The 55,459-nt window shown below is 71.8% G+C and carries 56 protein-coding genes (2 of these 56 only partly in view); 16 read left to right on the top strand and 40 right to left on the bottom strand.

Annotated features, from left to right (window positions below):
- The 12 genes from alaS to ACIPN7_RS22835 all read right to left on the bottom strand — a co-directional run.
- Positions 1–1,326, bottom strand: partial view of an alanine--tRNA ligase gene (gene alaS / locus ACIPN7_RS22780; RefSeq protein WP_400547662.1) — the 5' portion only. The gene continues 1,368 nt to the left of window position 1, outside the view; 1,326 of the gene's 2,694 nt are visible here — the first part of the coding sequence; it begins with the start codon at positions 1,324–1,326; the stop codon falls past the left edge of the window.
- A 145-nt stretch (positions 1,327–1,471) separates the two neighbouring features.
- Positions 1,472–1,726 (bottom strand): hypothetical protein, encoded by a 255-nt coding sequence (locus tag ACIPN7_RS22785; RefSeq protein WP_400547665.1) that lies wholly within the window; start codon positions 1,724–1,726, stop codon positions 1,472–1,474.
- Positions 1,723–2,151, bottom strand: coding sequence for a DUF948 domain-containing protein (locus tag ACIPN7_RS22790; RefSeq protein WP_400547668.1), 429 nt, complete (start codon positions 2,149–2,151; stop codon positions 1,723–1,725). Before ACIPN7_RS22790 ends, ACIPN7_RS22785 begins: the two co-directional genes overlap by 4 nt.
- A gap of 313 nt (positions 2,152–2,464) precedes the next feature.
- Positions 2,465–3,091, bottom strand: a complete 627-nt coding sequence (gene rpsD / locus ACIPN7_RS22795) for a 30S ribosomal protein S4 (RefSeq protein WP_182615637.1) — start codon at positions 3,089–3,091, stop codon at positions 2,465–2,467.
- 212 nt (positions 3,092–3,303) lie between these two features.
- On the bottom strand, positions 3,304–4,698 hold the full coding sequence (locus tag ACIPN7_RS22800) for a replication-associated recombination protein A (RefSeq protein ID WP_400547672.1): 1,395 nt from the start codon (positions 4,696–4,698) through the stop codon (positions 3,304–3,306).
- A 9-nt stretch (positions 4,699–4,707) separates the two neighbouring features.
- The gene (locus tag ACIPN7_RS22805) at positions 4,708–5,331 is read right to left on the bottom strand and encodes a GNAT family N-acetyltransferase (RefSeq protein WP_400547675.1); all 624 of its coding nucleotides are present in this window, start codon (positions 5,329–5,331) and stop codon (positions 4,708–4,710) included.
- 87 nt (positions 5,332–5,418) lie between these two features.
- Positions 5,419–6,624 carry an AI-2E family transporter gene (locus ACIPN7_RS22810; RefSeq protein WP_400547678.1) on the bottom strand — a complete coding sequence of 402 codons (1,206 nt, stop codon included), beginning with the start codon at positions 6,622–6,624 and terminating at the stop codon, positions 5,419–5,421.
- Positions 6,625–6,628: 4 nt separating this feature from the next.
- On the bottom strand, positions 6,629–7,912 hold the full coding sequence (locus ACIPN7_RS22815) for an AI-2E family transporter (RefSeq protein ID WP_400547681.1): 1,284 nt from the start codon (positions 7,910–7,912) through the stop codon (positions 6,629–6,631).
- A gap of 84 nt (positions 7,913–7,996) precedes the next feature.
- Positions 7,997–8,794, bottom strand: coding sequence for a hypothetical protein (locus ACIPN7_RS22820; protein WP_400547684.1), 798 nt, complete (start codon positions 8,792–8,794; stop codon positions 7,997–7,999).
- A gap of 69 nt (positions 8,795–8,863) precedes the next feature.
- The gene (locus ACIPN7_RS22825) at positions 8,864–11,224 is read right to left on the bottom strand and encodes a hypothetical protein (RefSeq protein ID WP_400547687.1); all 2,361 of its coding nucleotides are present in this window, start codon (positions 11,222–11,224) and stop codon (positions 8,864–8,866) included.
- A 118-nt stretch (positions 11,225–11,342) separates the two neighbouring features.
- Entirely contained in the window at positions 11,343–11,756 is a 414-nt protein-coding gene (locus ACIPN7_RS22830; protein WP_400547690.1) for an SDR family oxidoreductase, read from the bottom strand.
- A 98-nt stretch (positions 11,757–11,854) separates the two neighbouring features.
- Positions 11,855–13,039, bottom strand: a complete 1,185-nt coding sequence (locus tag ACIPN7_RS22835; RefSeq protein WP_400547693.1) for an amidohydrolase family protein — start codon at positions 13,037–13,039, stop codon at positions 11,855–11,857.
- Positions 13,040–13,263: 224 nt separating this feature from the next.
- On the opposite strand from ACIPN7_RS22835, the gene ACIPN7_RS22840 reads away from it, so the two are divergent.
- The 5 genes from ACIPN7_RS22840 (at position 13,264) to ACIPN7_RS22860 (ending at position 17,744) form a co-directional block, all read left to right on the top strand.
- Complete coding sequence (locus tag ACIPN7_RS22840; RefSeq protein WP_400547696.1) at positions 13,264–13,836, top strand: TetR/AcrR family transcriptional regulator; 573 nt, start codon at positions 13,264–13,266, stop codon at positions 13,834–13,836.
- Between the two features lie 161 nt (positions 13,837–13,997).
- A complete protein-coding gene (locus ACIPN7_RS22845; protein WP_400547699.1) occupies positions 13,998–15,038 on the top strand; it encodes an SGNH/GDSL hydrolase family protein in 1,041 nt (346 codons plus the stop codon).
- Between the two features lie 88 nt (positions 15,039–15,126).
- Positions 15,127–16,305, top strand: a complete 1,179-nt coding sequence (locus ACIPN7_RS22850) for an SLC13 family permease (protein WP_400547702.1) — start codon at positions 15,127–15,129, stop codon at positions 16,303–16,305.
- 57 nt (positions 16,306–16,362) lie between these two features.
- Positions 16,363–17,202, top strand: coding sequence for a YqjF family protein (locus tag ACIPN7_RS22855; RefSeq protein ID WP_400547704.1), 840 nt, complete (start codon positions 16,363–16,365; stop codon positions 17,200–17,202).
- Positions 17,190–17,744, top strand: coding sequence for a DinB family protein (locus ACIPN7_RS22860; RefSeq protein WP_400547707.1), 555 nt, complete (start codon positions 17,190–17,192; stop codon positions 17,742–17,744). Before ACIPN7_RS22855 ends, ACIPN7_RS22860 begins: the two co-directional genes overlap by 13 nt.
- Here ACIPN7_RS22860 and ACIPN7_RS22865 read toward each other — a convergent pair whose 3' ends face one another.
- Positions 17,745–18,143, bottom strand: a complete 399-nt coding sequence (locus tag ACIPN7_RS22865) for a DUF2255 family protein (RefSeq protein ID WP_400547710.1) — start codon at positions 18,141–18,143, stop codon at positions 17,745–17,747.
- Positions 18,140–18,568, bottom strand: a complete 429-nt coding sequence (locus ACIPN7_RS22870) for a MarR family winged helix-turn-helix transcriptional regulator (RefSeq protein WP_400547713.1) — start codon at positions 18,566–18,568, stop codon at positions 18,140–18,142. Before ACIPN7_RS22870 ends, ACIPN7_RS22865 begins: the two co-directional genes overlap by 4 nt.
- A 109-nt stretch (positions 18,569–18,677) precedes the next feature.
- Here ACIPN7_RS22870 and ACIPN7_RS22875 point away from each other — a divergent pair, with 109 nt between their 5' ends.
- Entirely contained in the window at positions 18,678–19,595 is a 918-nt protein-coding gene (locus tag ACIPN7_RS22875; RefSeq protein WP_400547716.1) for an alpha/beta hydrolase, read from the top strand.
- Positions 19,596–19,599: 4 nt separating this feature from the next.
- Here the strand turns inward: ACIPN7_RS22875 and ACIPN7_RS22880 are convergent, their stop codons facing one another.
- Positions 19,600–20,352 (bottom strand): SDR family NAD(P)-dependent oxidoreductase, encoded by a 753-nt coding sequence (locus tag ACIPN7_RS22880; RefSeq protein ID WP_400547719.1) that lies wholly within the window; start codon positions 20,350–20,352, stop codon positions 19,600–19,602.
- 142 nt (positions 20,353–20,494) lie between these two features.
- Here ACIPN7_RS22880 and ACIPN7_RS22885 point away from each other — a divergent pair, with 142 nt between their 5' ends.
- Positions 20,495–21,400 carry an AraC family transcriptional regulator gene (locus ACIPN7_RS22885; RefSeq protein ID WP_400547722.1) on the top strand — a complete coding sequence of 302 codons (906 nt, stop codon included), beginning with the start codon at positions 20,495–20,497 and terminating at the stop codon, positions 21,398–21,400.
- 16 nt (positions 21,401–21,416) lie between these two features.
- On the opposite strand, the gene ACIPN7_RS22890 is transcribed toward ACIPN7_RS22885, so the two are convergent.
- Entirely contained in the window at positions 21,417–22,088 is a 672-nt protein-coding gene (locus tag ACIPN7_RS22890) for a GAP family protein (protein ID WP_400547725.1), read from the bottom strand.
- Positions 22,089–22,125: 37 nt separating this feature from the next.
- On the bottom strand, positions 22,126–23,445 hold the full coding sequence (locus tag ACIPN7_RS22895) for an MFS transporter (protein ID WP_400547728.1): 1,320 nt from the start codon (positions 23,443–23,445) through the stop codon (positions 22,126–22,128).
- A gap of 99 nt (positions 23,446–23,544) precedes the next feature.
- Between ACIPN7_RS22895 and ACIPN7_RS22900 the strand changes: the two genes are divergently transcribed.
- Positions 23,545–24,630 (top strand): DUF5937 family protein, encoded by a 1,086-nt coding sequence (locus ACIPN7_RS22900; protein ID WP_400547731.1) that lies wholly within the window; start codon positions 23,545–23,547, stop codon positions 24,628–24,630.
- 36 nt (positions 24,631–24,666) lie between these two features.
- Here the strand turns inward: ACIPN7_RS22900 and ACIPN7_RS22905 are convergent, their stop codons facing one another.
- The 9 genes from ACIPN7_RS22905 to ACIPN7_RS22945 form a co-directional block, all read right to left on the bottom strand.
- Positions 24,667–25,626, bottom strand: coding sequence for a 3-hydroxyacyl-CoA dehydrogenase family protein (locus ACIPN7_RS22905; protein ID WP_400547734.1), 960 nt, complete (start codon positions 25,624–25,626; stop codon positions 24,667–24,669).
- Positions 25,627–25,682: 56 nt separating this feature from the next.
- The gene (locus ACIPN7_RS22910) at positions 25,683–26,186 is read right to left on the bottom strand and encodes a ribose-5-phosphate isomerase (protein WP_400547737.1); all 504 of its coding nucleotides are present in this window, start codon (positions 26,184–26,186) and stop codon (positions 25,683–25,685) included.
- Positions 26,186–27,928: a dihydroxyacetone kinase family protein gene (locus ACIPN7_RS22915; RefSeq protein ID WP_400547740.1), complete on the bottom strand. Its 1,743-nt coding sequence runs from the start codon at positions 27,926–27,928 to the stop codon at positions 26,186–26,188. Before ACIPN7_RS22915 ends, ACIPN7_RS22910 begins: the two co-directional genes overlap by 1 nt.
- A gap of 46 nt (positions 27,929–27,974) precedes the next feature.
- Positions 27,975–28,904: a sugar phosphate isomerase/epimerase family protein gene (locus ACIPN7_RS22920; protein ID WP_400547743.1), complete on the bottom strand. Its 930-nt coding sequence runs from the start codon at positions 28,902–28,904 to the stop codon at positions 27,975–27,977.
- Between the two features lie 122 nt (positions 28,905–29,026).
- Positions 29,027–30,097 carry a LacI family DNA-binding transcriptional regulator gene (locus ACIPN7_RS22925; protein ID WP_400547746.1) on the bottom strand — a complete coding sequence of 357 codons (1,071 nt, stop codon included), beginning with the start codon at positions 30,095–30,097 and terminating at the stop codon, positions 29,027–29,029.
- A 185-nt stretch (positions 30,098–30,282) separates the two neighbouring features.
- Positions 30,283–31,917, bottom strand: coding sequence for a beta-xylosidase (locus tag ACIPN7_RS22930; protein WP_400547749.1), 1,635 nt, complete (start codon positions 31,915–31,917; stop codon positions 30,283–30,285).
- A gap of 84 nt (positions 31,918–32,001) precedes the next feature.
- On the bottom strand, positions 32,002–32,901 hold the full coding sequence (locus ACIPN7_RS22935; protein WP_377250853.1) for a carbohydrate ABC transporter permease: 900 nt from the start codon (positions 32,899–32,901) through the stop codon (positions 32,002–32,004).
- A gap of 16 nt (positions 32,902–32,917) precedes the next feature.
- Positions 32,918–33,868, bottom strand: coding sequence for a carbohydrate ABC transporter permease (locus tag ACIPN7_RS22940; RefSeq protein WP_400547752.1), 951 nt, complete (start codon positions 33,866–33,868; stop codon positions 32,918–32,920).
- A gap of 83 nt (positions 33,869–33,951) precedes the next feature.
- Positions 33,952–35,271: an ABC transporter substrate-binding protein gene (locus tag ACIPN7_RS22945; RefSeq protein WP_400548083.1), complete on the bottom strand. Its 1,320-nt coding sequence runs from the start codon at positions 35,269–35,271 to the stop codon at positions 33,952–33,954.
- A 188-nt stretch (positions 35,272–35,459) separates the two neighbouring features.
- Here ACIPN7_RS22945 and ACIPN7_RS22950 point away from each other — a divergent pair, with 188 nt between their 5' ends.
- Positions 35,460–36,506, top strand: coding sequence for a LacI family DNA-binding transcriptional regulator (locus ACIPN7_RS22950; RefSeq protein ID WP_400547755.1), 1,047 nt, complete (start codon positions 35,460–35,462; stop codon positions 36,504–36,506).
- Between the two features lie 139 nt (positions 36,507–36,645).
- Here ACIPN7_RS22950 and ACIPN7_RS22955 read toward each other — a convergent pair whose 3' ends face one another.
- Positions 36,646–37,662, bottom strand: coding sequence for a LacI family DNA-binding transcriptional regulator (locus ACIPN7_RS22955; RefSeq protein ID WP_400547758.1), 1,017 nt, complete (start codon positions 37,660–37,662; stop codon positions 36,646–36,648).
- A 108-nt stretch (positions 37,663–37,770) separates the two neighbouring features.
- Here ACIPN7_RS22955 and ACIPN7_RS22960 point away from each other — a divergent pair, with 108 nt between their 5' ends.
- The 4 genes from ACIPN7_RS22960 to ACIPN7_RS22975 all read left to right on the top strand — a co-directional run bounded on the left by ACIPN7_RS22960 (position 37,771) and on the right by ACIPN7_RS22975 (position 42,556).
- Entirely contained in the window at positions 37,771–38,667 is an 897-nt protein-coding gene (locus ACIPN7_RS22960; protein ID WP_400547761.1) for a carbohydrate ABC transporter permease, read from the top strand.
- Positions 38,667–39,560: a carbohydrate ABC transporter permease gene (locus ACIPN7_RS22965; RefSeq protein ID WP_400547764.1), complete on the top strand. Its 894-nt coding sequence runs from the start codon at positions 38,667–38,669 to the stop codon at positions 39,558–39,560. Before ACIPN7_RS22960 ends, ACIPN7_RS22965 begins: the two co-directional genes overlap by 1 nt.
- Positions 39,561–39,602: 42 nt before the next feature.
- Positions 39,603–40,931 (top strand): ABC transporter substrate-binding protein, encoded by a 1,329-nt coding sequence (locus ACIPN7_RS22970; RefSeq protein ID WP_400547767.1) that lies wholly within the window; start codon positions 39,603–39,605, stop codon positions 40,929–40,931.
- Between the two features lie 113 nt (positions 40,932–41,044).
- Positions 41,045–42,556 carry an alpha-N-arabinofuranosidase gene (locus ACIPN7_RS22975; protein ID WP_400547770.1) on the top strand — a complete coding sequence of 504 codons (1,512 nt, stop codon included), beginning with the start codon at positions 41,045–41,047 and terminating at the stop codon, positions 42,554–42,556.
- Between the two features lie 72 nt (positions 42,557–42,628).
- Here the strand turns inward: ACIPN7_RS22975 and ACIPN7_RS22980 are convergent, their stop codons facing one another.
- Together ACIPN7_RS22980 and ACIPN7_RS22985 are read right to left on the bottom strand one after the other, a co-directional pair.
- Entirely contained in the window at positions 42,629–44,092 is a 1,464-nt protein-coding gene (locus ACIPN7_RS22980) for a non-reducing end alpha-L-arabinofuranosidase family hydrolase (RefSeq protein WP_400547773.1), read from the bottom strand.
- Between the two features lie 290 nt (positions 44,093–44,382).
- The gene (locus tag ACIPN7_RS22985) at positions 44,383–44,880 is read right to left on the bottom strand and encodes an ArsR/SmtB family transcription factor (RefSeq protein WP_400547776.1); all 498 of its coding nucleotides are present in this window, start codon (positions 44,878–44,880) and stop codon (positions 44,383–44,385) included.
- Between the two features lie 249 nt (positions 44,881–45,129).
- Between ACIPN7_RS22985 and ACIPN7_RS22990 the strand changes: the two genes are divergently transcribed.
- On the top strand, positions 45,130–45,876 hold the full coding sequence (locus ACIPN7_RS22990) for a methyltransferase domain-containing protein (protein WP_400548086.1): 747 nt from the start codon (positions 45,130–45,132) through the stop codon (positions 45,874–45,876).
- Positions 45,877–45,904: 28 nt separating this feature from the next.
- On the opposite strand, the gene ACIPN7_RS22995 is transcribed toward ACIPN7_RS22990, so the two are convergent.
- The 6 genes from ACIPN7_RS22995 to ACIPN7_RS23020 all read right to left on the bottom strand — a co-directional run bounded on the left by ACIPN7_RS22995 (position 45,905) and on the right by ACIPN7_RS23020 (position 49,533).
- A complete protein-coding gene (locus ACIPN7_RS22995; RefSeq protein ID WP_400547779.1) occupies positions 45,905–46,081 on the bottom strand; it encodes a hypothetical protein in 177 nt (58 codons plus the stop codon).
- Positions 46,082–46,503: 422 nt separating this feature from the next.
- Positions 46,504–47,160, bottom strand: a complete 657-nt coding sequence (locus ACIPN7_RS23000; RefSeq protein WP_400547782.1) for a hypothetical protein — start codon at positions 47,158–47,160, stop codon at positions 46,504–46,506.
- A gap of 62 nt (positions 47,161–47,222) precedes the next feature.
- Positions 47,223–47,585 carry a GNAT family N-acetyltransferase gene (locus ACIPN7_RS23005; RefSeq protein ID WP_400547785.1) on the bottom strand — a complete coding sequence of 121 codons (363 nt, stop codon included), beginning with the start codon at positions 47,583–47,585 and terminating at the stop codon, positions 47,223–47,225.
- 48 nt (positions 47,586–47,633) lie between these two features.
- Positions 47,634–48,815, bottom strand: a complete 1,182-nt coding sequence (locus tag ACIPN7_RS23010) for a glycoside hydrolase family 76 protein (RefSeq protein WP_400547788.1) — start codon at positions 48,813–48,815, stop codon at positions 47,634–47,636.
- A 176-nt stretch (positions 48,816–48,991) separates the two neighbouring features.
- Positions 48,992–49,180, bottom strand: a complete 189-nt coding sequence (locus tag ACIPN7_RS23015; RefSeq protein ID WP_400547791.1) for a hypothetical protein — start codon at positions 49,178–49,180, stop codon at positions 48,992–48,994.
- Between the two features lie 53 nt (positions 49,181–49,233).
- Positions 49,234–49,533, bottom strand: a complete 300-nt coding sequence (locus ACIPN7_RS23020; protein WP_400547794.1) for a peptide methionine sulfoxide reductase — start codon at positions 49,531–49,533, stop codon at positions 49,234–49,236.
- 213 nt (positions 49,534–49,746) lie between these two features.
- On the opposite strand from ACIPN7_RS23020, the gene ACIPN7_RS23025 reads away from it, so the two are divergent.
- Positions 49,747–50,955 carry an FAD-dependent monooxygenase gene (locus ACIPN7_RS23025; RefSeq protein WP_400547797.1) on the top strand — a complete coding sequence of 403 codons (1,209 nt, stop codon included), beginning with the start codon at positions 49,747–49,749 and terminating at the stop codon, positions 50,953–50,955.
- A gap of 2 nt (positions 50,956–50,957) precedes the next feature.
- Here the strand turns inward: ACIPN7_RS23025 and ACIPN7_RS23030 are convergent, their stop codons facing one another.
- From ACIPN7_RS23030 to ACIPN7_RS23050, 5 genes are read right to left on the bottom strand one after another with little or no spacing between them, the layout of a single operon-like run.
- Positions 50,958–51,554: an energy-coupling factor transporter transmembrane component T family protein gene (locus tag ACIPN7_RS23030; RefSeq protein ID WP_400547799.1), complete on the bottom strand. Its 597-nt coding sequence runs from the start codon at positions 51,552–51,554 to the stop codon at positions 50,958–50,960.
- Positions 51,548–52,234: an energy-coupling factor ABC transporter ATP-binding protein gene (locus ACIPN7_RS23035; RefSeq protein WP_400547802.1), complete on the bottom strand. Its 687-nt coding sequence runs from the start codon at positions 52,232–52,234 to the stop codon at positions 51,548–51,550. Before ACIPN7_RS23035 ends, ACIPN7_RS23030 begins: the two co-directional genes overlap by 7 nt.
- On the bottom strand, positions 52,231–53,358 hold the full coding sequence (locus ACIPN7_RS23040; RefSeq protein ID WP_400547805.1) for a thiolase family protein: 1,128 nt from the start codon (positions 53,356–53,358) through the stop codon (positions 52,231–52,233). Before ACIPN7_RS23040 ends, ACIPN7_RS23035 begins: the two co-directional genes overlap by 4 nt.
- Positions 53,348–54,478 (bottom strand): AMP-binding protein, encoded by a 1,131-nt coding sequence (locus tag ACIPN7_RS23045; protein ID WP_400547808.1) that lies wholly within the window; start codon positions 54,476–54,478, stop codon positions 53,348–53,350. The genes ACIPN7_RS23040 and ACIPN7_RS23045 overlap by 11 nt, the downstream gene beginning before the upstream one ends.
- The gene (locus ACIPN7_RS23050; RefSeq protein WP_400547811.1) at positions 54,475–55,104 is read right to left on the bottom strand and encodes a biotin transporter BioY; all 630 of its coding nucleotides are present in this window, start codon (positions 55,102–55,104) and stop codon (positions 54,475–54,477) included. Before ACIPN7_RS23050 ends, ACIPN7_RS23045 begins: the two co-directional genes overlap by 4 nt.
- Before the next feature lie 61 nt (positions 55,105–55,165).
- Between ACIPN7_RS23050 and ACIPN7_RS23055 the strand changes: the two genes are divergently transcribed.
- Positions 55,166–55,459 carry the 5' portion of a TetR/AcrR family transcriptional regulator gene (locus tag ACIPN7_RS23055; protein ID WP_400547813.1) on the top strand. 429 nt of this gene lie beyond the right edge of the window, so the window shows 294 of its 723 coding nt (coding positions 1–294); its start codon is at positions 55,166–55,168; its stop codon lies beyond the right edge, outside the window.

Consider the following 55,459-nt stretch of genomic DNA (forward strand, 5'->3'; position numbering starts at 1 on the left):
GGCGCGGGCCCGGGTGCGCTGCTCCTGCATGAGCGAGCGGAAGGCCTGCTCGTCCACCTGCACGCCCTGCTCGGCGGCCATCTCGAGGGTGAGGTCGATCGGGAAGCCGTAGGTGTCGTGGAGCTGGAAGGCGGCCTCGCCCGGCAGCACCAGGTGCTCGCCGCCCTGCTTCTTCAGGCCGGCAACGGCGCCGTCGAGGATCGTGGTGCCCGAGGCGAGCGTGCGCCGGAAGGCCTCCTCCTCGGCGTAGGCGACGGCCGAGATCTGCTCGAAGTTGGTGCCCAGCTCCGGGTAGGAGGGGGCCATGGCGTCCTTCGAGACCGGCAGCAGCGACGGCAGGGCCACGCCGTCCACGCCGAGCAGGCGCATCGCGCGCACGGAGCGGCGCAGCAGCCGGCGCAGCACGTAGCCACGGCCCTCGTTCGAGGGGCGCACGCCGTCGCCGATGATCATCAGGGCCGAGCGGACGTGGTCGGCCACGACGCGCATCCGTACGTCGTCGTCGTGGTTCTCGCCGTACTTCTTGCCGCTGAGCTTCTCGGCGGCCTCGATGACGGGGAAGACCTCGTCGATCTCGTACATGTTGTCCTTGCCCTGGAGCAGGAAGGCGACCCGCTCCAGGCCCATGCCCGTGTCGATGTTCTTCTTGGCGAGCTCGCCCACGATGCGGAAGTCCTCCTTGGACTTCACGTCGTCGATGGCGTACTGCATGAACACGAGGTTCCAGATCTCGACGAACCGGTCGCCGCCCTCGTCGACCAGCGGGCCGCCGTCCGGACCGTAGGCGGCACCGCGGTCGTAGAAGATCTCCGAGCACGGGCCGGCCGGGCCGGGCTGGCCGGTGGACCAGTAGTTGTCCTTCTTGCCGAGCCCCTGGATGCGCTCGTCGGGCAGGCCGACGATGTCCTTCCAGAGCTGGCGGGCCTCGTCGTCCTCGTAGTAGACGGTGACCCACAGCTTGTCGGGGTCGATGCCGAGCTTGCCGTCGTCCAGCGAGCCGGTCAGGAAGTCCCAGGCGAACCGGATGGCGTCGGCCTTGAAGTAGTCGCCGAACGAGAAGTTGCCGTTCATCTGGAAGAACGTGCCGTGCCGCGTCGTCTTGCCGACATCGTCGATGTCGAGCGTGCGCACGCACTTCTGCACGCTGGTGGCGCGCGTCCACGGCGGGGTCTGCTGGGCCGTCATGTACGGGATGAACGGCACCATGCCCGCGATGGTGAACAGCGTCGACGGGTCCGGCGAGATCAGCGACGCCGACGGCACCACCGCGTGGCCCTGAGCTTCGAAGTAGTCGAGCCAACGCTTGCGGATCTCGGCGGTGCGCATGAGGTCAGTGGTCCTTCTTCTCGGTCGTACTGATGGGTCGTGCTGGAGGGTGCACAAATTCTGGTGCGGGACGCTTGTCCGGGCACGTACCTATTCTGCCGCTGGTAGCGCGGCAGACGGAAACTGAATGATCCGGCGGGATCCGTTACCGCTGGTGGTCCTGCAGCTCGCCCCGGAGGGAGGCCATCAGCTCGGCCTCGCGCTCGGCGCGCGCCGTGGTGAACTCCGACCGGAACGTGCGCGCCATCTGGTTCAGGCGCACCCCGGCGTCGTCCACGGCGGCCGCGGCGCGCTCGCTGACGGCCTCGGGCGTGTAGCGCGCGACCACCTGGCGGCCCTTGTGGATCACGACGACGGTGACGGCCACGCCGACGCCCACCCAGAACAGCCGGCGGATCATGCGCCGGCCCCGCTCGCGCCGGTACTCGTGCCTGCGGTCGTGTCACTGCCGGTGTGCCGGCCGCCGCCGTTCCTGGCCTGCCCGAAGGCCTGCCGCACACCGTAGGAGAAGGCCGCGACCTTGACGAGCGGCTTGCCCAGCGTCGCCGCGTACAGCCCGGTCAGCGCGGACACGTTCTCGCTGACCGACGCCGCGGAGGTGGTGATCGTGTCGACCTTGACGAGCTGCGTGTTCGCGGAGGCGACGGTGCTGGCGGCCTCGTCGAGGATCGGCACCGAGTGCTCGGTGACGTCACGGACGCTCAGCCGCGCCTCGTCCAGGAGCCTTCCCAGCTTCCACAACGGGACGGCGAGAAAGCCCACGAGGAGCACGAACGCGATCGCCGCGATCAGTCCCGCCACGTCTCCGATGTCGCCGAGGGTCATGCGCAAGCTCCTGACTGAAGGTTCGCAGAGGTCCGGCGCCGCTGGCTGCCGGGGTCGTCGATCACCCTATCCCGCTCCCGGCCACCCTCGCCCGTCGCCCCGCCCGGGTGCCTGCCCGAGTGCCCGCCCGAGTCCCGGCCGAGTGCTCGCCCGGTGCCCGGCCAGGCGTCGAACGTAGGAGAAGTCGCACTCCGGGGGCTCATGGAGCGACTACTCCTACGTTCGACTACGGCCGCCGTCAGCCGGTACGAAAAAGCAGACGGCCCCCTCCGCGCCGGGGCGCGGACGGGGCCGTCCGGTACTGCGGGTGCGATCAGCGAGCGTAGAACTCGACGACCATCTGCACGTCGCAGGTCACGGGGACCTCGGCGCGCTTCGGTGCACGGGTCAGCGTGGCGGTCAGCTTCTCGAGCTGCACGTCCAGGTAGCCCGGGAGCGTCGGCAGCACGTCGCGGTGCGCGCCCGCGGCGGCGACCTGGAACGGCACCGTGGTCTGGCTCTTCGGCTTGACCTGGATGGTCTGGCCGGGCTTCACGCGGAACGACGGGCGGTCCACGATCTTGCCGTCCACCAGGATGTGACGGTGCGTCACGTGCTGGCGGGCCTGCAGGATGGTGCGGCCGAAGCCGGCACGCAGCACCACGGAGTCCAGACGGGTCTCCAGGTCCTCGACCATGACCTCACCGGTCAGGCCGGCCTGCTTGCGGGCGTTCTCGTAGACCTTGAGAAGCTGCTTCTCGCGAAGCATGTACTGCGCACGCAGACGCTGCTTCTCGCGCAGACGCACCGCGTAGTCCGACTCGGTCCGACGGCGGGCACGACCGTGCTCACCGGGCGGGTACGGACGCTTCTCGAAGTGCTTGACGGCCTTGGGCGTGAGCGCGAGGCCCAGCTTGCGGCTCAGGCGCACCTGGCGGCGCGCACGGGTCACAGAAGTCACTGTGATGTCCTGTCCTGTAGATATTGAAGGTCACACCCGGACACGGCTCCCCCACGAAGGAGGACCACACCGGGTGCGGGACCAGCCGATGGAGCGGGGTGCGTGAGCACCATGCTCGCGGGGCCGAGGTCCCAGGGCGTTGCCATGGGCAACCTGGCAATCTTACCGCACGTCGGCGTTCCGGCTCGCCGTGGGCCTGGTCACGCCACCGTTCACCCGTCGCTCCCGAGGATCCCCCGGATGCGCTCCAGGCGCTCCGCCACCTGCCGCTCGTACCCGCGGTCGCTCGGGTCGTAGTAGCGCGACCCGGCCAGCACGTCCGGCAGGTACTGCTGCGGCGCGACGCCGTGCGGCCAGTCGTGCGCGTACCGGTACCCGTCGCCGTGACCCATCTGCTTGGCGCCCGCGTAGTGCGCGTCGCGCAGGTGCGGCGGCACCGTGCCCACCTTGCCCGCGCGGACGTCCGCCAGCGCGGCGTCGACGCCGAGGTAGGCGGCGTTCGACTTGGGGGCGGTGGCCAGGTGCACCACGGCCTCGGCCAGCACGATGCGCCCCTCGGGCATGCCGATGAGCTGCACGGCCTGGGCGGCGGCGACGGCGGTCTGCAGGGCGGAGGGGTCGGCCATGCCGACGTCCTCGGCCGCGGAGATGACCAGGCGCCGCGCAATGAACCGCGGGTCCTCCCCCGCGGCGACCATGCGGGCCAGGTAGTGCAGGGCGGCGTCGACGTCCGAGCCGCGGATGGACTTGATGAATGCCGAGATGACGTCGTAGTGCTGGTCGCCGTCGCGGTCGTAGCGGACGGCGGCGACGTCGACGGCGCGCTCGACGTCGGCCAGGCCGATCAGCGGGGTGGTGCCGTCGGCGCCGGTCGCCGGCTCGTCGTCGGACAGCACCGCGCCCGCGGCGGCCTCCAGGATGGTGAGCGCCTTGCGGGCGTCGCCGCCCGCCAGACGCAGCAGGTGGTCGGTCGCGTCCTCGTCGAGCTCGACCGCGCCGCCGAGGCCGCGCTCGTCCGTGACCGCGCGCAGCACGAGCGCGCGCACGTCCTCGGTCTCCAGGGGCTTGAGCGTGAGCAGCAGGGAGCGGGACAGGAGCGGCGAGTTGACGGAGAAGCTGGGGTTCTCGGTGGTCGCGGCCACGAGGGTGACCCACCGGTTCTCGACGCTCGGCAGCAGCGCGTCCTGCTGCGACTTGGAGAAGCGGTGCACCTCGTCGACGAACAGCACGGTCTCGTCACCGCCGGTGGCGAGCCGGCGCCGGGCGTCCTCGACCACCTGCCGCACGTCCTTGACGCCCGCCGTGACGGCGCTCAGCTCCACGAAACGGCGCCCCGACACGGTGGCCACGAGGTAGGCGAGCGTGGTCTTGCCGGTGCCGGGCGGTCCCCAGAGGATGACCGACGATGGCGCGGAACGGGTGGAGCCCGGGCCCTCCGCTGGTTCTATGAGCCGCCGCAGGGGCGACCCGGGCACCAGCAGGTGCTCCTGTCCCGCTATCTCGTCGATCGAGGCCGGGCGCATGCGCACGGCGAGGGGCGACGACGCCCGCGCGGTCGGGGTACCCGCCGTGTCGGTCGTCACCGTACTGAACAAGTCGTCGAACACCGCCCCAGCCTACGGATGCTCACTGACACTCACGTGCAGCGCTGGTGCGTGGGCGGGCCACGGCTCGTTGGGCTCGCGGGGATCCTCGGGCAGGATGGTGCCGACCCAGGCGTTCCGGCGCACGCCGCGCTGCAGCCCGTGCCGGCGCAGGGTGGCCTCGTGCCGGAAGCCGAGCCGCCAGGCGACCCGGCGGGACGCCCAGTTGCCGACGTAGGCGACCCAGCTCACCACGGACAGGCCGAGCCCCTCGGGGTCCAGGGCCCAGTCGACCACGAGCCGGGACGCCTCGGTGCACAGCCCCCTGCCCCGCGCGTCCGCCGTCATCCAGAAGCCGAGCTCCCCCGCGCGCTCCTCCGCCGGGGTGCCCTCGCAGGTGAGGCCGACCATGCCGAGCAGCGGCCCGTCGACGTCGCCCGGGGCGCGGACCGCCCACGTGTACACCGAACCCTTCGCCCAGCCCTCGGAGACGTGGTACCGCACGAAGCTCTCGGCATGTCTGCGCTCGTAGGGCACCGGCACCACCGTCCACTCGGCGACGGCGGGGTCCTGGCAGGCCGTGGTGATCGCGTCGACGTCCGAGTAGGTCGGGACGGACAGGCGGACGTGCTCCGTGGCCAGGACGAACGGTTCCATCCCTCGATGGTGCCACAGAAACAGGCTCCCACCTGCAGGTTTACCGTTTCGGACGGCACCTCGCGGGAGTCGGTCGGGTGACGTCGGTCACGCCTCGCCGACGTCGTCGTCCGCATCGTGCGCCGCGCCGGCGGGCGCGTCACCGGCCTCGTCGGCGCCGTCGTCGGCGTCGTCGGCAGGCTTGCGCAGCGTGGTGTAGACCGCCCAGGCCACGGCGATGAGCGGGACGGCGACGATCGCGCCCAGGATCCCGCCGACCACCGTGCCGCTCGTGACGCCCAGGGCGACCACGACGGGGTGCAGCGACACCTGCTTGCCCATGATGAGCGGCTGCAGCACGTGTCCCTCGAGCTGGCCGATGCCGGCGATGCCGATCACGACGATCAGGGCCGTCAGCAGCCCGTCGGCCGCGAGCGCCACGACGGCCGCGATGATCATGGCCAGCGGGGCGCCGATGAGCGGGATGAACGTGCCGATGAAGACCAGCACGGCCAGGGGTGCGGAGAGCGGCACGCCGAGGATGGTCAGGAAGATGCCGGCGAGGATGCCGTTGGTGATCGCGACGAGCACCGTGCCGCGGGTGTAGCCGGAGAAGGTGTACCAGCCGGCGCCCGCGGCGTCGTTCCACCGGTCGCGGGTGCGGGCGGGGACCTGCTGCATGAACCAGCGCCACATGGCGCCGCCGGAGGCGAGGAAGAAGACGGTGCAGAAGATCGCGAGGGCCAGGACGGCGATGCCCTCGACGATCGAGCCGGCGCTCTCGGCCGCTTGCCCCACGAGGGTCTGGGCGTTCTCCTGGATCCAGTTCGCGGCGTCGTCGATCCACTGGTCGCGCGTGTCCAGCTCGACGTCGACCGGGAACGGGCTGTTCTCGATCAGGCTGACGATCTGGTCGATGCCGGTGTTGAACTCCCCCGCGAGCCGTTCCCACGAGCCGGCGACGGACACGACGACGTAGGTCAGGAGCCCGCCGACCACGAGCACGCCGGACAGGATGGCCGCCGCGGTCGCCAGGGGCCGGGGCATGGCCCGGGCGTAGAGGTCGGTGAGCGGGTTGAGCACCGCGGTGAAGACCAGGGCCAGGAACACCGCCACGAAGACGAGCAGCACCTGGGTGACCGCCCAGAACACCAGGGCGATCCCCGCGACGACCAGGATCAGGCGCCACGACCAGCCCGCGGAGGTGCGCAGCCACGGCGGCGGCGCGGAGTCTCGCCACGCCGGGTCCCGGCGCGGGACGCCGGCCTGCGGCGCGGCAGGTCGTGGGGCGGGTCGTGGCGCGGGGTCGGGCACCGAGTCAGTCTGCCTCACCGGGGGCCGCCGTGCCGGGTGCGGGGGCCGGGGCGACGTCCGGGGCCGCCCCTGGGGCCACCCCGTGCGCCGCCGCGGGCGACGCCTCCTGCGCCGTCCGGCGCAGCGTGGTGAACACCGCCCAGGCCACCGCGGTGAGCGGGACGGCCACGACGGCGCCGAGCAGGCCGCCCAGGACCGATCCGGCGGCCACCACGAGCGCCATCACCACGGGGTGCAGCGAGACCTGCTTGCCGGTGATCAGCGGCTGGAGCACGTTGGCGTCGATCTGGGCGACCACGACCATGCCGATCAGCACGACCAGGGCGAGCACCGGGCCCTTGGCGGCCAGCGCGACGAGCACGCTGATCACGATGGCGGCGACGGGGCCGATCATGGGGATGAACGCGCCGAGGAACACCACGACGGACAGCGGGAGGGCCAGGGGCACGCCGACGACGGACAGGAAGATCCCGGCGAGGATGCCGTCGGACAGCGCGACGAAGAACATCCCCCGGGTGAAGCCGGAGAACGAGGTCCAGCCCGCGGCCGCCGCGGCCTCCCACCGGTCGTGCCGGTCGGCGGGGACGAAGTCCAGCGCCCAGCGCCACATGCGGCCGCCCTGGGTCAGGAAGAACACGGTGCAGAAGATCGCGAGGACGACGGCGGTCGCACCCTCGGCGACCGAACCGGCGCTCTCGGCGGCGGTGCCCGCGTAGTCGCCGGCGTGGGCCTGGAGCCAGGCGCCGCCGTCCTTCAGCCAGTCGCCGGGGGTGCCCAGCCCGGCCAGCATCGGGACGCCGGTGAGCAGCTGGGCGAGGTCGGTGAGGCCGGTGGCGAACTCGGTGGCGAGGTCCTCCCACCGGCTGACCACGGACGAGACCACGTAGGTCACGAGCGCGCCGACGGCGAGCACCGCCGTCAGCAGGGACGCCGCCATGGCCAGGCCGCGCGGCATGACCCGGTCGTAGAAGTCGCCCAGCGGGAGCAGCACGGTGGTGAAGACCAGGGCGAGGAACAGGGCGACGAACACGACCTGGACCAGGCCCACCACGTAGAACACGATGGCCACGGCCGCCACGATGCCGACCAGCTTCCAGGCCACCTCGCCGGCGGTCCGGATCCACGGTGCGCCGAAGGTGCTGGTCGGCGGCGCCGGTGCGGCGGCCTGCGCCGGGGCCTGTGCCGGGGCCTGCCCCGGGGCCTGTTCCGGGGCGGCGGGCCGCGGGGTGGTCGGCGGCTCCGCCGCTGTCGTCGGCGCTACCGTCGGCGCGTCAGCCGTCATCGCCATGCTCCCAATTTTGTTATGGGCGAATTGTCCAGGGCGGACCCTAGCGGCGCGGCGCTTCTCCCGACAACTCCCCTCACTCCCCGGTCAGCCGACGAGCGGCTGCCCCGTCAGCGCGGCGAGGTCGCGCGCGGTGGGACGTGCGCCGGCACCTGGGCCGGCACGCGAGGCGGCCTGCGCCGTCGCGTGCCCGGTGGCACGCGCGACGACCGCGTCGCGCCGGTCGTCCTGCCCGGTGGCGCCGGGCGGCAGCAGGGCGGCGACGGCGCGCACCACCGCCGGGTCGGACGCCGCGTCGGTGAGGGCGCCGGTGCGGCCGAGGGCGAGCTCGGCCGCGGCCGCGGTCCCGGCGTCGGGCGAGGCGGCCAGCAGCTCCAGCGACAGCGCCGCGGCGCCGAGCACGCCGGCGCCGAGCACGGACTGCAGCACGTCGCGGTCGCCGAGCAGGCCGGCGAGCACGGCGTCCTCGGGAGCCGTGCGCACGAGTGCGACGGGACGCGCCGCGACGTCCTCCCCCCGGCGCGCGGCGAACCGGGCCGTCAGCTCGTACCTGCCGGGCGCGGGGAACAGCGGCACGCTCCCCGACGACAGCAGCGGCACCGCGGCGACCAGGCGCCCACCCGCGGGCAGGTCCACGGATCGCGGCGCCGAGTCGGCGGGCCACGGCCACGTGGCCCGCACCGGCGTGCCCCCGGCTCCCGCGACCTCGATCTCCAGGTCACCCTCGACGAGGTTGAGCCGGGCGCTGACGGTGGCGGGGCCGCCCGTCGCGACGAGCTCGACGTCCACGAACGCGATGCGGTCGAGCGGGAGGGAGGCCGCGGCGGGCCGGAGTCGCAGCTCCAGCCCGCCGCCGCCCCCGCCGCCCTGAACTGTGTCTGTCACTGTGTCGATCCTTTCCGGCATCCATCCTCCCGTGTCGATCCTTCCCCGTGCGGTCCACGTGTCGCCCGGTCAGCGACCCTGCGGCTCGGTGAAGTCCGCCGCGACGCGCTGCGCGGCGGCGAAGTCCTTCCCCGCGGCCGTGCGGGCGCCGCCCTTCGCGCGCGCCTTCAGCGCCGCGATCGTGTCGGCCACGACCGGCGCGTTCTTCTCGGTGGGGCTCGCGACGGTGACCGCGAGCGCCGCCGCCCGTTCGGCCGACCGCCCCGACAGCGCCAGCTCGAGGAAGTGCGTGGCCTCGTCCGGGGACGCGATCCGCACGTCCTGGGCGCGGACGTCCGTGAACGAGCGGGTGAGCGAGTTGGCGAGGACGAGGGCCCCGGCCGCCCCGGTGTCGGTGTCGCTGTGCTGCTCGGCCAGGTCGGTGAGGACCGCGCGGGCCGAGGCGTCCGTGGCGAAGTCGCCCAGGGCGATGGCACGCCCGACGCCCGGCGTCAGCGTCTTCGCGCTGATGTCCACCTCGGCGTCGGTGGCCGGGCCGCGGACGTCGACCGTGACGGGTGCGGAACGCACTGTGGTCAACGGGTCCACCTCGAGCTGCGCGGCGACGGTGTGCCGGCCGGGGGCCGTGAACGTGACGCCCTGGTTGGTGAAGAACACCTGGACGTGGTTGTGGAGCGACTCCCCCGGCTGCAGCACGACCGTCGGGCGCGGGCCGCAGCCGATCGCGACGTCGACGAGGTGCTGCAGCGAGTGGTCGGGCGGCGTGTGCAGGAAGACGAGGTCACCTTCCGACAGGTTGATCAGCGTCGTGACCGTGCGCGGCCGGTCCGACACGTTGGTCAGCGCGACCTCGGCCGTGACGTACTCGCCCACGTACGCCTGGGCGGACATCGCCACCGTGAGCTCCAGGCCCTCGTCGCCCGTGTCGCCGCCGAGCCCGGCGACGTCGACCGGCGCCGGGAGCCCCGCCGACAGGTCGCCGTGCCCCCACCCGAAGTTCTTCCAGCCCGGGCGCACCTGCGGGTCGGGCGAGTGGATGAGCGACGTGCGGTCGTGGTCCGAGAACACGAACGCCGCGTTGCCCGGGTACGGGTTGGCCGCGGTGGCGAAGCCGATGACGTCGCCCGTCTGGTTCATGATCTCGATGCCGATGCCGGGGTTGTGCACGTCGTGCTTCGGGTGCCACAGGTTGAACGCGTGCCCGGCCTCGTGCACGAGCGTGCGCAGGAACGCCGCGGGCACCTCGTCGAGCGGGCGTCCACGCGCCGGGGCCGCGATGACGGAGTCGTTGCCCAGCCGCACGTCGGCGAAGCCGGCAGCCCCTTCGCGTGGCACGGTGTCGTCGTCGAACATGATCCCGAACAGGCCGCCCTGCGACGAGCCGACGAACAGCCACAGCCGCCACCCCTCGCCGGGGACCGCCTGGCGGTGGCCCGTCATGAGGGTCGCGAGCTCGGCGTTGGTGAGGTCGGCGTCGTTCGGCACGGCGATCTCGTCGGTGACGACGGTGACGTCCCAGCCCGCGGTCGCGTAGACCGAGCGCACCGTCGCGGTCGCGCCCGTGCCGACGGTGGCGGACGCCGGGAAGGCGCGGTTGACCATGGCGTCGACCTCGATGCGGCAGCCGCGGTACATCGGCGACGTCTTGCGGGCCGTGACGTTGGTGACGGTGCCGCCGATCGACAGCGTGCCGGTCATGCGGTCCGAGGGGCCGAGGAACCTGGACGCCGTCGTCACGACCAGCGGCCGACGACAGCTCAGGGTGAGCGTGCCCGTGTCGGTCGAGACGAACTCCTGCGTGGTGCGGTTCCACAGGTGCCGCACGATCTGCACGGTCAGCGTGCCGCCGGCGTAGGTGGCGCCGTTCGACCGGAAGTACCAGGAGTACTCCGACGCGGGGAAGGTGGGATACCAGCGGAACCCCAGCAGCGGGAAGGCCAGGGCCGCCGGGTCGTCGCCCGCGGCACCCGCCTCGCCGGATGCGGTCCCGAACTCGGCGCCGTGCTCGACGGTGTCGGCGTCCGGCCCTCCGGCGACGGGACCGACCCCTCGGGCGACGGCGCCCGCGAGGGGCCCCGGGTCAGGGATCGGGAACGGGCTCGGGATCGGGAGCCGCGGCTCGAGGACCGGCGGGAAGACCCGCCGGGAGTACATGTCGCCCGAGACGCGCAGCGACGAGGCGCCGACCTCGATGCGCATCGCGCCGCGCACCTCGGGGCCGAACACCGTGCGACGCTCCAGCTCCAGGAGCCACGAGCCTTCCAGCGTGCCGATGGGACACGGCCGGGTGAGCAGCTCCGGCCGGATGACGGGACCGACGACGAGCTGGCCGTCGGCGTCGAAGGTGAGGGGCGCGGTGCGATACCCGCTTCCGTGCCCGTGGTGGTGCGCGGCGGTGGCCTCGTCGCCGCATCCGCAGTCGTGGTCCATGGTCGTGCCCTCTCTCCTGACCGCGGACGCGGCCGCTGACAGGAAAGAGAGCCGGCGGGACGTCGCTGATGGCCCCGGCGTCGACAATCACCCGGTCGTCGTGCGCCGCGCGGTCGCGCTAGGCGCCGTAGCCGCCGTCGATCCTCAACACCGCGCCAGTCACGTAGGAGGCCTGCGGGCTGGCGAGGAAGACGACGCCCGCGGCGATCTCCTCCGGCCTGCCGTACCGCCCCATCGCCGTCGTCGGAAGGAACCTGGACGCGGCCGGGCCGTCGGCGGGGTTCATCTCGGTGTCGACGAACCCGGACTGGATGACGTTGACCGTGATGCCCCGGTGGGCCAGGTCGCACCTGCGAGCTGGGCAACGCCGATCCGGAGGTCCTCGCGCACGCCCACCAGACCTACGAGACGTCCACCGCGCTGATCGCCGACTGCGTCGCGCGGGCCCAGCGCGAGGGCGACCTGCCTGCCGAAGCGGATCCGGTCGCGCTGGCGCGGGCCCTCCTCGCCGCACAACAGGGATCGTGTTCATGGGCCGGACCGGGCTGGACACGGCCACGCTCACCGCCACGGCACGATCACTCGCGGCTCAGCTCCTGCCGGGGCGCACCGGCGACTGAGCTTCCGCGATCACCTGACGTACCACCGATCACCGACAGGCAACAGTGGTGCGCCTCGGCGCCAGACCTGCTGGATGTTCAGTGAGTCTGCGATGCGCGTGGTGGGGTCGCCGTCGACCAGCAGGAGGTCGGCGCGGAGCGACTCACGGATCCGCCCGCGGTCGGAGAGGCCGAACCGTCGTGCCGGCGTGGACGTGGCGGCGCGGAGCGCTTCGAGCGGGGTGAGTCCGGCGCGCACGAGGAGCTGCAGCTCGTGGTGGACGCTCGCCCCGTGCGCCATGCCGCCGAACGCCGGCAGGGGGAACGACACGTCGGTGCCGACGAGGAGGTCGACGCCCGCGTCGTGGAGCGCCTTGACCGAGGCGAGGACGTCCTGCAGGCTCCCCTGCGGATACCGGTCGTAGCTGCTGCGGAGCGTCGCGGTCCAGGCGTCGTCGAGCCGGGAGCTCACGCGCGGGTCCGCCGCGAGCTCCGTCGCCGGTATGCCCATCATCGACGCGTTCAGGACCACGCAGGGCACGACGAAGGCACCTGAGCCGGCCACGGAGCGGACGATCTCCGGCGTGTGCGGCCGGTCCATGAAGAGGTGGACGAGGCCGTCGATCCCGCCCGCGATCGCCGACGCCGTCGCGTCGACCGTGAGGGTGTGTGCGACGGTCAGCAGGCCGCGCCGATGCGCCTCCGCTACGCCGGCCGCGATCGTCGCGTCACCCAGCAGCGGGAGCCCCGGGGCGCCCTCGACCGAGCCGTCGTCGATCATGAACTTGATGTAGTCGGAGCCCGCCGCCTCGAGCTGCGGGATGAAGGCGACCGCCTCCTCCGGGGTGGTCGAGAACGGCATCACGACGTCGGACCAGGACGATCCGCCGTCCTCGCCCTCCGCGCCCTCCCACGGGGGCGCCTCGTCGTCCTCGGGATCGCCGTCGTGCCCGCCGTCGCCCATCAGCTCGCTGGGGTGTCCGCCAGGGGGCGTGATGCCGAACCCTGCGGAGCGGACGTCGGCGACACGGTCATTGCCCGTCACGTGCTCCCGCCGTTGCCGCGTGAACATGCCCTGCATCTCCAGCTCGGTCGTGACGCCGAACGTGAGGGCGAGCTCGAGCGCCTCGACCGACGTGTGCACGTGGGCGTCGATGAGTCCGGGCAGCAGGGTCGAACCGGCGGCGTCCACCACGTCGGACCCGTCCGGGGCCACGCCCCCGACCTGGAGGATCCGGGGGCCCTTCCAGCACCACCACGCCGGCGTCGATCACCTCCTCGCCGTCGAACACGCGTGCGTTGACGATCGCAGTCCTGTCCATCTCGTCCTCCTCGTTCGTTGTGACAGGCAGGACGCTAGCACGCATTTCCGTAGTCACTACAGAATCCGAGTCGCACCAGAATTGGTCTCGGTACACGTTGCGGTCTAGGATCGGGCGCATGGCAGCCGGAACCGGACTTCGCGCGCGCAAGCGAGCACAGACCCGCCACGCCCTGCACGAGTCGGCCGTCCGGCTGTTCCTGGAGCGGGGATTCGACGACGTGACCGTCGCCCAGATCGCCGAGGACGCCGACGTGGCGCTGACGACGCTGTTCACCTACTACCCGGACGGCAAGGTCGCCCTCGTCTTCGAGCAGGACGAGGACCGCGCCGCCGCCCTCGTCGACGCCGTGCGGAAGCGCCCCGCAGGGGCCGATCCGCTGCGCGCCGTCGAGGCGTTCATGGCGAGCCGGCTGCCCTTCGAGGCCCACGACCGCGAGCGCAAGCGGCTCCTGGAACTGATCCTCTCGACCCCGCAACTTCGGGCGCACGTCCGGAAGAAGTGGACCGACTGCGAGGACGCGCTGGTCACGGTGCTCGCCGACGAGTGCCGCGAACCCGCGGACGCAGCGGTGCGCGCCCTGGCCCGTCTCGTCCTCGAGAGTCCCGACATCGCGGCCCGCGAGAGCACGCCCGGCGAGGCCCTGGCGATGATCTTCGCGAACCTTCGGCGCGGCTGGCGATACGACTAGCGCCTGCGACCGGGCAGGCCACCACCCACAGATGGTGTTGGGTGACCTATTTTTGGCGAATTCATTTGCCAGACATTGTGCAGGTTGGGTGAAATCTCCTATAAAGGTAGCGATCGAGCCACAACTGGCGTGGCTCGACGGACCTTCAGAGGAGCTACCCGATGAAGCACCGTCTGTTGCGCGTCCTCGCCGCCCTGGCGGCGACGAGCCTTGCCACGTTCGGGCTGGTGACGACGCCGGCCCTGCCGTCGTACGCCGCCGGCGAGTCCTACGTCGCCCTGGGCGACTCCTATTCCTCGGGAACCGGCACCAGGACCTACATCAACGACGGCACCGAGTGCCTGCGCTCCACCTACGCCTACGCCAGCCTGACCGCGGCGGCCAAGGGCTACAGCCTCAACTTCCGGGCCTGCTCGGGAGCGGTCGTGGCCGACGTGACGAGCACCCAGATCAGCGCACTGACCTCGGGCACGAGGTACGTGACCCTCTCGGTGGGCGGCAACGACGCCGGGTTCGCCGACGTGCTCACCGAGTGCGCCCTCCCCGCGTGGGCCAGCGACTGCGCCGGGACGGTCGCCGCGGCCCGTGCGTTCATCTCCAGCACCCTCCCGGGCCGGCTCAACACGCTCTACGCCTCCGTCAGGACGAGGGCACCGAACGCGAAGGTGGTCGTCGTCGGCTACCCGAAGATCTTCATGGGCGAGGACTGCAACCTGGCGACCTTCTTCAGCCCGGAGGACGAGACGGCGCTCAACAACGCCGTCGTGCACATCAACTCGGTCATCTCGGCGGCCGCCTCCGCCAGAGGGTTCACGTTCGTCAACCCGGTCAGCCGGTTCACCGGCCACGCCGTCTGCGACTCGACGGAGTGGATCAACGGCTTCTCGAACCCCGTCCAGGAGTCGTACCACCCCAACCGCCTCGGTCACGCCAACGGCTACCTGCCGCTCGTCAGCGGCGTGCTGACCGGCGCGAGCGTCGCGGCGACCAGCACGGTCCTCGCCGAGGCGGAGGCAGGCGCCGCGGAGCAGGCGAAGCTCCAGCAGAAGTACGCCACGGCCGACCGCAAGATCAAGCCGAAGCTCTTCCAGCCCCCCACCAAGGCCAGGCTGGAAGAGCTGGCGAAGGAACGGGGCGTCGACTTCGACACGTGGTGGGCCGGAGTTCAGCGTTCGGAGCGAGCCACCGACCTGACGCAGTGAGCGACGGCGTCTGACGGGTTCGCAGCCCGCAGCAGGGCGGCCGCGCCCCGTGGCCGGCCGCCCTCCCGCGGATCCGTATGCTCAGCGCGTGAACGGCGCGCGCACCCGACCTCGACCGAGCACGTGGATCGTTCTCGCGATGGTCGTCCTCGCGGCCGCCTGCGTGCTGAGCGGCCTGCTGCCGGCACAGGACGCCCGGGCCGTCGGCGCGCGCACCGCCCCCGTGCTCGGCTTCGTGGTCGCCATCACGATCGTCGCCGAGCTCGCGCGCGACGCCTCGGTGTTCGAGGTGCTCGCGCAGCTCCTCGGCCGCTGGGGCCGGCAGCGGATGGTGGTGCTGTGGGTGTGGGTGGTGCTGCTGGCCGTCGTCAGCACCGTGTTCCTGTCGCTCGACACCACCGCGGTCATCCTGACGCCGCTCGTCGTGCTGCTCGCGCAGAGCATCGGGATCTCACCCCTGCCGTTCGCGCTGGCGACCATCTGGCTGGCGAACACGGCCTCGCTGCTGCTGCCGGTCTCCAACCTGACCAACCTGCTCGCCGCGCCGGCGTTCGGCGACCACCCCTCCGCCTTCGTGGCGCTGAGCTGGGCACCAGCCCTCGTGGGCGTCGTGGTGCCCGTCGCGCTCCTGACGGTCCGGTACCGGCGCGTCCTGTTCTCGACCTACCGGGTCCCCCCGCAGCGCGTCCCCTCCGACCCCGTGCTGTTCTGGGGCGCGGGGCTGGTGCTCCTGGTGCTGCTGCCGCTGCTCGCGCTCACGCCGCACGTATGGGTCCCCGCGACGGCCGCCGCCGTCGTGCTCGCCGCCCTGTTCCTCGTCCGACGGCCCGGCGCGCTGCGGCCCGCGCTGGTGCCGTGGCAGGCCCTCGGGATCGCCGCCTCGCTGTTCGTCCTGGTCGAGACGGCGCACGCCCACGGCCTCACGGCCCTCCTGACCGCGGTGACCGGCGCGGGCCACGGCCCGGGCGAGCTGCTGCGCGTCGCGGGGCTCGGCGCGCTGGCCGCCAACGGCATCAACAACCTGCCCGCCTACCTCGTGCTGGAGCCGATCGCCGCGGGCGACCCCGTCGTGCTGATGGCGCTCCTGATCGGCGTGAACCTGGGTCCGCTGGTCACGCCGTGGGCGTCGCTGGCGACGCTGCTGTGGCACCAGCGCGTCGTCGCGCTCGGCGTCCCGGTCCCGTGGCGCCGCTTCGCCGCCTGGGGCGTGGTCGCGGCGGTGCCGACCGTGGGCCTGGCCGCCCTGGCACTGTCCGTCGTTGGCTGAGTCGCCGGACAGGGCCTTCTCCCCCACCCGACGCTCCTGCTTGGTACGTTCCTCGGCGTGACCTTGGAGAACGCCCGCCCGGAGACGGGGACCGGAATGTTCCTCTCCGCCGAGTGGCGCCGGCTGGTGATGCTCAGCCACGAGATCGATCCGGACGTCCTGCGCCCGCTCGTACCGCGCGGCGTCGAGCTCGACACCTGGGACGGCCGGCACCTCGTGAGCATGGTCGGGTTCCAGTTCCTCGACACCCGCCTGCTCGGCGTCCCCGCCCCGTTCCACCGCGACTTCGACGAGATCAACCTGCGCTTCTACGTGCGCCGCCGGGCGGACGACGGCTGGCGGCGCGGCGTCGTCTTCGTCAAGGAGATCGTGCCCCGGTGGGCGCTGGCCACCGTCGCCCGCGTCGTCTACGGCGAGAAGTACGTCGCGCGGCCCATGCGGCACAGGATCGACCTGCACGACGGCGAGGTCACCCCGGGCGGCCTGGTCGAGTACGCGTGGCACGACGCCGGGGACTGGCACCACCTGCGCGCCACGACCGACGGCCCGGCGCGGCCGCTCGTCGAGGGCTCCCAGGAGGAGTTCGTCACCGAGCACTACTGGGGGTACGCCGCGCAGCGCGGCGGCGGCTTTGTCGAGTACCGCGTGGAGCACCCGAGCTGGCAGGTCCGGCAGGCCCGCGACGCCGCCCTGGAGTGCGACGTCGAGCAGGTGTACGGCCGGCCGTTCGCCGAGAGCCTGGCCGCCGAACCGTTCTCGGCGTTCATCGCGGACGGCTCGCCCGTCGTCGTCCGGCGGGGCGCCCGGCTCGGACGCACCAGCGCCCCGCGCCGCGACCCGACCGACCGACCGACCGACCGAGACCACCGAACTCTGGAGCCGACATGGCAGACCTGACCGAGCACAGCCCCGCCACACGGGACATCCTCGCGACCTTCGAGCGCGCACGAACCCGGCTGTTCGGGCGCCTCGAAGGGCTGACCGACGCGGAGTACCACTGGGAGCCGGTCAGCGGCTGCATCAGCATCCGCCCCGGCGACGACGGCGTCTACCGCGTCGCCGACCTGTTTCCGCAATCGGGTCCGGACGAGCCGGACCCCGTCACGACGATCGCCTGGCGCATCTGGCACATCGGCAGCCTCTGCCTGCGCGGCTACGTGATCCACCTCTTCGACGACGCCCCCGAGTTCCCCGACCGCCACGAGTGGCCGGGCACCGCCAAGGAGGGCATCCAGGCGCTCGCCGACGACTGGGAGCAGTTCATCTCCCGTGTCGCCGCCATGGACGACGAGCGCCTGCTGGCGCCGATCGGCCGGGGCCCCGGTGGCTGGGCCGAGGAGACCTACCTGAAGCTCGCGCTGCACGCCCTGGTCGAGGTCTCGCACCACGGCGGCGAGATCGGCCTGCTGCGCGACCTGTACCTGCGCGAAGACGCCTGATCACACGTCCGTTCCCAGCGGGATCACCCGCAGTGTCGCGTCGCGCGCCGGCGAACGGGTCATCCGGCGGACCCCGGAGTCGTGGCCGTACCGGTCGTGCAGCGCCTGGTCGACCTCCGCCGCACGCCCGAGGTCCCGGACGAACGCGACAGCGATGCGGCGCCCGTCGACGTCGATCTCGCCGTGGCCCGACCGGACCGCGCCGCGGTACCAGGCTCCGTCGGGCCCGTTGAGCGAGCGGACCAGCTCGTCCTGACCGAGCCGGACGTGCCCGACGAGCACGAAGGACCGCAGCGTCCCGTCGTCGCGGGCTCCCGCGACGCGGATGAGCTCCGTCCGGGCGAGCAGGGAGAGCTCGTCCTCGGTCCACTGCCGGGTCTCCCGCGGGTCGGTCCTCACGGTGCCACCTGCGGGGCGGGTGCGAGCAGCGCCGTCAGGATGCGGGTCAGCTCGGCCCGGTCGCCAGGCCCGATCAGCGCCAGCCTGCGCTCGAACGCCGCCGCGAGCGCCGCGAAGGAGCGGTCCCGCGCGGCGACGCCGTCGTCCGTGAGCACGAGCCGGTGGCGCCGCAGGTCAGCGTCGTCGATCTCGCGCCGCATGAACCCCTTCGCCACCAGGTTGCGCACGTAGACCGTCACGCTCGCCTTCGGGATCACCAGCGCCGTGGCGAGCTGGGCCGGGTACGGCGACGCGGCCACCTCGGCGAGGACGAAGAACTCCTTCGGCTCCAGCCCGAGCTCCTCCAGCTCGGCGCTGCACTCGTCGAGCACGGCGGTGAGCAGGCGGTGGTTCAGCGTCCAGAGCTGCGCGGCGTCGACCGGCATGCGACCTCCTGGTTCCGGGTGGTACGGTCAATATAGTTCCAGACTGTACTACCCACCACTTCGGATTAACACATCATGGAACGACATCGACGCGAGAGGTTCTCCACCTATGCTTCAACACCTCACGATCCCCCGCGGGCCGATCGAGCTCGCGGCCGACCTCTACCTCCCGGACGGCCCTGCGGCGGAGGGCGCCGGGCTGCGGGCCGTCGTGCTCTCGACACCGGGCAGCAGCGTCAAGCAGCAGATCGGCGCGAACTACGCCGCCCGGCTGGCCGCCCGGGGCATCGCGGCGCTCGTGTTCGACCCCGCCCACCAGGGGCAGAGCGGCGGCGAACCCCGCGATCTCGAGGACCCCTACCGCCGTGGTGAGGACATCTCGTACGCGATCGACGTGCTCGGTACGCTGCCCGGTATCGACCCGCAGCGCATCGGCGTGCTCGGCATCTGCGCCGGCGGCGGCTACGCGGTGCACACCGCCCGGACCGACCACCGCATCAAGGCCGTCGGCACCGTGGTCCCCGGCAACATGGGCACGTCGTTCCGCGGGTTCCAGCCGCACGGCCCCGCGTCCGCGCTCGACACCCTGGCCGAGGCGCGCACGCAGGAGAACCGCACCGGCGAGCCGGGCCGGGAGCACTGGCTGCCGGACACCCTGCAGGACGCGGCCGCGGCGGGCCTGACCGACCCCGACACCACCCAGGCGATCACCTACTACCGCACCGAGCGGGGCCGCAACGAGCACTCGACCAACCGCCGCCTGGCGCGCGGGGACGCGCTGTTGCTCGGGTACGACGCGTTCCACCTGGTCGACCAGCTCATGACGCAGCCGCTGCAGGTCGTCCTCGCCGGGCGGATCGGCAACACGGGCTCCTACGAGGCCGGCATGCAGCTGTGGAAGATGGCCCCGAACCCCGTGGATCTCCTGGTCGTCGACGGCGCCGGGCACTACGAGATGTACGACGTACCCGAGTACGTCGACGCCGCCGTCGACCGGTTGGCCGGCTTCTACACCGACCACCTGTAGGCACTCAGACCTGGTTGGTGCCGCCGTCGACGTAGAGGTTGCTGCCGACGACATAGCTGCTCTGTTCCGAGGCGAGGAACGCCACGACCGCGGCGGCCTCCTCGGGCTGCCCCATCCGGCCCTTGGGCACGGTCGCGGCGACCTGCTCCTTGATGGCCCGAGCGGTCTCCTCGTCACCGAAGGCGGCGGCACCGCCGGGTGTCTCGATCCAGGCCGGCGAGACGACGTTGACCCGGATGCCACGCCCCTTGAGCTCGTTGGACCAGGTCCGCGCGAACGACCGGACCGCGGCCTTCGACGCCGAGTACGCGCCGAACGCCTCCATCCCCCGGTCGGCAGCCGTGGACCCGGTCAGGATCACCGAGGCGCCCTCGTTGAGCAGCGGCAGCGCCTTCTGCACGGTGAACAGCGTGCCCCGCACGTTGACCCCGAAGGTCTCGTCGAAGTGCTCCTCGGTGGTCTCCTCCAGCGTCACGAACGAGCCGACCGCCGCGTTCGCCACGAGCGCGTCCAGCCCCTTGCCCCGGGCCCGGACCGCGGCGTAGAGCCGGTCCAGGTCCCCCGGATCCGAGATGTCGCCGACGACCGCGGTGGCCCGGTCCTCCCCGATGGTCCTGACGGCCGCCTCCAGCTCGGCCTCGCGCCGTCCCGTGACGAACACGTAGGCACCCTCCTCCGCCAGCCGCACCGCGGTCGCCAGACCGATGCCGCTGCTGCCGCCGGTCACGACCGCTGTCCTGCCCTCAAGCTGTCCCATTGTGGATCTCCTCGTTGCCTTCCGTGGTGAATCTGCTCAGGCATCGATCCTGCGGGACCGCGGAGGTATCATCCATAACGGATGGTCCAGGATTCGTTACCGATAGTCCAGGAGTTGGGTGTTGCTCGGTTTCAGCGATCCGGTGGCTGACGCGATCAGCCTGCTCCGGCCCCGCACGGTCGTCGGACCGAGCCTGCACGCCGCCGGCGAGTGGGCGTTGCGCTTCGACCAGCTCCCGCACGTGCGGATCGGCGGCCTCGTGCGCGGCAGCTGCTGGCTGATCCTCGACGGGCACGAGCCGGTGCTCCTGCAGGAGGGTGACACCTTCATGCTGGGCAACCCGCCGCCCTATGTGCTGGCCAGCACGCCCGGCGCCCGGACGCGTCCCGCGCAGCAGCTGTGGGCTCGTGCCGAGGACGGGTCCGTGCGGATCGGCCCGGAGCCCGAGGAGGATCTGTACCTGTGCGTCGGGCACATCGCGTTCGACGACGGCAACGCCTCCCTCCTGACCGACCTCCTGCCGCCGCTCGTGATCGTCCGCGCGGCCGACCCGCGCGGCCTGGAGCTGGGACAGCTGATCACGCTCCTGGCCACCGAGGTCGAGGCCACCGCCGCCGGCGGCCCGCTGGTGCAGAGCCACCTGGCGCAGATCCTGCTCGTGCACATGCTGCGAGCGCACGCCGGTCAGACGGACCGGCCCATCGGCTGGCTGGGCGCCCTGAACGAGGACGGCATCGGCGCCGCCCTGCGCGCCGTGCACGCCGATGTCGCGCACTCCTGGACGCTCCAGGAGCTCGCCGACATCAGCCACATGTCGCGGTCCGCGTTCGCCCAGGCCTTCAAGAGCCACGTCGGCGTCCCGCCCCTGGACTACCTGATCCGGTGGCGCATGAACCTCGCGCGCGACGCCCTCGCCCGCGGCACGCTGTCGATCTCGGAGCTCGCGCGGGCCACGGGCTACCAGTCCGAGAGCGCGTTCAGCACGGCGTTCCGCCGCGTCGTCGGGTCATCCCCCTCGACGTTCCGCGACCAGGCACGCATCCCATAGGGGACGACGCTCCGGGCTATACCGTCGACAGGCCGTCACCGAGCAGCTTCGCACCGAGGACGAGCAGCAGAACGGTCATGATCGTCGCGTTGTTGTGGATCATCCAGGCCTTCAGCTCGTCGAGGACCTTCCCGCCCCGCGTCCCCATCGAGAAGTAGATGACCACGGGCGTCGCGACGCCGGCGCTGGCGACCACGGCGAACACGAGTGCGGCGACGATCGCCGTGCTCGCGTCCTGGGAGTCGCTCCCTGCCACCGCAAGGCCCCCGGACACGACGAGGAGCAGATTCTTCGGGTTCACCACGGCGAGCAGGACCGCGAGCCCGGCCGATCTCACCGGCGTGAACCCGTCGATCGCCGCCATCCACCCCGGCATCGGTGGGTCGACGCCGGGCTTCGGCCGGCCGCGCCACTGACGGACGCTGAGGAACAGCAGCGTGAGGCCGAGCACGATCTTGAGCCAGCCCGTCCACGAGGCCGGACCGTCGGCGTCCGGGCTCGCGTTCCCCGCGACGAGGGCCACGACCGCGACCACGACGAGCACTGCCACGAACCACGCGGCGACAAAGGCCAGCGCGTTGGCGCGCGCCCGCCTGCTCACGAGCATGAGCACCACGGCCACGATCGGCAGCGGGCTGACGAGCACACCCACCGCGACCGGCAGGGACTGACCTATCGCGCTACCCATGGGACCCCCTCCGAGCCTGACCAGCCAGGTCGCGACCCTAGGGGCGCGCGGCGACGGGGGTGTCACCCGATCCAGGTGACCCGGTCCTTCTCGCCGGAAGCTCCTTCTCGCCGGCGACGGCGGAGGCGGAGACGGCGGAGGCGGAGACGGCGGAGGCGGAGACGAGCGTCGCAGCGGCGAGACCGCCCCAGAGAACGGCCGGGCCATGGGGTGCGAGAGCGGTGATGACCGCCGGGGAGACGGCGAGGCCGAAACCCGTGGAGAGCTGGAGCCGCGCGAGCGCGCGCCCCAGGACGTGGGCCGGGGCAAGGACGGTGACGAGCGCGGTGGCGCTGCCCGCGTAGACGATCTCGCCGATGGTGCAGAGCACGGACACCGCGACGACGGCGGGGGCGGCCCAGCCGTGCCCCAGCGACGTGGCCACGAGGAAACCGAGGTAGGAGGCGCTGAGGACCGCGCCGGCGAGAGCCAGCGTCGTCCGCCGGGAGAAGCGGGCCATCAGGACGGTGACCGGCACCTGCAGGGTGACCACCAGCACCGTGTTCGCCACGAAGACGGCACCCGACCACACCGGGGAGGCGTCGAGCTGGGTCACCAGGACGAGCGGGAGCGCGACCTCGGGGACGTTGAGGCAGAAGGCGTAGACCACGTTGGCGGCCAGCAGCGCGCGCATCCGGGGTACCGGCCGACCGCCGCCGCCGTCGACCCCGTCGTCGATCCCGCCGTCGACCCCGCCGTCGACCGAAGCGGCTGCCGGACGGGCGCGCAGGCGGACGGACCACGCCAACGCGGCAGCGGTGAGGTACGCGAGCCCGGTGACGACGGCCAGCACCCGCAGCGCGGTGGTGCCACCCACCAGGCATGCGGTGGCCAGCAGCGCGCCCACGCCGAGGCCTGCGTTGCGCAGGGCCCGCGCTGCCGCGAGCGCGGCGTCACGTTCCCGGCCGTGGGCGACCGTGGCCACGAGTGCCGCGTGGGCGGCCGGCCACGCCTGGTTGCCGATGCCGAGGAAGAGGGCCGCCGCCGCGAACGGCCAGAGGTGTCCCGCCGGCGTGGCGAGCAGCAGCGCGACGCCCACCACCCGCACCAGCATCGACGCCGCCACGACCGTGCTGCGCGCGCCCCGGTCCAGCCATCGGCCGACCGTGGGCAGGCACACCAGACCCACGACGATGCCGACCGTCATGGCGATACCGGTGGCCGGCGCGGACAGCTCGAGCACGGTCACGCCGTAGAGCAGCAGGAACGGCCGCATCATTCCGGTGCCGAGCGCGTCCACGGCCAACGCGGCGGCGTAGCGGGGGCCGCCGGAGGCCCGGACGAGGGCGCGGACCTGGATCCTGGTGGTGGTTGCCATGGCGTCACGGTGCGTCCGGCTTCCCGGGCAGGGCACGTCGATTGACGGACACCGTCAACCGACGCCGTCGCCGGCCGGCTGGTCAGGAATGATCAGGGGGTGACGTTGAGGATCGACATCAGCGGCCTGCCGTCCGAGCGACTGCGGTTCGCCGCGTCCCCGCTGGCCGAGCTCACGGCGATGCTGCACGTGCTGGCCGAGCCCGGGCACCATCCGCGACACGCCCACTGGGCCGCGGACGTGTGGGCCGGGCTCCGGCCGGAGCTCGCCGAGCGGCTGCGGGAGGCGGAGTTTCTCTGGCGCTCCTCACGAGCCGATTTCCTGGTCCCCGCCCGTCCCCGGCCGACCCTCGTCGACGAGCTGGACGACGTGGACCGGATCGACGACGAGACGTACGTGACGTCCGCCCTCGTCACCACCTGCGGCAGCAACCGGGTCCACTTCGCGGGGCCGTCGCCGCTCGCCGACACGACCGCGCGCGAGCGGGCCCTGGACCTCGCCCAGGCCCGCGGCCCGCAGCAGGAAGCCTTCGCGGAACGCCTGCTCGCAGATCCGGTCGCCGTCCGCGCACGGGTACGCAGCACCCTCGAACAGTGCGCCGAAGCGTTCTTCGACGCCGCCTGGGCGGGTGTCGCCGTGCGACTCGCCACCGACCTGCGCCTGAAGAACGACCTGCTCAGGCGCCAGGGCACCGCGGCGGCGCTCGCCTCGGTCTCCGACGCGGTCACCCTGGCACCGGACGGCGACAGCATCGTCGTGGACAAGCTGCAGGACAACGCGACCGCGGCCCACGGCACCGGGCTCACCTTCGTCCCGAGCGTGTTCGGCCGCCCGCACCTGATGGTGGTCCATGCCCCCGGGTGGCAGCCGGTGGTGCAGTACCCGGTCGCCGAAGCGGGTCCGGCGGAGCCCGTCTCGCTGGAGACGGTCACGCTACGGCTGGAGGCGCTCGCACATCCGGTACGACTGCGGCTGCTGCGTACCCTGGCCCGCGGCCCGCACACCACGAGCGAGCTGGCCCATGCCTGGGAGCTCTCGCCCCCGGAGGTGTCCCGCCACCTCGCCGTCCTGCGCCGTGCCGGGCTGCTCACGGGCCGACGGCAAGGTCGCTACGTCCACTACACGCTCGACCGGTCGGCGATGACGACGCTGGGCACGGAACTGCTGTCGGCGGTGCTGCGGTGAGTGGTCCAGCACCCGGCCCGTGCGCGAGCGGCGCCGTCAGGCCGGCGCCGGGCCGAGGGACCGCAGCAGCCTGCCCATCTCGCCGTAGGCCTTGTTCCGGTACGCGACCAGCGCCTTCACCTGCTCCGGCGTGTAGTCCCGGGTCAGTCCCCTGCCGTTCTTCACGCCCTTGCGGTCGCCTGCGACGGCGTCCTTGATGAGGTCCGGTGTCGCGAGGCGTTCGCCGAAGTTCTCCTCGAACGTGCGGAACCCGCCGGCGTAGACGTCGAGCCCGGCCTGGTCGGCGATGGCGAACGGCCCGAAGAACCCGAGACGGAAACCGAAGGTGGTGCGCACCACCGTGTCGATGTCCTCGGGCGACGCGATGCCCTCCTCGGCGATCGACATGGCCTCCTTGAGCAGCACGTACTGCAGGCGGTTCAGGACGAACCCCGGCACGTCGGCCACGAGCGCACCCTGCCGGTCGGCCCGGGCCAGCAGCTCGCGCACGACCGGCACGACCTCCGGGTCGGTGCGTTCGCTGAGGACGAGCTCGACCCCGGGGATGAACGGGGCCGGGTTGGAGAAGTGCACGGTGAGGAACCGCTCCGGGTTCGCCACCGCCTCCACCAGTACTCGCGCGGGGATGGTCGAGGTGTTGCTGCCGATGATCGCGTCCGTGCGTGCGGCCGCCGAGATCCGGCCGAGCACGTCGTGCTTGACCTCGACCGACTCGAACACCGCCTCCTCGACGAAGTCGGCGTCCGCGACGGCCTCCTCGATCGACGCAGCGGTGGTCAGGTTGGCGCGGATCGTCTCGGTGGCGCCGGGGTCGTAGAGGCCCACGTCCTCGAACTCGCGCGCCTCCGCGAGCAGCCGCGCGTACGCGGCCTGCGTCGCCTCGGCCGAGACGTCCGCGATGACGACGGGCAGGCCCGCGAGCGCGAACGACTGCGCGATGCCCCCACCCATGTACCCGGCCCCCACGACGGCGACCGAACTGATGCTCGTGACCATGATGTCCTTCCTGAAAGCAGAACTGAGCAGCGATCTGAAACGTTTACCAACAGCAGTCAGCCGCAGGACGCCGGGTTCGGCGCCGGATCCCTCCCCGCGGCCGCGTCCTCGATCTCCCCGATCGCCATGACCTTGGGCGCGGACGGCGACGCCGGGTCGAACCGGTAGCCGAGCCACTCGCGGGTGAGCCGCCGGGCCAGCTCGATGCCCACGACGCGCTGACCGAAGCAGAGCACCTGCGCGTCGTTGGACAGGACCGCACGCTCGACCGAGAAGGAGTCGTGCGCGGTCACCGCACGCACTCCGGGCACCTTGTTGGCCGCGATCGCCACGCCGAGACCCGTACCGCACACGAGCAGGGCCCGGTCCGCCTCCCCGGCGCCGACCAGACGAGCCGCGGCGGCACCGACGTAGGGGTACGGGGTGTGGTCGTCGCTGCCGACGCCGACGTCGACCACCGAGGCGACCCGTTCGTCCGCCTCCAGGTCCCGCTTCAGGATCTCCTTGTACTCGTACCCGGCGTCGTCGCAGCCGATCACCAGTCGCAGGCCGTCCACCATCAGGATTCCACCTTCGAGGTCGTGGGCGCGGGGATGCCGGCCTCGGCACCCGCCTCGCCGAGCAGGAGGGCAAGGGACGTCGCCCCGGGGTCCGGGACGCCCAGGGACCTGGCCCCGAGCACCCGCGCGCGGCCCCGGCGGGCCGCGATGTCCTTCGTCGAGGCCGCGCCCTCGCGGGCGGCCTCGACCGTGGCCCGCCACCCGTCGGCGGGGGTCGCCCCCGCACCGGCGGCCGCAGTGAGCGCCTCGACGGCGGGGTGCAGCGCGTCCACCATCGTCTTGTCGCCGACGCGTGCGCCGCCGACCTCCTGCACCTGGTCCCGGGCCGCGGTGATCCCCGCGACGAGGTGGTCGAGGCCGACGCGGGCGTCCGCCGGGAGCACGTCGGCCAGTGCGAGCAGGCCCACGCCCCACAGCGCCCCCGACGTGCCGCCGGCCTTGTCCGCCCAGGCGTCGGCCGCGCGGCGCAGCACGGACGGCGCGTCCGCCCCGGCCGCGAGGGCGACGTCGGCCGCGTCGACGGCGGCGTCGATGCCGCGGCACATGCCCCGGCCGTGGTCGCCGTCCGCCGCCACGGCGTCGAGGTCACCCAGCATCTGCTCGGCGTCGTGCAGCGCGCCCTGGGCCCGGCGCAGGATGCCCGCCACCATGCCCGCCGCGGCGATCCCCTCGGGCGTGGTGGCCCGCACCAGCTCGGTCTCCGGCTCGGTGGGCAGCGGCGCGGGAACCGACGCGGGTGCGGGGCGCCACGCGCCGTGGTGGAACCCGGGCGTGTCGGCGGGTGCGAGCCACAGGCGCTCGAGCTCGTCGTCGAGCCACGTGACGGTCAGCGAGCAGCCGGCCATGTCCAGGCTGGTCACGTACTCGCCCACCAGGGGTGCGACGATCGTGACGCCGCGTTCCGCGAGCAGGTCGTGCACGCTGTCCCACAGGACGAACAGCTCCTCGTACTTGACCTCGCCGAGGCCGTTGAGCAGCACCGCGGCCCGCCCGTCCGCGTCGGCGGGGCGCTCGGCGAGCACCCGGTCGACCAGCTCGGCGGCGAGCGCCGCCGCCGTCGGCCTGGCCTCCTCGCCGACGCCGGGCTCGCCGTGAATGCCGAGCCCCCAGCCGGCCCTCCCCTGCTCCAGGCTGAACAGCGGGTGGTCGTGGCCCGGCAGCGTGCAGCCGTCGAACGCCACCCCGAAGGACTGCGTGCGTGCGTTGCCGCGCGCGGCGAGGCGGTTCACCTCCGCCAGGTCGGCTCCTTCCTCGGCGGCGGCTCCCGCGAGCTTGAAGACGACGAGGTCGCCGGCCACACCCCGCCGCTCGTGGGTACGGTCGGCCGGGGCGGACGCGACGTCGTCGGTCACCAGGAGGATCGTGACCTCGGTGCCCTGTGCCCGCAGCCGGCTGGCCGCGGCGCCGAAGTTGAGCACGTCGCCCGCGTAGTTCCCGAAGGTGACGAACACGCCGGCGCCGGCGTCGGCGGCGCGGCACACGTCGAGCACCTGGCGGGTGGACGGTGACGTGAAGATGTCGCCGCACACGGCGGCGTCGGCCAGGCCGTCGCCGACCAGCCCGGCGAAGGCCGGGTAGTGGCCCGATCCCCCGCCGACGACGACCGCCACCTTGCCGGGGCGGGTGCCCTCCGCGCGGGCGATCCCGCCGGGGACCTGGCGGAGCCGGCCGGGGTGGGCCTTGACGAGGCCGCGGAGGGCCTCGGGGACGAAGTCTTCCGGTCTGTTGTGGACGTAGGTCATCTCACCTGCACCTTTGCTCGGGGACCTGGTTGCTTGCTGACGAGGGTCACCGCCCGGCGCCCCGGAGCACCTCACGGATGTACTCCCGGTTGATGGCGGCGACGCCGAGGCTGTCCGACCCGTAGTGCTCGCACACGAAGACCCCCTCGAACCCCAGCTCGAGGGCCCGGCGGATCACGGCGCGATAGTTGACGACGCCCTGGACGAGCGGCGTCGGGTGCGTGGCGTACGAGCCCGTCGTCGGGTCCTCGTCACGCGTGTAGTTCTTGATGTGCCAGAAGTTGGTCAGAGGCAGGACCTTCTCGAACATCGTCGGGATGTCCTCGATCGGCCGGTGCAGGCGCACCAGGTTGCCCAGGTCGGGGTTGATGCCGACGTTGTCGCGGTCGACGTCCTGCACGAACCGCACCGCGAGGTCCGGGGTGCCGATGTACGTGTCCTCGTACATCTCGAGGCTGACCTGGACCCCGAGGTCGCGGGCGTGGTCGGCGAGCTCGCGGATGCGGCCCACGGCGAGGTCGTAGGCGTCCTTGTCGTCGAGGTCGTCGTGGTGCCCCTCGGCGAGCCAGAACCACAGGGCGCGCTCCTGGGCGGGCTTCAGCGCCTGCATGAAGCCGAAGTTGACGACCTCCGCGCCGAGCTCCGGGGCGCGGTCGATGATCGTGTGGCCGAAGCGCAGGTAGTCCTCGCCCCGCCCGGCGTCGATGACACTGCGCCGGGTGGTGGACACGGACGGGACCGACAGCCCCGTCTCCTTCAGCACGGCGAGCAGCTCGGCGAACCGCGCGTCGCTCAGCTCACCGATGGACAGCCAGGCGTCGGTGGGGTCGACGTGCGTGAAGCCCAGGTCGGCCACCTGCTGGAGCTGGGCCCGCCAGGCCTCGGCCGGCGCGTCCACGTTCGGGGTGCCGTCCGCCGTCGTCGACCCGAAGGACAGCATGTTGGCCGCGACGGGCCAGTTCTCGGCTGTGCGCATGTGTGATCTCCGTCGATCTGCGATGCCGGGCGGCATCGTGGTTCGGCCGCCGGGCGGATCGCCCGGCGGATGGTGCGGGTGTGGCGGGGCGCGGCCGACAGCGGCTCGGACCCGCGGGTGGTTCAGCCCTGCGTGTCCCGGAGCAGCTCGGTCCGGAGCAGCTCGGCCCGCGGCGCGGCGGTCGAGTCCCGGACGACGAACGTGGTGGCGATCTCGATGTGGTGGGAGTCGACGGGCCGGCCCTCGTGCAGCTGTTGCACGGTGAGCAGGGCCCGCCGGCCGATCTCCTCCAGCGGCTGCCGGACGGCGGTCAGGGGCGGGTTGGCCCACGACGCGAGCGGCGTGTCGTCGTAGGCCACGAGGCTGATGTCCTCCGGGACCCGCAGGCGGGCGCGCCGGGCCGCCTCCAGCACCCCCATCGCCTGCGCGTCGCTGCCCGCGAAGACCGCGGTGGGCGGGTCGGGACGCCGGAACCACCGCTCCGCGACCTGGACGGCCTGGTCGTGGTCGAAGCGGATCGGACGGACCAGCTCGGGCTCGATCTCCACGCCCTGCTGCCGGCAGTACGTGAGAAAGCCGTCCAGGCGCGCGACGGCGCTGAGGGACTCCGACGGCCCGGCCACCACCGCGATGTGCCGGTGCCCGAGCCGGACCAGGTGCTCCGCCGCGCTCCGCCCGCCGAGCCAGTTCGTGGACCCCACGGAGACCACGCCCTCCTCGGTGACGTCGAGCGGGTCGATCACCACGAGCGGGACGCGGGCACGGGCGAGGCTCGCGTAGACGTCCGGGCCGAGCCCGGAGGTGAGCACGATCGCACCCACCCGCTCGGCGGCGGCGAGCCGCTGGGCCCAGGCGGCGCTCGACTCCGGCACCCCGTTCGCGGACCTGCGGCGCACCCGCCCGACGACGACCTCCAGGCCCAGCTCCTCGGCCGCAAGCACCACGCCGCGCAGGATCTGCGACGCATAGGTGGTGTCCAGGGTGTCGACCATGAGCTCGACCGTGTGCGCCGTGGTGGTCCGGGAGGGCCCCCGGTACCCGAGCGCGGTGATCGCCGTCTCGACCCGTTCCCGGGTGTCCTCGGCGACGTCCGGCCGCCCGTTCACGACCTTGGACGCCGTGGCGGTGGACACCCCCGCGTGCGCGGCCACGGCCGAGAGGTTGGGGCGTGCCGGCCCGGTCTTCTTCGTCAAGGCTGCCTCCTCGTTCCGACCGTTTTATCGCCTGTCTCCGAAAAGTACAAGATGCCTTGCTTGCGCATCAGCCCTGCACAAGGGGGATCACGTCCCCCTTTTCCCTGAAAACCCGGGCCTGGAGCCGCACGTGGCGGGGTCGACGTTCCGAAACTTTTCGAACCGTCACCCCGCCTCGCACCGCCCTAGCCGCGCGCCGGGGTGACCGACAGCACCGACCACGCCGGCAGTTCGAGGTCGAGGTCGAGCACGCCGTCCCCGGACACCGTGAGGGTCGTGCTCCGCAGCGCGTCGGCGGCGTCCCGGAGCTCCGCCGTCTGCTTCCGGGTGAGGTTGAGCGGCTCCCCCATCCGGTGCCACGCCTCGGCCACGTTGCCGTGGTCCCAGTCGATCGACTCGACCGAGAACACGGCGCCCGGCGTGAGGCCCTCGACGGTGTGCCGGACCCGCCGGACGGGACCCCGCTCCGCCAGGCCCCGGGTGGCCGCGTAGGTGAGCTCGGACCCGACCCCCTGGCGGCCCATGTCGTCGGGGTAGTTGAAGAACACGGCGGAGACCTCGCGCGTCGCCGAGTCCCGCGTGATCGTCCCGTACTGCAGGGCCGCGAGGACCGTGTCGCCGAGCCGGGACAGCATCTCGAACGCGTGGAACGTCGGCTTGTGCAGACCCTGCTCGTTGACCATGCCGAACCCGCCGTGGAAGGGTCCGATGCCCGCGCCGCCCTCCTCGAACACGTCGGTGAACGTCCAGTACGAGACCGAGTCCGCGAGCGCCGCGCTCCGCAGGTAGGCGCGCGTGATGTAGGTGGCGGCGAACAGGGTGTCGTGGATCGAGTCGCGGCTGGACGGCGAGCTCGACCACTCGGTGATGTGCAGCTCGGCGTCGGGGAACGGGCTGCCGGCGATGAGCTTGCGGAGGGCGACCAGGTCGTCGTAGGTCGCGTCCACGTGGCGGCGGATGTGCCGCATCTGCCCGTTGGCCCCGAACGCGACGTCCGTCGGGTAGAGGTGGGTGGACAGGAAGTCGATGGGGACGTCGCGCGCGGCGCACCAGTCGATGAACTCCTCGATCCACACGGGCCGCCAGTCGAGGGCGTCGACGTCCTCCGCCTCGGCGGTCGCGTGCTCGACGGACCGGTCCTCCCACTCGCCCCGGTAGCGGTCGTCGGGCACGAAGACGCTCGTGGACGGTCCGCCCACCTTGAGCTCCCGGTCGATCTCCTTGATCGCCAGGGCCGTGGCCTCATAGAGCTCGAAGTACTGGGTCCGCGTCCCGGTCCAGAAGTGGGGCACGAGGTTGGGTTCGTTCCACACCTCGAACCGCCACTGCCGGACCTCGTCGAGGCCGTACCGCTCGATCCAGTGCGTCACGGTCGCGGTGACCAGCTCGACCCAGCGGGCCATGTCGGTGGGCGGGCTGCAGTGCGCCTTCCACCAGAACAGCGTCTCGGTCTCGGTGGCCAGCTCGCGCGGCATGAAGCCGAGCTCGACGAACGGGCGTGCGCCGGTCTCCAGGATGAAGTCGAACACCTTGTCGACGTAGCTGAACGTGTGCACCGGGGTGTCGAGCGGGACGGGCGGCCCGAAGCCGCCGCCGTCGTTGGCGCGGTAGACGAACATGTCGTCGTGGAACAGCCCGTGGAAGCGCACGAACCGTGCTCCCAGCCGCGTGACCGCCTCGCGGAAGTGAGCCTGCCAGTCGGCGCGCAGCGCCTCGTTGGCTCGTCCGGCGCCGACGCACTCGTTCCAGATGTGCCGCAGCGGGACGGCGGTGGTCGCCTCGCCGTCGATCGTCAGGCCGGAGGTCGTGTGGGTGTCCAAGGTTCTCCTCTGTCTTCTTCTCTACGTGTGGTTCGGGCGACGTGGGGTCCGGGCGACGTGGGGTCCGGGCGCGCCCCGACGGCGTCAGCCCTTGACGGCGCCGAGGCTGAGGCCGGACTGCCAGAAGCGCTGCAGCGAGATGAACGCGATGATCAGCGGGATGATCGTCAGCAGCGACGACGTGACGACGAGGTTCTGGAGCAGCTCGCCGTTGCCGGCCGTGGAGGCCAGCTTGTTCCACTGGTTGATGCCGACGGTCAGCGGGTACCAGTCGGGGTCCTTGAGCATGATCAGCGGCAGGAAGTAGTTGTTCCAGATCGACACGAACGAGAACAGCAGCACGGTCACGGTGGCCGGGACGAGCATCGGCAGCGCGATCTGCCAGAAGGTGCGGAACTCCCCCGCGCCGTCGATCTTCGCGGCCTCCAGCAGCCCGGTGGGGACGGCCTCCGCGGCGAACACCCACATGAGGTACAGCCCGAACGGGTTGAGGAACGACGGGATCAGCACCGCCCACGGCGTGTTCGTCAGGCCGAGCTGGGCGAACAGCAGGAACTGCGGGATGGCCAGGGCGATGCCCGGGACCGAGATGGCGCCGAGCACCACGAACAGGAAGACCCGCTTGCCGGTGAACTCCAGCTTGGCGAGCGCGTAGCCGCCCAGCGCGGCGAGGAACGTCGAGACGACCGCCCCGACGACCACGTACAGCACCGTGTTGAGCAGCCAGCGCGTGAAGATGCCGCCGTCGTAGGTGAAGACCTCGACGATGTTGTCGAAGAGCGCAAAGCGCTGGCCGAAGGAGAAGCCGAAGCTGGAGACGAAGTCGGCCTGGGACTTCGTGGAGTTGATCGTGAGCCAGATCAGCGGCACCAGGCAGTAGAGGGTGAACAGCCCCGTCAGGAAGGTCAGCGTGCCGCTCTTGCGGGGGTTGGCGAGGGTGTGCAGGCGCCCGCGGCGCGGGACACCGGCGGTGGTGGTCGTCATGAGAGGTCTCCGGCTGCTACTGGTCGAGGGCATTGCGCATGCCCCGGATCTGGACCGCGTACGCGATGGCGATGGTGAACGCGGCCATGACGAGGGCGAGTGCGGCCGCGTAGCCCTGCTGCGAGCCCGTGAACGCCAGGTTGAACGCGTACAGGTTGGGCGTGTAGTAGGTGGTGATCCCGCTGTTGGCCACCATCGACGGGAGGATCTGCGGCTCGTTGAAGATCTGGAACGTGCCGATGATCGAGAAGATGACGGTGATGACGAGGGAGCCGCGCAGCGCGGGCAGCTTGATCGCCCGGATCACCCGGAACTCCCCCGCGCCGTCGATCGCGGCCGCCTCGTACAGCTCCTGCGGCACGGCCTTCAGCACGCTGTCGAAGATCAGCATGTTGTAGCCGGTGAAGGCCCAGGTGACCATGATCCCGATCGAGATCAGCGTGGTGCTCGGCCGGAACGGGTCGATGTCGGTGCCGAGCCAGCCGTTGATGCTCCCGAAGAGCCCGTAGCGGACGCCGAGCATGAAGCCCCACATCAGGGTGGAGACGATGGCCGGCACGGCGTAGGGCAGGAAGATGGCCACCCGCATGAACCGCATGCCGCGCAGCCGCATCGAGTCCATCGCGAGCGCCAGCACCAGGGCCAGCACCAGCATGATCGGCACCTGGATCAGCGTGAACCAGACGACGCGGGAGACGCCGTCCCAGAACTGGGCGTCGCCGAACAGCTTGGTGTAGTTGGCCAGGCCCACGAACGACGATCCGCCGACCATCCGGTCCTGGAAAAGGCTGAGGTAGGCGGCGTAGGTGATCGGCACGATGAACACCAGGGCGAACAGGATCCCGAAGGGCGCCACGAACGCCCAGCCGATCTGTCGCGTGCGTCGCCGCCGGTACTGCTGCGGCGCCCCACCGGGCAGGGGCACGCTCGCCACCGCGGGGCGTGTCATGCGCTCCGTTGCGCTCATGACTGGTCCTTTCTCGTGTGTCGGTCGGGTGTCCGGCGGCGTCCCGCGCTCGCGCTGTCACGCGAGACGCCACCGGGGGGCGGTCAGTCGACCTGGAACCCCTGCTCGTTGCCGTACTCGACGGAGCGCTGCTCCCAGGTCTGCAGGACCTCTTCGAGCGAGCCCTCGCCCGAGGTGTAGAAGGGCGTGGCGATGTCGCCGTAGGTGCTGCGCGCCCACTCGAAGAACGGCGGGTACTGCCAGCCGACGGCGGCGATGTTCGAGGCCTCCGCGAGCACCTGGCCGGTCTTCTGGTCACCGAAGTAGGGGTTCTTCACGTCCTGGAACTCCGGGCTGTCCAGCACCGACTTGTTCGGCACGAACGCGCCGGCGTCGACGCGGGGCGGCAGGCCCTCGCCGTGCGTGAAGTACTCGAGGAACTTGTAGGCCGCCTCCTTGTTGGCCGCGGCCTCCGGGATCCCGAAGGACGAGCCACCGTTCTCGGCGCCGACCTTCTCGCCCTTCTCCCACTGCGGCATGAGGGCGACCCGGAAGTCGCCGGCGGCGTCCGGTGCGCGCTCGGGCAGGGTCGAGGTGAGCCAGCCGCCCATGTTCTGCGAGGCGAGCGTGCCGTCGTTGAGCGCGCGGTTCCAGTCGTCCGACCAGGCGCTGATCTTGGTGTTGACCAGATCCTCGTCGATCATCTTCTGCCAGAACGCGACCGCCTTCTGGGTCTCCGGGGCGGAGAAGTCGATGTGCACCGTGGTGCCGTCGACCTCGAACGGCCGACCGCCGGCCTGCCAGATCAGCGAGAGCAGGAAGAAGAGGTCGTTGGTGTCCTGGGTGATGTAGTAGTCGTCGCCCAGGGCCCGGATCTTCTTGGCGTCCTGGTAGTACTCGTCCCAGGTCGCCGGCGCCTCGTCGATCCCCGCCTTGGCGAAGGTCGCCTCGTTCCAGAACATCACGGCCGGCCCGAAGTCCGAGGGCAGGGCGTAGACGCCGTCGCCGATGGTCACGTTGTTCCAGGCCGACGGGACGTAGTCGTCCTCCAGCTCGGCGGCGCCCAGCGGGCCGAGGTCGGCGAGCTTGCCGGGGACGGCGAAGTACGGGACCGCGAAGTACTCGAACATCACGAGGTCCGGCACACCCGATCCGGCCTGGATCGCGTTGTCGAGCGCCTGGTACTCGTCGGAGGACGAGCCGGCGTTCACGACCTCGACCTCGATGCCGGGGTTGGCCTTCTCGAAGCCCGGGACCGCGAGCTCGACCGTGCCGTCCCAGCTCCACACCGTCAGCTTCACCGGCTGGTCGGCGCTGCCGCCACCGGCGCTCGCCGTGGTACCGCCCGCACCCGAGCACGCGGTCAGCGCGCCGGCCGTCGCGAGCGCGACGCCGACCGTCCACGCCTTGGTAAGAAGCCTCATCACCCTGTCCCTCCTCGTTGAGAGGTTGCGAAATAGTTTCGCAACTTTATCGATCAAGCACGGACTGTAGCGGCGACCGGATCAAGGCGTCAACGGTGGATTTCCTTTCGATGTCGTGCGATTCAGCCGATTGACGCCGTCCGAGCCGATCGATAGGCTCCGAAACAATTTCGACGAAGGGACACACCATGGCGGGCCGACCATCGAAGGAACGCGCGACGCTCGCCGACGTCGCACGACACGCCGGCGTCTCCACGGGCACGGCGTCCAAGGCGCTCAACGGGCGCCTCGACATCGCCGCCGACACGCGCGACCGCGTCCTCGCCGCTGTCGCCGCACTGGGCTACCGGCCCACAACGACCCAGTGGGAGCCGCCGGCCGCGCGCACCATCGCCGCGGTGTTCGACGTCCTGACCTCGCCCTATGTCGCCAACGTGCTGGACGGCGTCCTGGCCGCGGCCACGAGCGCCGAGACCAACCTCCTGGTGCGCGCGGCACCTGACCGCGCGGTGCGCGCCACCAAGGCTGCCGCCCGGGCGTGGGTGGCCGAGCAGAGGGAGTCCGGGGTGATCGGCATCGTCGGCATCACCCTCGCCAGGCCCAACGCCGTGCTCCAGGCCGCGAAGGAGGTCCGCATGCCGTTCGTCATGATCGACCCCGTCGACGTGGAGGCGCCCGGGACCGTCAGCGTCGGCTCGGCCAACTGGGCGGGCGGGCGCACCGCGACGGAGCACCTGCTGGACCTCGGGCACCGTCGCATCGGCTGGATCGGCGGCCCGGCGGCGTCGGCCGCCGCCCGGGAACGCCTGCACGGCTACCGGGCGGCCCTGGACTCCGCGGGCATCGAGCTGGAGCAGGACCTCGTCCGCAGCGACTCGTTCGCGATCGACACGGGCCTGGTGCACGGCCGCGCGCTGCTCGCACTGCCCGAACCGCCCACGGCGATCGTCACGGGCGACGACGAGATCGCCGTGGGCGTGCTCGCCGCGGCCCGGGAGCTGGACGTCCCGGTGCCCGGGCGGCTCAGCGTCGTGGGCTTCGACGACACGCCCCAGGCGGGCTGGACGTCGCCGCCGCTCACCTCGGTGCACCAGCCGCTGGCCGGGATGGGCCGCATGGCCGTCGAGACGCTGCTGACCATGGCGGACGGCGTCCAGCCCGCGTCACGGCACGTCCAGCTCGCCACCAGCCTGACCGTCCGCGACTCGACCGCACCACCGGCCCGCCGCCGGTAGGGCAGGCCGACGCAGCCGAACGCGCCCGGCGGGCGAAACCACGAGGGCACCGTTGACACCCGGCGCCATCCCCCCTACTTTATCGATAAATATCCCGGGGTGGCCGGCTGCTCAAGGAAGAGAACCAGTGACCGATCGACTAGGCAGACGCGCGGGCGAGCGTCGACTCGCGCACGACGATCCGGGCCGACATGACGGCCTCGACCACGTCGCCGTCCGGCGCCGCCCCCGTCTCGCCCGCCTCGACCCGCCGCAGCAGCAGCTCCATGATCCGCTCGGCCATCGAGTCGTTGTCAGGATCCATGGTGGTCAGGCGCGGAATGAGGTACTCCCCCTCCGCGTCGTTGTCGAAGCCGACCACCTGCACGTCCTCCGGGACGCGCAGCCCGACGTCGGCCAGCGCCCGCAGCGCGCCCATGGCCGCCGCGTCGGTCAGTGCGAAGGCGCCGTCGAACGCCACGCCGCCCCGATGCAGGCGCATCACCGCCTCGTAGCCGTCCTTCGTGGTGAACGAGGCGGCGTCCACGACGAGGCGCTCGTCGACCGGCACGCCGGCCTTGGCGTGCGCGCTGCGGTAACCGCGGCTGCGCAGGGTCGCCATGCTGTCGACGCCGCGGTCCGGGCGGCCGCCGATCAGGGCGATGCGCCGCGCGCCGTGCTCCACCAGGTGCGAGACCGCGAGCTCGGCGCCGCCGACGTTGTCCATCATCACGTGGTCGAACGAGCCGGCCAGCCGACGCTCACCGAGCAGGACCACCGGGACCTCGATGCCGGCCGCCCGCACGTCCGCGGTGTCGATCTGCACCGGGCTGAACACCACGCCCTCGTAGGGCCGCACCCGCTCGGGCGAGATCGCGTCGAGCTCGCCCTCCCTGCTGGCACCGGTCCGCTCGATGATGACGTGGTAGCCCCGCGAGTGCGCCAGCGTGTCCAGCCGCGCGGCGAGGTGCGAGTAGTACGGCCCGTCCAGGTGCGGCACCAGCAGCCCGATGGCGCCGCTCCGGCCCACGCGCAGCTGCCGCGCCGTGGCGTTCATCCGGTAGCCGAGCCGGGCCACCGCGTCGAGCACGCGGGCACGGGTGTCCTCACTAGCTCCCGGCCGCCCGTTGATGACATTCGAGACCGTCATCGTCGAGACGCCTGCTTCATGTGCCACGTCGCTCATCTTCACCACGCCGACCATCATGACACCCCGCGTCCGACGCCAGCGTCCGACCGTGCCGGTGTCACCCCGTGGCTCTGATCAAGGAGGATCCGAACCGCCGTGAAGCAGCTCCTGTACTCGAAGAGGCTCGCGCCCTATCTCTTCATCCTTCCCTTCCTCGTGACCCTCGCCGTCTTCTGGGTCGTCCCGCTGGGCCGGTCGTTCGTGATGAGCACCCAGGAGGTGCTCTACGGCCAGGCCACGTTCATCGGGCTCGACAACTACGAGCGGCTCTGGCAGGACCGCATCTTCTGGCAGGCCCTGTTCAACAGCCTGCGCTACATGGTCCTCACCCTCGTGCTGCTCATCCCGATCCCGCTCGCGCTGGCGGCGCTGATCAACTCGAACATCGGTAGCGCCCGCATCAAGGGGTTCTTCAAGGCGTCGATGTTCGTGCCCGCGCTGACCTCCGTCGTGGTGGCCGGCATCGTGTTCCGGCTCATCTTCGCGGAGTCCGACACCGCGATCATGAACCAGGTCGCCGAGTTCTTCGGCTTCGGCCCGGTCCGCTGGCTGCGCGGCGACGTCACCGGGCTCGTGGCCCTGCTGGCCATCGCCCTGTGGCGGTGGACCGGCGTGAACATGATGTATTTCCTGGCCGGCATGCAGGCGATCCCGACCGAGTACTACGAGGCCGCCTCCATCGACGGGGCGAGCAGGTTCCGCCAGTTCCTGCACATCACCGTCCCGAACCTGCGGCCGACCATCGTCTACGTCGTCACGATCAGCGTCTACGGCGGACTGGCGATGTTCCTCGAGAGCTTCATGCTCTACGCCGGCAACAACTCGCCCAACAACCAGGGCCTCACGGTCGTCGGATACCTCTACCGCAAGGGCATCGAGGAGAACGACCTGGGCTTCGCCTCTGCCGTCGGCGTGGTGCTGCTCGTCATCGTGATGACGATCAACATCTCCTACCTCGTCGCCAGCGGCACCTTCAAGAAGGAGGCCGCGTGATGGCCGCTCTCCAGGAACAGGACCGGGTGACGACCGCTCCTGCCACCGCCGTCCGACGCCGCCGCGGGCCGTCCGCGGCCGCGTGGATCCAGTCGGTCTTCCTTGTCGTGATGGCCCTGATCTCGCTCGTCCCGCTCCTGGCCATCTTCGTGGGCACCTTCCAGGACGGGAACGAGGTGATCCGGCGCGGCATGACCTTCGACGTCGACCTCGGCACGCTGAGCCTCGACAACTACGTCCTGCTGTTCACCGACTCGGGGCCCTACTTCCGCTGGTTCGCCAACACCCTCCTGCTGACGGTCGGGCAGGTCGCCGGGACCCTGCTGGTGAGCGCGTTCGTCGCCTACGGGTTCGCGATGTACGAGTTCAGGACCAAGACGCTGTGGTTCATCATGGTGCTCCTGGTCATGACCGTCCCGTTCGAGATGCTCATGCTGCCCCTGTACGTGCAGGTCAACGACATGGGGCTGGCCGACACCTACGTGGTGATCGCGCTCCCGTTCCTCGCGTCGGCCGTGACGATCTTCTTCTTTCGCCAGTACTTCCTGGGCATACCGAAGGAGATCCTCGAGGCCGGGCGCGTGGACGGCGTGAGCGAGTTCGGCATCTTCTTCCGGCTGGTCCTGCCGATCACCAAGCCGGCCATGGCCGCCATGGCGATCCTCAACGGGATGCTCTGCTGGAACAACTTCCTCTGGCCGCTGCTGGTGCTGCGCAGCCCGGAGAAGTTCACGCTGCCGATCGGCCTGAACACGCTCCTGACGCCCTACGGCAACAACTACGAGCTGCTGATCATCGGGGCCTTCTTCTCGCTGATCCCCGTCCTCATCCTCTTTCTCGCCTTCCAGCGCTTCTTCATCGAAGGAATCACCGCGGGAGCGGTCAAAGGCTGACCGCTCCTCAGATCGAACCTCAAGATCGAACGGAGAAAATACATGACCAGGCTACGGACGACGGTGTCCATGCTGACCGCCGCACTGGCGGTGACCGCGCTCGCCGCATGCGGCGGGAGCCAGCCCGAGGCACCCGTGAAGAACGCCGACGGCTCCACGACGCTGAACATGTGGACGTTCGCCGACGTGCACGCCACGTACTACGAGGAGATGGCCGAGCGGTGGAACGAGGCCAACCCCGACCAGGAGATCCAGCTCGAGGTCACCGTCTACCCCTACGACGACATGCACAACAAGCTGCAGCTCGCGGTGAACTCCGGTGAGGGACTGCCCGACGTCGTCGACATCGAGGTCAACAAGTTCGCCAACTTCGTCAAGGGCGACAACCCGCCCCTGCTGAACCTGACGGAGGCAGCGGCCCCGTACAAGGACGACGTCGTCCAGGCCCGCCTCGACCTGTACAGCAAGGACGGCAAGATCTACGGGTTCCCGACGCACGTCGGCGCGTTCACCACGTTCTACAACACGGAGGCGCTCGAGGGCGCCGGCATCGACTACACGACCATCAAGACCTGGGACGACTTCCAGGAGGCCGGGGTCAAGTACCACGAGGAGACCGGCAAGGCGTTCGGCGTCGCCAGCACCAGCGTCATGTTCCTCGAGCCCCTCATCACGGCGCAGCTCGGCGGGCAGTACATCGACGCCGACGGCAACGTGCAGGTGAACAGCCCCGAGGTCGTCGAGGCCCTCTCGATGATGAAAGACATGCAGGACGCCGGCGCCGTCTCCACGATCCCCGGCGGCAGCCCCGACTCCGAGGAGGCGTACGGCGCGATCAACGACGGCGACTACGCCGCGATCGTCTACCCCGCGTGGTACACGTCCCGGTTCGTCGACTACATGCCCGACCTCGCCGGCAAGGTGGCCATCGCCCCGGCACCGGTGCCCGACGACGCCGTCGTGCAGACCATCGGCGGCGGTGGCACCGGGGCGGCCGTCCCGGCCGTCTCGCCGAACAAGGACCTCGCCGCGCAGTGGCTCGCGTTCGCCAAGCTCTCCCCCGAGGCGAACGTCGCCGTGTGGGAGGTGCTGGGCTTCGACCCGGTGAACATGGCCGTCTGGGAGGACGAGGCCGTCACCAAGAACCCGGACAACAAGTTCAACAAGTACTTCCAGACCAACCTGTTCGACGTGCTGAACGAGGTCAAGGACGGCATCGGGCACTTCGAGTCGTTCAGCGACCCCAACTGGCCCACGGTCGACGACACGTTCCGCACGGTCACGCTCAACGAGATCTACGAGAACGGCACGCCGGTCCAGGAGGCCCTGGACCAGACCCAGGCCGACCTGCAGAACCAGCTCGGCCAGTAGGCCCCGACGTCTGATCGCGCAGGCGGGGCGGCCACCGCGGCCGTCGCCACGGCAGCCGCCCCGCCTGCGCGAGGCATGCCCTCAAGCACCAACCACCGAGGAGTACATCACTCATGCTGTCCGCAACCGTCACCATCGACCCGGCGTTCGTCGTCGGACCGGTGCGCCCCCGTACGTTCGGCTCGTTCGTCGAGCACCTGGGGCGCAGCGTCTACACGGGACTGCACGAGCCCGGCCACCCGACGGCGGACGCCGACGGGTTCCGGGGCGACGTCGTCGAGCTCACCCGTGAGCTGGGCGTCTCGACGGTGCGCTACCCCGGCGGCAACTTCGTCTCGGGCTACCGCTGGGAGGACGGGATCGGACCGGTCGAGCAGCGCCCCCGCCGCCTCGACCTCGCCTGGCACTCGACCGACCCCAACCTGGTGGGCGTCGACGAGTTCATGCGGTGGTGCGCCCGGACGGGCGTCGAGCCCATGATGGCCGTCAACCTCGGGACCCGCGGCGTCCAGGAGGCCCTCGACCTGCTGGAGTACTGCAACGTGCCGGGTGGCACCACGTGGAGCGACCTGCGCCGGGCCAACGGGGCCGAGGACCCGTACCGGATCAAGATGTGGTGCCTGGGCAACGAGATGGACGGCCCGTGGCAGATCGGCCACAAGACGGCGCAGGAGTACGGGCGGCTCGCGGCCGAGACCGCGCGGGCGATGCGCATGGTCGACCCCGACCTCGAGCTCGTGGCGTGCGGCTCGTCGGGCTCGCAGATGCCCACCTTCGGCGAGTGGGAGCACACGGTGCTCACCGAGGCCTACGAGCACGTCGACCACATCTCGGCGCACGCCTACTACTGGGAGGAGGACGGCGACCTCGCCTCCTTCCTGGCCTCCGCGGTGAACATGGACCACTTCGTCGACTCCGTCGCCGCGACGGCCGACGCCGTGCGCGCGGCGGGCAAGCACACCAAGCACATCCACGTGTCGTTCGACGAGTGGAACGTCTGGTACCAGCAGCGCGCGGAGTCGCGCCCGCCGTCGGGCGACGACTGGCCGGTGGCTCCGGTGCTGCTGGAGGACCGCTACAACGTGGCTGACGCCGTCGTGGTCGGCAACCTGCTCATCTCGCTGCTGCGGCACACCGACCGCGTCCACGCCGCGTCGCTGGCCCAGCTCGTCAACGTCATCGCGCCGATCATGACCGAGCCCGGCGGGCGGTCCTGGCGGCAGACGACGTTCCACCCCTTCGCGCTCACCGCGCGGCACGCGGCCGGTGAGGTGCTGCGCCTGGCGGTGGACGCGCCGGTGCAGGAGACGGCGAAGTTCGGCCCGGTCCCGGTGCTCGACGCGGTCGCCACCCACGACACGGAGACCGGCGCCGTCGTCGTGCTCGCGGTGAACCGGTCGCTCACCCAGGACGTGGCGCTCGACGTGGACCTGCGTGGCTTCCCCGGGCTCCGGGTGGTCGAGGCGCTCACGCTGTCCAACCCCGACCACACGTGGTCGGCCACGGCCGACGACGCCACGTCGGTGCTGCCGCGCACGAACACGACGGCCAAGGTCTCCGACGACCGCGCGCACGTCGACCTGCCGCCCGTCTCCTGGTCGATGATCCGGTTCGAGCGGGTCTGACCAGGAGCGCACCGGCGGCGCGTCCTCTCGCCGCGCTCACGCTGACGAGAGGACGCGCCGCCTGCTCCCGGGCTAGCGCTGGAGCGTCAGCAACCCCGGCCGGTACGGGAGCAGGCCGTAGTCACCGCCGGAACTGGGCGACCGGCCCTGGTACAGGAGCTGCAGGTTGCACGGGTTGACCGTCATGGTCTGGTCCGCGGTGGTCCGGAGCAGCTCACCATGGCTGATGTCGTTGGTCCAGGTGGCACCGCTGTTGGCCTTGCCGGCGAACGGGTTGCTCTCCGTCGCGGCCTGCGGTGTCCACGACCCGGAGAGGCTGTTCGCCGTGAACGAGCGGAAGTACCGTCCGTTGGTGCCGATCGCCTCGACGATCATCAGGTACTTGTTCTGGTCCTGGAGCTTGTAGACCTGGACGGCCTCGAACAGGTTGTTCGTGGTGTCGCTCATGATGGTCTCGTAGGAGCTGCCGAAGCTGCCCGGGAAGTTGCCGATCGGCATGCTCGCCCGGTAGATCTTGCCGTTGTCCCCGGCGAAGAACAGGTACATGTTCGTGCCGTCGCCGATGAGCGCCTGGTCGATGGGCCCGGTGCCGGAGCCGGAGATCGATCCGGTGAACAGCGGGCTGGCGGCCGACCAGCCGTTCGCGTTCGTGGGGTCGCTGGAGGTCCGGTACATGAACGGTGCCGGCCCCCACTGGTAGGCCAGCACCCAGACGTTCCGCGGCGCGAAGTAGAAGAGCGTCGGGGCCACCGTCGCGGACGACATCGTGTTCTGCGTGGCGCCGGCCATGCTCGACCAGTTGCTGAAGGGGCTGAAGTTCATCGAGCCCCACGACGTGCCCGTGTCGTGCGTCGTCGCATAGACGAGCTGCTGACCGTTGTAGGGCGCCACGGTGAAGTCCTTGAGCGAGACCCAACCCGCCTTCGGCGTGGCCAGGACCCCGGTGGAGGTCCAGCGGTAGGTCGACGGCAGGTCGCAGGTCGACGTCGCGTTGCTCACGAGCGAGGCGTCGTCGAGGTAGATCCCGTCGGTGCCCGCCGCCGTCTCCACGTAGAACGAGGCGGACGACAGCGTCCCGGACCAGGACACCGTCGCCGTGCCGGTCAGCTGCGTCCAGCCCGAGGAGCTCACCGCGCCCTGGGCGAGGTTGACGTAGCTCGTCGAGCCGCCCGCGGTCACGGCCAGCGTGACCCGGCCGGTCGGCGTCCCGCTCTGGGAACGCACCCACACGCTCGCCGTGTAGCTGGTGTTGTTGGTGAGCACGGACGTCACGGTCTGGGCCGGGCCGTTCCACGCCGCGGTGCGACCGGTCCGCAGCAGCGACCGGGTTCCGCCATGGACCGGGCTCGTGCTGGACGTCACCGTTCCGGCGCCGAAGGCCGACCAGCCGGTCGTACCGTTCTCCAGGTCCCCGTTCGTGAGCAGGTTGCTGCTCGCCGCGGCCGCCGGTGGGACCTCGGCGGGCCCTGCGACTGCCGGGACCAGCACCAGGGCCGTGGCCAGCCCGAGCACGAGACGTGCGATGGACTTCCTCATCCTTCGCTCCTTTGCCTGTCGGGGCGCGGCCGCCGTCGGCTGCGCCTGGGCATTGCGTGCTGCCGCTGCCGACGGTGCGGTCGGCACCGTGGCTCCGGGGAACCTGCAGCGCGGGCCAGGACGTGTGAGCGCTAACATCGTTGTTGCGGGAAGGCACGCGGGCAGCGGCAGATTTATCGATACAGTAGCGGGTGCCTCGCGCTGCGTACAGGTCCGGCACGTACCCGGCCAACCGACATCTGGTCGACAACAACGCCGGTCAGACCGACATCCTCGATGGATCCGTACAGTCAGGGTCGGTTCGGGTCGGAATGCACCACCATGAAGAGCGACCAGGCGGGTGCGGCCGGGTCGTCCGGGCGGGCGGCGAACTCGTCCAGCAGATCCTTGAGCCGGGTGCGGAACTCCTCCATCTGCGGCGGTGGCAGGCGCAGCGCCATCCTGGTGCCCTCGGCCGCGGTCGCGGGGACGAGGGCGAGTTCCTCCAGGAACGCGTCGAGCATCGACCGGTCCAGCGCGGGCGCTTCGAGGTGCCAGCTCTTGCGTGTCGCCAGATACGGGATCTCTCGTGCGCCGCGCGCGCCGCGCCGCTCTTCCTGCGCCTCCAGGAACCCGGTGCGGACCAGCGTCCTGGTGTGGTGCAGCACGCTGGCCGGGTCTCGGCCGAGGATCGCCGCGATCTCCTTGTTCGTGTGCGGCTCCTGCACGCAGATGCGCAGGATGCGCAGGCGGAGGGCGGAGGCGAGTGCCTTCGCCTCCGCGTCGGTCGCCGGCCGGCGTTCGGTCATGACCAGCAGCCTACTGAAGAGCGGGCAGCCCGTTGACGGGCGGGGCCATAAGTGATTGACAAACCCCAATCACTCGTCCAGAGTGCTGCCGTGCGCTTCATCTCCTGGGGATCCGCGGATCTCCCGCCACGCCCACCGGCGCCCGAACAATCGAGGTCAACCATGCCGAACCGTCCCGGAACGACCGGCGGGATCGCCGCCCCCGAGAGCCCCGAAGGACAGGCGGACGCCCCGCCGAACCGGCGGACGGTGTCCTGGGTCAGTCCCGTCGAGGCTCCCCCGGGGCCCGGGGAGAGGGTGAACGACTACGACAGCTTCGCCGAGGCGTACGCGGCCGAGAACGAGACGAGCCTCCTCAACGCCTACTACGCGCGCCCCGCGATCGTGGACCTGGCCGGCGACGTGGCGGGCCGCCGGATCCTCGACGCCGGCTGCGGCGCCGGCCCCGTGGCCGAGGTCCTGCGCGAGCGGGGCGCCGTCGTCGCCGGCTTCGACTCCAGCGCCGGGATGCTGGAGCTGGCCCGGCGGCGCCTCGGCGACGGTGTGGTGCTGGAACGGGCCGAGCTGGGCGGCCCGCTGCCCTTCGCCGACGCCGGGTTCGACGACGTCGTCGCTTCCCTGGTCCTGCACTATCTGGAGGACTGGACGACGGCCCTGGCCGAACTGCGGCGCGTGCTGAAGCCCGGCGGCCGCCTCATCGGGTCCGTCCACCACCCCTTCGTCAGCCATCTGACGGCACCGCCCGGAACGGACTACTTCGCGACCCGCTCCACCTCCCAGTGGTGGGAACTCGGCGGCACCAAGAACCTGATGACCTTCTGGGACCGGCCGCTGCACGCGATCACCGACGCGTTCACCGCGGCCGGGTTCCGGATCGACGTCATCAGCGAACCGGCCCCGGGACCCGGCGCCCGTGAACGGTTCCCGGAGGTCTTCGCGCAGAAGGAGTCGGGCAAGTTTCTGTGCTTCCTGTTCTTCGTTCTCACGAAGGCATGAGCTCCGCCCGGAGGGGCGGGCTGTCGGCTCAGGAGCCGGCCTCACGCACGCCTCGAACGGCGTCGCCGACGTCGAGGACCATGACGCCGTCGACCTTCTCGATGGTGCCCTCTCCGAAGCGGACCCACAGCGGGTAGGCCCCGCCGCCGCGGGCGAAGGTGACCTTCTGCGAGGAGGCCGGGCTCGGGGCGGAATCGAGCTCCACCACGATGTCCGGACCGACATCGTCGGTGGATCCCTACACCTGGGCTCACGGCCAGGAGGTCCCCGCGGGCGCCGCAGAGAAGTTGACCACCAGCGCATCCCGGAGCACCGGACGCTTGTCGGCCACGTTCCCGTACGCCCGGCGCGCGCTCGGCCAGGGCCGTGACGAGCTGCTCGCGCCGACGGCGGACGGCGGTGTGGCGGCGTCCGACCAACCCTGAACCGGCCTGCTCACACCCCGGAGGGGGACCCCGCCCGCTGGATCCCGGAGAGCAGGATGCCGGCGAGCATGTCGGCATAGTCGCCGGGATCGACGCGATCGCCACGACGATCTCGCCGGGCTCGCCTGCGACGAAGGAGGCGCTGGTCACGGAGGACCTGTCACGGCGTCGCGCGCCTCGGCCGCAGAGGACCGTGCGGCGCTCAGCCGATGCTGTCCGCCGCAGCTCGCAGGGCGGCCAGCTCGTCCTGGTCGGACAGCCGGGCGACCGCGGCGATGTCGCAGATGTAGCGGCGGCGTTCCGCGGGGATCGCCTCGGCGAGCCGCGCCGGGTCCTCCCGCAGGACCCGGTAGATCTCCAGGCCTGCCGCGTAGAACAGGTCGACGAGCTTCGGCTCGCCGACGGCGTTGCGCAGCACGTTGCCGGGGTTGTGGTCCAGCCCGCCCCAGAACGGGATGGACCGGGCGGCCTCGGCGTCGAGCTGCTCCGCCTTCCTGCGGACCACGGTGATCGGGTCGTCCGGCGCGGCGGTGTTCCAGCGGTCGACGACGGCCTCCGCCTCCGCCTGCTGGACCGGCGTCAGGAACTCCATCACGGTGATGCGGCCCCCGCCTGCCAAGGGGGCGTCGAGCTCGATGCGCGGCAGGAGCGGATGCCCCTCCAGGGAGCGGCACAGCTCGACGAAGACCCCGTAGGCCGGCTCGAACGGGCTGACCCTGGCGACGAGCGCGCCGTCGGGCGACCGCCAGACGGTGGCCCAGTCCCCGAGGCCGCACACGTTCCAGCCGCCGGCAAGGAGAAGGCCGGAGGCCTCGCGGTGCGGCAGGCCGCGCAGGGCGTCGACATCGAAGGAGCTCACGCCCGGCAGCCTAGAAGGGGCCGCCCTGCGTTCCCAGGGAATACTCGCAGGAAGAGTCCTGGTCACCCGCGGCGCCGAGAGATTCGGCTACGGTCCGGGTGACGTTCGAACCAGTCCACGACGAACGGGCACACGGCCTCGACGGAGCGGTCGCCCCGCTCCTCGAGCACGGCAACGGCCCGGTCCGTCAGCTCACCGGCATATCCGTGCCCGCGGAAGGCGGGCTCCGTGAAGGTGGCGGTGAAGGCGACCGTGGCGCCGTCGTCCCGGTACTCGAGCGTGCTGACCAGGTCCTCGCCGAGATACAGGGCGTACCGGGAGTTCTCCTCGTCGTCGGTGAAGCGCAGTTCCTCGGTGTCACGCGCAGGGGGCCCTGTCAGGCCCCCGTCCGGAAGGGACTCTGGTTCGCGGGTGCTGTCGTCCATAGCGTCGGTAACCGCTCGTCGGTGCCGACTATTTCTGGAGGAATCGTCTCAGTACAGGATGGCCGCCTGCTCGCGCGGCCACGCCAGGGTGGCGTAGATCTGGACCATCGCCGCCTGCTCCAGCAGCTCGGTGTGCTCGTCCCCGGCGTTGAACAGTCCGGTCGCGGGTTCGCGCTCGGTGCGCCACTGGTGGTCGGCGTAGTCCGCCATGGCGTCCCGGTACGTCGTGCCGCCGGTCACGGACTCCAGCAGGAGGAGGTTCTTGAACCAGATGGAGTTGAAGAACATCGGCTGGTCGGCCAGCCGCCCCTCGGTGACGTAGTAGCGGTAGGACGCCTCCGCGACCGCCTTCGCCTTGGCCAGGTACCGCTTGTCGCCCGTCGCCTCGTACAGCAGCGTGTAGGTGCCCAACGGGACGCCCTGGTTGTACGACCACTGCGTACGGTCGACGGTCCCGTCGAGCTTGATGTTGTCCCAGTAGAGGCCGTTCGGCGCGAGCAGGTGCTCGTCGGTCCACCCCACCATCCGCTGCGCCCAGTCGAGGTAGCGCCGCTCCCCCGTGATCATGTACAGGCGGGTGGCGAGCTGCGCGCCGGGCATCGTGGAGACGGTGTTGCGGTCGGTGCTCCAGGTGGCCTGGGTCCAGAACACGCCGCCGGGCGCCGGGTGCGACGGGTCGGTGTCCCACCCGGAGACCACGAGCTCGAAGATCTCCTCGGCACGCCTCAGCGCCGCCTCGTCGCCGGTCGCCAGATGCTGCTGCACCTTGGCGAGCGCGACCCACTCGTTGTCGTCGTAGAACATGTCGCCGCCACCGCCGTACGGGGCGCGCGGGTAGGAGTCGTAGCCGGGCAGCCCGGTGGTGCCACCGCCGGCATTCCAGAAGTGTTCCTGCCCGCGGGCGACGTCGGCGAGGTCGTCCTCGAACGACCGCCCCACGGCGCCGGACAGCCCGGTGAGGTCGAGCGTCGCGACGTGCGCCTGGGAGTGCGGCCACTCGAACGAGTAGGTGCGGTCGTCGGCCCCGCTCGGGTACCGCTCGCGGTAGAGGCCGGAACCGTCGCTCGCGGCCATGTACTCCTGCATCGCGTCGTACGACGCGACCGCCCGCTGCACCTGCGTGCGCTGCGGCACCGCAGGGGCGTCGCCCTCCTGTGCGTCGGCGGGGGCCGCCGTCCCCAGCGCGCAGGCCAGCGCGACGACCGTAGCGGCAGCTCTGGTGAACCTCATCGTTCGCTCCTTCGTTCGGTGGTGCTCGGTCACCGATGTCAGCGCTGTCATTCCGGTGGACAAGGTGTTCGACCGTGGACAAGGGGGTGGTCAGACCCAGCCTCGCGAAGTCTCCTTTGACTCGGACAGGTCCTGAAACACCTGGCGGCCAGGCTAGGGGAAACGGACCTGACCGGTCAACGAAGCGATCCGGCCCCGTCAGCCCCGGCCTCGCAGGCAAGACACAGCAGCGTCGACTCCACGACTCCGCGACGCACGAAACGCTGACCCAGCTCGACCGCGACCTCGTCGCACTCCGGACACATCCAAGGGCCGCCGGCGCCCTCCCGCACCGAGTCGATGATGTCCCGCCATCCGCTGCTCACGGCGAGGACTCTATCCGGGCGCCCTCGGAAGAGTGGTGTGAGCTGCTACGACGTCATGCGCTGTCCGCTGCGCGAGCGTCGGCGTCCAGGGGCACCGCGGCACGAAGGAACTGCATCACCCTCTCCGCCGGCACCTCACACGGCTTGAGCACGGCGCCGTCCGCGGTGAACCAGATGTTTGCGCCGAGCCCTTCCGCGCCGCCGAGGCGTTCCGCCTCGAACGAGACAACCTTGCCTCCGGCACGCGTGGTTCGCGTCACTCCCCACGTCTGCCCTGCCACTCGCGCACGCGACCAGCCCTCGGGCAGCGCCCCGATCAGCGCGTCCAGCCCTTCGTCCCGCGACTCGCCCATGTGCTCGCCCCTCCCGCCGCGTGGTCGCCCCGGAGCCCGAGGCGCACCCGCCTCAACCTCGCTGGGCGGGCGGCTTGTTCCCGACGGCGACGGCCTGGCACGCGGAGGTGCCAGAGGGCGACCGAGGAGCGGTCTCACCCGTCGTCGACCGATGAGATGCGGTCACTCAAGGGGTCGGACAAGTATCGATCGACACACGACGAAGGGCACACGATGAGCGACACGAGGGTGTTGGTGGCCGGAGCGAGCATCGCTGGACCCGCGCTGGCCCACTGGCTGCGCCGACGGGGAGCCGAGGTGACCGTGGTGGAGCAGGCACCCGGACTGCGTCCGGGCGGTCAGGCCGTGGACGCGCGCGGGGTGGCCAAGGAGGTCATCCGGCGGATGGGGCTCGACGCCGCGGTGCGCGCGGTCTGCACCGACACCGCCGGCGCGTACACGGTGGACGCGGACGGAAAGGTGCTGGAGACGTCTCGCGCGGACGAGAACGACGGCGACGGGTACATCTCGGAGATCGAGGTCCTGCGCGGCGACCTGTCCCGGGTGCTGTACGAGGACACGCGCGACGGCGTCGAGTACGTCTTCGGCGACCGCATCGCCGAGCTCACCCAGGACGCGGACGGGGTGGACGTCACCCTCGCCGGCGGCGACCGGCGGCGCTTCGACCTGGTGATCGGCGCCGACGGACTGCACTCGGCGCTGCGGGCGGCGGTCTTCGGGGCGCGCGAGCAGTTCGTCCGCCACCTCGGACTCGTACTGGCCTTCTACACGGTGCCCAACGAGTTCGGACTGGACCGCTGGGCCGTCGACTACCACGAAGCAGGGCGCTCCGCGGGCTTGCGGCCCGTCCCCGACGCCTCCCGGGCAATCGCCATGCTGTCCTTCCCCGCGGCCGGCTTCGACATCGACTACCGCGACGTCGGGGCCCAGAAGCGTCTTCTGCGCGAGCAGATGGCCGGCGTCGCCTGGGAGACGGCGCGGATCCTCGCGCACGTGGACGACACACCGGACTTCTACCTCGACCAGGTCGCCCAGGTCGTGATGGACCGCTGGCACCTCGGGCGCGTGGGGCTTCTCGGCGATGCGGCGTTCAGCGCGTCGCCGATGTCCGGGGCGGGCACCGGGCTGGCCCTGGTCGGCGCGTACCTGCTGGCCGGGGAGCTCGCCGCCGCCGACTGGGACCCGGCGGCCGGGTTCGCCGGCTACGAGCAGCGGATGCGCCAGTACGTCGAGGACAACCAGGAGATCGGCCGGATGCACGTGCAGATGCTCGCTCCCCCCGACCCGGAGCCCGAGCCGGGCCCGGAGCCCGACATGGACGCACTCATGGCCCTGATCGGACGTGCGGTCGGAGGTCCCGAGCTGCCCGACTACGAGGGCGTACCGGACTCCGGCGCACCGTCGCGGCCTTCGTCGACCTGAGGTCACCTGACTCCGCGGGCGGCAAGCGCTTCACCGACCTGGTCTGCGTGCTTGAGCACCATGACGAGGAACGGCAACGCGAAGTGCCGAAGACTTCGGCCGCCGCCGCGGGCGCGCTGCGCCTCTCGCACGTCCCGGGCAAGGCGGGCGAGCACGGGCAGCGTGCTCAGGGTCACGGAGAGGGTCAGGGCCGCCCGCTGGGGATCGAGGCCCAGGCGCGCCAGGGGCCGCATCGCCCGTTCGACCGTGTCCAGCAGCTCGGTCGCCGGGGTGGTGAGCGTGAGCAGGCCGGCGAGCGTGATCGCCGTCGTCACCCGCGTGGCGTTGGCGACGGCGTGCTCCGGGTCCAGGAAGACGAGCTGGCCAGCGAGCGTCACCACGACGATCCAGCGGGCGGCGAGGGCCTGGCGGCCGAGCTCCCGCAGCCCGATGTCCGGCACCGCGTAGCAGGCGACGCAGACGGCGGCCATCACGCCGGCCGCCCACCAGGTGGGCGGGAGCAGGCAGACGGCGAGCACGACCAGGAGGAGCAGTGCGGTCTTCCGTCCGGTCGGCAGCCGGTGCCAGGGCCCGTCCCCGGGCCGGTACAGGGTCACCACCGGATGCTCGCCTCGTACGCGGCCAGCACGTCGTCGGGCGCCCCGACCTCGGTCACGGATCCGTCCTGGACGAGCACCGCGACGTCGCAGCGTCGCGCGAGCGCCAGGTCGTGGGTCACCAGGACCAGCCGGTGCGCCGCGTCCTGGAGCAGGTGGTCGGCGACCCGGCGGGCGTTGGGCGCGTCGAGGTAGGCGGTCGGCTCGTCGGCCACGACCAGCTCCGGGTTCCGGACGAAGGCGCCGCACAGGGCGAGGAGCTGCTTCTGCCCGCCGGACAGGTCGTGCGACGACCGGTCGGCGAGGTCCGCGAGCCCGAACCGGCCGAGGGCGGCGGTCACCCGCTCGGCCCGCTCCTGGCGCGACAGCTTCTCGGTGCGCAGGGAGAACGCGACGTCCTCGGCCACGGTCGGCATGACGATCTGCGCGTCCGGGTTGCTGAAGACGACGGCGACGCGCCGCCGCAGCTCCGCGACCTGGCGGGCCGGGTCCAGGCCGAGCACGCGCACGGTGCCCTCTCGCGCGACGGCCAGGCCGCTGAGCAGGCGCGCGAGCGTCGACTTGCCCGAGCCGTTCTCCCCGACCACGGCCACGGTCCGCGCCCGCAGGGACAACGTCACCTCGCGCAGCACGTCGGTGTCGCCGAGGCGCACGGTCACGTTCCCGAGCTCGATCCCGCTCATCGGACCACCTCGAACACGGCGGCGACGCCCAGCCCGCCGCCCACGGACGCGGCGGCCACGCCGAGGGTCCCGGCGGGCGCGCCCTCGCGCACGAGCCGGCCGAACAGCCGGACCACGCTGATCGCGCCGCTCGCTCCCCAGGGGTGGCCCAGGGCCAGCGCTCCGCCGTCCGCGCACACCCGCGGGTCGTCGTCGGCGATGCCGAGGCGGTCGAGCACGGCCAGCGACTGGGCCGCGAACGCCTCGACGATCTCGAGGGCCGCGACGTCGCCCACCCGCGCGTCGGCGAGGTCGAGGGCCGCCAGCACGGCGGGCGCCGCCCCGATCCCGGGGAGCGCGGGGTCGCAGCCGACCACCGCGTGACCCCGGAGGAGGAGGCCCGGCGCGTCGTCCCGGAGCGCGTCCGGCACGAGAGTCACCGCGGCGGCCCCGTCGCTGATCCGCGTGGCCGTGCCCGCGGTGAGGGTGCCGCCGTCGAACAGGGCGGGCAGGCGCGGCAGCAGCCGTTCGGCGACGCCGATGCTGTCGTCCGCGGTCAGCCCCGCCACCGGGACGAGCTCGGCCATGAACCGCCCGGCGTCCCGGGCGGCGCGCGCCCGGCGATGGCTGCGCGCGGCGTGGGCGTCCTGCCGCTCGCGGCCGATGCCGTCGGCGGCTGCCAGGTGCTGGGCGGCCTCGACCATGTCGGGGTCCGGCCACCCGTGCGGCGCGAACGGCGCGCGCGAGTACGGCGCGCCGTCGACCGACCGGACCGGAGCCGTCGAGGCGCTCTCGACGCCGCCGGCGATCCGGGCGCGGGCGTCTCCCGCCCGGATCGCCGCGGCGGCGTCGAGCACGGCGGCGAGCCCGCTGCCGCACTGCCGGTCCACGGTCACGCCCGGCACCTCGACGCCGAGCCCGGCGGCGAGCGCCGCCACCCGGGCCGGGTTGCCGCCGGGGCCCATGCAGTTGCCGAGGACGACGTCGGCCACGGCCAGCGGGCGACCGGCGGCGACGTCCGCGTCGGTGAGCGCCGCGCGGACGACGGGCGCGGCGAGCCGTTCCACGTCGAGGGTTGCGAGCGCCCTCCCGCGGGTTCCGACCGGGGTCCGGCGGGCGGCGACGACCACCGCGTCAGCCGACAACTCTGCGCACCTCCCCCGCGAGCACCCGGCGGAGCACCTCGGCGCGCGCCGGTTTTCCGGCGGCGGTGCGCGGCAGGTCACCGGCGAACCAGATCCGGGGCCGGTGCGACGGGCTCATCCCGGACGCCGCCGTCTCGCGCAGGAGGCCGGCGCTGACCGGCGCGCCGCCGGCGGCCGGTTCCACCATGGCGGCGACCAGCGCCCCGACGCCGCCCACCGGGTAGCCGAAGACGACGGCGTCCCCGACCCCTGGCAACCCCCGGAGGTGCGCCTCGACTTCCTCCGGGATCACGGTGGCCGAGGCGCTGATGATGGCGCCGTCCGCGCGGCCGTGCAGCGTGAGCGCCCCGTCCCTCAGGTCGGCGAGGTCGCCCACGGTGGCCCACTCCCCGTCCGTGCGCAGGGGCCCGGCGTCGCCGAGACAGCCGAGGGCCACGTACGGCGACCGCACCCAGACCTGACCGTCGCGCACGTCGACCGCCACCCCGGGGAACGGGCGCAGCCCGGCGCCGTCGTCGGCGGCCACGAACGAGAGCTCGGCCGCGCCGTAGTAGGCGACGACGCGGATGCCCCGGGCCTCGGCGAGCGCGCGGACGTGCTCGTCGAGGTGGGAGCCGCCGACCAGGGCGGTGCGCACCCGCGGCAGCGCCCCGCGGTCGAGCAGGGTGCGGAGCGCCTGCGGGGTGCCGTGGAACGCGGTGGCCGCCGCGAGGCCGCCGTCGTCTCCCGGGAGCACGGGACGCGGACCGCCGGCCAGCGCGTGGGCCAGCGAGAACAGCGTGAGCGAGGACGAGGCCGGTGCGGGCAGTGCGACGACCGGCTCGGCGCCGGGCGTCGAGGACTCGTCCAGGAGCGCGGACACGGCGGCGAACGACCGCTCCCACGACTGCGCGGTCCGCACCACGATGCGGGCGGTGCCGCTGCTGCCGGAGGTGAGCGTCGCCCAGGCCGTCCCGGCCGGTGGCCGGGCCGCGCGGACGAGGGCGTCGACGGCCTCCCGCTGCGCGGCCGGCCAGCGGCCGTCCGCGACGAGCGGGACGTCGCCCGCCGACCGCACCGCCCGGATGCGGGCGAGTAGTCCCTCCGCGGTGTCGTCGAGCACGACGATGCGCGACGTCACCGTCCGGCCTGCACCTGGTCGCCGGTGTCGCGTTGCCCCCTGGGCTGCCAGGTGCGCCGGAACGCGCGAGGGTAGGCGCGCACGAGCCCGAGGACGACAAGTGTGGCGAGCACTGCCTTGACCACGTCACCGGGGACGAAGACGAGGCTCGTCAGCGCGGTCTCCGCGAGCGGCAGGCGGGTGACGACGCTCTGGACGGGGATCCCGAACGCGTAGACCACGAGGATGCCCCCGACGACCATCCCCAGGGCCGTGCGCCACGCGGTGGGCTTGTACGCGGTGGAGTGCACGATCAGTCCGACCACGAACGCGCCGGCGATCCAGCCGATCGCGTACCCGGCGGACGGTCCGACGAACACGCCGAGGCCGCCGCGCCCGCCGGCCAGCAGCGGAAGGCCCGTCGCGGTGAGCGCGAGCAGCACGACGACGGAGAGCGCCCCGAGCCGCGGCCCGAGGATCGCGCCGGCCAGCATGACGCCGAGCGACTGCGCCGTGATCGGCACCGCGCCGAGGACGCTGAACCCGCCGGGCAGGCCGAGCACGGCGATGGTCGCGGCCATGACGGCCACCCGGGCCAGGTCGGTCGCGTCCAGCGCGCGTCGGCTCGATCGGTAGTCGTCTCGCATCGGACCCTCTTCCCTCTTGAACAGCGTTCACTTGAACGGCGTTCAGGAATATAGTGGCGCGATGAGCGCACCGGCAAACGCCCGTCGGCACAGCCGCGACGACGTGTCCAGGGCAGCGCTGCGGCTCCTGGACGAGTTCGGGCTGCCCGACCTGACCATGCGGGCCATCGCCACCGCCCTCGACGTCCAGGTGAGCGCTCTGTACTGGCACTTCCCGAACAAGCAGTCGCTGCTCGCGGCGGTCAGCGCGCGGATCCTGGAACCGATGGACGACGTGGACGTCGAGGAGCTGCCCACGTCCGACGTCGTCCGCCTGCTCGGCGGGCGCCTGCGCGAGTGCCTGCTCGCGTACCGC

The sequence above is a fragment of the Promicromonospora sp. NPDC090134 genome, from assembly GCF_044746965.1.
Classification (GTDB): Bacteria; Actinomycetota; Actinomycetes; order Actinomycetales; family Cellulomonadaceae; genus Promicromonospora.

Excerpts from the sequence above, each read along its gene's own strand:
- ACIPN7_RS22785 (WP_400547665.1), bottom strand. The coding sequence starts at position 1,726 with ATGATCCGCCGGCTGTTCTGGGTGGGCGTCGGCGTGGCCGTCACCGTC.
- ACIPN7_RS22790 (WP_400547668.1), bottom strand. The coding sequence starts at position 2,151 with ATGACCCTCGGCGACATCGGAGACGTGGCGGGACTGATCGCGGCGATC.
- ACIPN7_RS22805 (WP_400547675.1), bottom strand. The coding sequence starts at position 5,331 with ATGGAACCGTTCGTCCTGGCCACGGAGCACGTCCGCCTGTCCGTCCCG.
- ACIPN7_RS22815 (WP_400547681.1), bottom strand. The coding sequence starts at position 7,912 with ATGGCGATGACGGCTGACGCGCCGACGGTAGCGCCGACGACAGCGGCG.
- ACIPN7_RS22825 (WP_400547687.1), bottom strand. The coding sequence starts at position 11,224 with ATGGACCACGACTGCGGATGCGGCGACGAGGCCACCGCCGCGCACCAC.
- ACIPN7_RS22830 (WP_400547690.1), bottom strand. The coding sequence starts at position 11,756 with ATGAACACGATCCCTGTTGTGCGGCGAGGAGGGCCCGCGCCAGCGCGA.
- ACIPN7_RS22840 (WP_400547696.1), top strand. The coding sequence starts at position 13,264 with ATGGCAGCCGGAACCGGACTTCGCGCGCGCAAGCGAGCACAGACCCGC.
- ACIPN7_RS22845 (WP_400547699.1), top strand. The coding sequence starts at position 13,998 with ATGAAGCACCGTCTGTTGCGCGTCCTCGCCGCCCTGGCGGCGACGAGC.
- ACIPN7_RS22860 (WP_400547707.1), top strand. The coding sequence starts at position 17,190 with ATGGCAGACCTGACCGAGCACAGCCCCGCCACACGGGACATCCTCGCG.
- ACIPN7_RS22870 (WP_400547713.1), bottom strand. The coding sequence starts at position 18,568 with ATGCCGGTCGACGCCGCGCAGCTCTGGACGCTGAACCACCGCCTGCTC.
- ACIPN7_RS22875 (WP_400547716.1), top strand. The coding sequence starts at position 18,678 with ATGCTTCAACACCTCACGATCCCCCGCGGGCCGATCGAGCTCGCGGCC.
- ACIPN7_RS22880 (WP_400547719.1), bottom strand. The coding sequence starts at position 20,352 with ATGGGACAGCTTGAGGGCAGGACAGCGGTCGTGACCGGCGGCAGCAGC.
- ACIPN7_RS22890 (WP_400547725.1), bottom strand. The coding sequence starts at position 22,088 with ATGGGTAGCGCGATAGGTCAGTCCCTGCCGGTCGCGGTGGGTGTGCTC.
- ACIPN7_RS22895 (WP_400547728.1), bottom strand. The coding sequence starts at position 23,445 with ATGGCAACCACCACCAGGATCCAGGTCCGCGCCCTCGTCCGGGCCTCC.
- ACIPN7_RS22905 (WP_400547734.1), bottom strand. The coding sequence starts at position 25,626 with ATGGTCACGAGCATCAGTTCGGTCGCCGTCGTGGGGGCCGGGTACATG.
- ACIPN7_RS22910 (WP_400547737.1), bottom strand. The coding sequence starts at position 26,186 with ATGGTGGACGGCCTGCGACTGGTGATCGGCTGCGACGACGCCGGGTAC.
- ACIPN7_RS22915 (WP_400547740.1), bottom strand. The coding sequence starts at position 27,928 with ATGACCTACGTCCACAACAGACCGGAAGACTTCGTCCCCGAGGCCCTC.
- ACIPN7_RS22920 (WP_400547743.1), bottom strand. The coding sequence starts at position 28,904 with ATGCGCACAGCCGAGAACTGGCCCGTCGCGGCCAACATGCTGTCCTTC.
- ACIPN7_RS22935 (WP_377250853.1), bottom strand. The coding sequence starts at position 32,901 with ATGACGACCACCACCGCCGGTGTCCCGCGCCGCGGGCGCCTGCACACC.
- ACIPN7_RS22940 (WP_400547752.1), bottom strand. The coding sequence starts at position 33,868 with ATGAGCGCAACGGAGCGCATGACACGCCCCGCGGTGGCGAGCGTGCCC.
- ACIPN7_RS22945 (WP_400548083.1), bottom strand. The coding sequence starts at position 35,271 with ATGAGGCTTCTTACCAAGGCGTGGACGGTCGGCGTCGCGCTCGCGACG.
- ACIPN7_RS22950 (WP_400547755.1), top strand. The coding sequence starts at position 35,460 with ATGGCGGGCCGACCATCGAAGGAACGCGCGACGCTCGCCGACGTCGCA.
- ACIPN7_RS22965 (WP_400547764.1), top strand. The coding sequence starts at position 38,667 with ATGGCCGCTCTCCAGGAACAGGACCGGGTGACGACCGCTCCTGCCACC.
- ACIPN7_RS22970 (WP_400547767.1), top strand. The coding sequence starts at position 39,603 with ATGACCAGGCTACGGACGACGGTGTCCATGCTGACCGCCGCACTGGCG.
- ACIPN7_RS22975 (WP_400547770.1), top strand. The coding sequence starts at position 41,045 with ATGCTGTCCGCAACCGTCACCATCGACCCGGCGTTCGTCGTCGGACCG.
- ACIPN7_RS22980 (WP_400547773.1), bottom strand. The coding sequence starts at position 44,092 with ATGAGGAAGTCCATCGCACGTCTCGTGCTCGGGCTGGCCACGGCCCTG.
- ACIPN7_RS22985 (WP_400547776.1), bottom strand. The coding sequence starts at position 44,880 with ATGACCGAACGCCGGCCGGCGACCGACGCGGAGGCGAAGGCACTCGCC.
- ACIPN7_RS23005 (WP_400547785.1), bottom strand. The coding sequence starts at position 47,585 with ATGGACGACAGCACCCGCGAACCAGAGTCCCTTCCGGACGGGGGCCTG.
- ACIPN7_RS23010 (WP_400547788.1), bottom strand. The coding sequence starts at position 48,815 with ATGAGGTTCACCAGAGCTGCCGCTACGGTCGTCGCGCTGGCCTGCGCG.
- ACIPN7_RS23020 (WP_400547794.1), bottom strand. The coding sequence starts at position 49,533 with ATGGGCGAGTCGCGGGACGAAGGGCTGGACGCGCTGATCGGGGCGCTG.
- ACIPN7_RS23025 (WP_400547797.1), top strand. The coding sequence starts at position 49,747 with ATGAGCGACACGAGGGTGTTGGTGGCCGGAGCGAGCATCGCTGGACCC.
- ACIPN7_RS23035 (WP_400547802.1), bottom strand. The coding sequence starts at position 52,234 with ATGAGCGGGATCGAGCTCGGGAACGTGACCGTGCGCCTCGGCGACACC.
- ACIPN7_RS23050 (WP_400547811.1), bottom strand. The coding sequence starts at position 55,104 with ATGCGAGACGACTACCGATCGAGCCGACGCGCGCTGGACGCGACCGAC.